General features: G+C 38.7%; 48 protein-coding genes, 3 CRISPR repeat arrays and 1 riboswitch (2 of these 52 running past the window's edge). Of the genes, 12 read left to right on the plus strand and 36 right to left on the minus strand.

Features of this window, described 5'->3' with window-relative positions; all coding sequences use genetic code 11:
• A protein-coding gene (locus E0E32_RS05360) for a sodium:calcium antiporter (protein ID WP_066187845.1) crosses the window boundary here: on the plus strand, positions 1-51 show its 3' portion. It extends 900 nt beyond the left edge of the window; 51 of the gene's 951 nt are visible here — the last part of the coding sequence; its start codon lies off the left edge, out of view; its stop codon occupies positions 49-51.
• A gap of 119 nt (positions 52-170) precedes the next feature.
• Here the strand turns inward: E0E32_RS05360 and E0E32_RS05365 are convergent, their stop codons facing one another.
• From E0E32_RS05365 to E0E32_RS05390, 6 genes are all read right to left on the minus strand, one after another.
• Positions 171-2,417: a glycoside hydrolase family 3 C-terminal domain-containing protein gene (locus E0E32_RS05365; RefSeq protein WP_130859215.1), complete on the minus strand. Its 2,247-nt coding sequence runs from the start codon at positions 2,415-2,417 to the stop codon at positions 171-173.
• A 324-nt stretch (positions 2,418-2,741) separates the two neighbouring features.
• Positions 2,742-3,563: a carbohydrate ABC transporter permease gene (locus tag E0E32_RS05370; RefSeq protein WP_066187847.1), complete on the minus strand. Its 822-nt coding sequence runs from the start codon at positions 3,561-3,563 to the stop codon at positions 2,742-2,744.
• Positions 3,564-3,577: 14 nt separating this feature from the next.
• Positions 3,578-4,891: a carbohydrate ABC transporter permease gene (locus E0E32_RS05375; protein ID WP_207302269.1), complete on the minus strand. Its 1,314-nt coding sequence runs from the start codon at positions 4,889-4,891 to the stop codon at positions 3,578-3,580.
• A gap of 106 nt (positions 4,892-4,997) precedes the next feature.
• Complete coding sequence (locus E0E32_RS05380; RefSeq protein ID WP_066187852.1) at positions 4,998-6,329, minus strand: ABC transporter substrate-binding protein; 1,332 nt, start codon at positions 6,327-6,329, stop codon at positions 4,998-5,000.
• A gap of 174 nt (positions 6,330-6,503) precedes the next feature.
• On the minus strand, positions 6,504-7,838 hold the full coding sequence (locus E0E32_RS05385; protein WP_066187855.1) for an ABC transporter substrate-binding protein: 1,335 nt from the start codon (positions 7,836-7,838) through the stop codon (positions 6,504-6,506).
• 163 nt (positions 7,839-8,001) lie between these two features.
• Positions 8,002-8,985 (minus strand): LacI family DNA-binding transcriptional regulator, encoded by a 984-nt coding sequence (locus tag E0E32_RS05390; protein WP_130859216.1) that lies wholly within the window; start codon positions 8,983-8,985, stop codon positions 8,002-8,004.
• Positions 8,986-9,352: 367 nt separating this feature from the next.
• A riboswitch (SAM riboswitch) is annotated at positions 9,353-9,454 on the plus strand.
• 74 nt (positions 9,455-9,528) lie between these two features.
• On the opposite strand from E0E32_RS05390, the gene E0E32_RS05395 reads away from it, so the two are divergent.
• Complete coding sequence (locus E0E32_RS05395; RefSeq protein WP_066187858.1) at positions 9,529-10,293, plus strand: SDR family NAD(P)-dependent oxidoreductase; 765 nt, start codon at positions 9,529-9,531, stop codon at positions 10,291-10,293.
• A gap of 20 nt (positions 10,294-10,313) precedes the next feature.
• Positions 10,314-11,615: a Na+/H+ antiporter NhaC family protein gene (locus E0E32_RS05400; RefSeq protein WP_066187859.1), complete on the plus strand. Its 1,302-nt coding sequence runs from the start codon at positions 10,314-10,316 to the stop codon at positions 11,613-11,615.
• A 466-nt stretch (positions 11,616-12,081) separates the two neighbouring features.
• On the opposite strand, the gene E0E32_RS22085 is transcribed toward E0E32_RS05400, so the two are convergent.
• A complete protein-coding gene (locus E0E32_RS22085) occupies positions 12,082-12,405 on the minus strand; it encodes a hypothetical protein (RefSeq protein WP_165444965.1) in 324 nt (107 codons plus the stop codon).
• Positions 12,406-12,527: 122 nt separating this feature from the next.
• On the opposite strand from E0E32_RS22085, the gene E0E32_RS05405 reads away from it, so the two are divergent.
• The gene (locus E0E32_RS05405) at positions 12,528-13,490 is read left to right on the plus strand and encodes a D-2-hydroxyacid dehydrogenase (protein WP_130859217.1); all 963 of its coding nucleotides are present in this window, start codon (positions 12,528-12,530) and stop codon (positions 13,488-13,490) included.
• A 180-nt stretch (positions 13,491-13,670) separates the two neighbouring features.
• Here E0E32_RS05405 and E0E32_RS05410 read toward each other — a convergent pair whose 3' ends face one another.
• The 10 genes from E0E32_RS05410 to E0E32_RS05455 form a co-directional block, all read right to left on the minus strand.
• Positions 13,671-13,982, minus strand: coding sequence for a hypothetical protein (locus tag E0E32_RS05410; RefSeq protein WP_066187864.1), 312 nt, complete (start codon positions 13,980-13,982; stop codon positions 13,671-13,673).
• On the minus strand, positions 13,979-14,185 hold the full coding sequence (locus tag E0E32_RS05415; protein ID WP_066187865.1) for a helix-turn-helix transcriptional regulator: 207 nt from the start codon (positions 14,183-14,185) through the stop codon (positions 13,979-13,981). Before E0E32_RS05415 ends, E0E32_RS05410 begins: the two co-directional genes overlap by 4 nt.
• A 148-nt stretch (positions 14,186-14,333) precedes the next feature.
• Complete coding sequence (locus tag E0E32_RS05420; RefSeq protein WP_130859218.1) at positions 14,334-15,686, minus strand: M17 family metallopeptidase; 1,353 nt, start codon at positions 15,684-15,686, stop codon at positions 14,334-14,336.
• Positions 15,687-15,699: 13 nt separating this feature from the next.
• A complete protein-coding gene (locus E0E32_RS05425) occupies positions 15,700-16,665 on the minus strand; it encodes an ABC transporter ATP-binding protein (RefSeq protein ID WP_066187869.1) in 966 nt (321 codons plus the stop codon).
• The gene (locus E0E32_RS05430; RefSeq protein WP_066187872.1) at positions 16,637-17,644 is read right to left on the minus strand and encodes an ABC transporter ATP-binding protein; all 1,008 of its coding nucleotides are present in this window, start codon (positions 17,642-17,644) and stop codon (positions 16,637-16,639) included. The genes E0E32_RS05425 and E0E32_RS05430 overlap by 29 nt, the downstream gene beginning before the upstream one ends.
• A 15-nt stretch (positions 17,645-17,659) precedes the next feature.
• Complete coding sequence (locus E0E32_RS05435; protein ID WP_078059925.1) at positions 17,660-18,583, minus strand: ABC transporter permease; 924 nt, start codon at positions 18,581-18,583, stop codon at positions 17,660-17,662.
• Positions 18,583-19,506 carry a nickel ABC transporter permease gene (gene nikB, locus E0E32_RS05440; RefSeq protein ID WP_130859219.1) on the minus strand — a complete coding sequence of 308 codons (924 nt, stop codon included), beginning with the start codon at positions 19,504-19,506 and terminating at the stop codon, positions 18,583-18,585. Before nikB ends, E0E32_RS05435 begins: the two co-directional genes overlap by 1 nt.
• 51 nt (positions 19,507-19,557) lie before the next feature.
• Complete coding sequence (locus tag E0E32_RS05445; RefSeq protein WP_130859220.1) at positions 19,558-21,132, minus strand: glutathione ABC transporter substrate-binding protein; 1,575 nt, start codon at positions 21,130-21,132, stop codon at positions 19,558-19,560.
• Between the two features lie 12 nt (positions 21,133-21,144).
• Complete coding sequence (locus E0E32_RS05450; protein WP_130859221.1) at positions 21,145-22,137, minus strand: asparaginase; 993 nt, start codon at positions 22,135-22,137, stop codon at positions 21,145-21,147.
• 13 nt (positions 22,138-22,150) lie between these two features.
• Positions 22,151-23,305, minus strand: a complete 1,155-nt coding sequence (locus E0E32_RS05455; RefSeq protein WP_066187881.1) for an ROK family transcriptional regulator — start codon at positions 23,303-23,305, stop codon at positions 22,151-22,153.
• Between the two features lie 579 nt (positions 23,306-23,884).
• On the opposite strand from E0E32_RS05455, the gene E0E32_RS05460 reads away from it, so the two are divergent.
• Positions 23,885-24,547 carry a TRAP transporter large permease subunit gene (locus E0E32_RS05460; protein WP_286171744.1) on the plus strand — a complete coding sequence of 221 codons (663 nt, stop codon included), beginning with the start codon at positions 23,885-23,887 and terminating at the stop codon, positions 24,545-24,547.
• A 220-nt stretch (positions 24,548-24,767) separates the two neighbouring features.
• On the opposite strand, the gene E0E32_RS22590 is transcribed toward E0E32_RS05460, so the two are convergent.
• A complete protein-coding gene (locus tag E0E32_RS22590; RefSeq protein WP_262361278.1) occupies positions 24,768-24,893 on the minus strand; it encodes a hypothetical protein in 126 nt (41 codons plus the stop codon).
• A gap of 99 nt (positions 24,894-24,992) precedes the next feature.
• On the opposite strand from E0E32_RS22590, the gene E0E32_RS05465 reads away from it, so the two are divergent.
• On the plus strand, positions 24,993-26,015 hold the full coding sequence (locus E0E32_RS05465) for a glycoside hydrolase family 18 protein (RefSeq protein ID WP_130859222.1): 1,023 nt from the start codon (positions 24,993-24,995) through the stop codon (positions 26,013-26,015).
• Positions 26,016-26,114: 99 nt separating this feature from the next.
• Here E0E32_RS05465 and E0E32_RS05470 read toward each other — a convergent pair whose 3' ends face one another.
• The 4 genes from E0E32_RS05470 to E0E32_RS05485 form a co-directional block, all read right to left on the minus strand.
• Positions 26,115-26,603 (minus strand): PTS sugar transporter subunit IIA, encoded by a 489-nt coding sequence (locus E0E32_RS05470; RefSeq protein ID WP_066187886.1) that lies wholly within the window; start codon positions 26,601-26,603, stop codon positions 26,115-26,117.
• A 147-nt stretch (positions 26,604-26,750) separates the two neighbouring features.
• Complete coding sequence (locus tag E0E32_RS05475) at positions 26,751-28,013, minus strand: Zn-dependent hydrolase (protein WP_130859223.1); 1,263 nt, start codon at positions 28,011-28,013, stop codon at positions 26,751-26,753.
• Positions 28,014-28,060: 47 nt separating this feature from the next.
• Entirely contained in the window at positions 28,061-28,789 is a 729-nt protein-coding gene (locus tag E0E32_RS05480) for a 6-phosphogluconolactonase (protein WP_130859224.1), read from the minus strand.
• Positions 28,790-28,892: 103 nt separating this feature from the next.
• Positions 28,893-30,503, minus strand: a complete 1,611-nt coding sequence (locus tag E0E32_RS05485) for a PTS transporter subunit EIIC (protein WP_130859225.1) — start codon at positions 30,501-30,503, stop codon at positions 28,893-28,895.
• A gap of 294 nt (positions 30,504-30,797) precedes the next feature.
• Here E0E32_RS05485 and E0E32_RS05490 point away from each other — a divergent pair, with 294 nt between their 5' ends.
• Positions 30,798-31,511: a GntR family transcriptional regulator gene (locus E0E32_RS05490; protein WP_066187893.1), complete on the plus strand. Its 714-nt coding sequence runs from the start codon at positions 30,798-30,800 to the stop codon at positions 31,509-31,511.
• A 258-nt stretch (positions 31,512-31,769) separates the two neighbouring features.
• Here E0E32_RS05490 and E0E32_RS05495 read toward each other — a convergent pair whose 3' ends face one another.
• A complete protein-coding gene (locus E0E32_RS05495; protein ID WP_066187895.1) occupies positions 31,770-33,260 on the minus strand; it encodes an arylsulfatase in 1,491 nt (496 codons plus the stop codon).
• A gap of 342 nt (positions 33,261-33,602) precedes the next feature.
• Here E0E32_RS05495 and E0E32_RS05500 point away from each other — a divergent pair, with 342 nt between their 5' ends.
• Together E0E32_RS05500 and E0E32_RS05505 are read left to right on the plus strand one after the other, a co-directional pair.
• Positions 33,603-34,049, plus strand: coding sequence for a hypothetical protein (locus tag E0E32_RS05500; protein ID WP_066187897.1), 447 nt, complete (start codon positions 33,603-33,605; stop codon positions 34,047-34,049).
• Positions 34,050-34,064: 15 nt separating this feature from the next.
• On the plus strand, positions 34,065-34,355 hold the full coding sequence (locus tag E0E32_RS05505; RefSeq protein WP_066187898.1) for a helix-turn-helix domain-containing protein: 291 nt from the start codon (positions 34,065-34,067) through the stop codon (positions 34,353-34,355).
• An 88-nt stretch (positions 34,356-34,443) separates the two neighbouring features.
• Here the strand turns inward: E0E32_RS05505 and E0E32_RS05510 are convergent, their stop codons facing one another.
• The 5 genes from E0E32_RS05510 to hsdR all read right to left on the minus strand — a co-directional run bounded on the left by E0E32_RS05510 (position 34,444) and on the right by hsdR (position 42,173).
• Positions 34,444-34,869 carry a UPF0158 family protein gene (locus E0E32_RS05510; protein ID WP_066187900.1) on the minus strand — a complete coding sequence of 142 codons (426 nt, stop codon included), beginning with the start codon at positions 34,867-34,869 and terminating at the stop codon, positions 34,444-34,446.
• Between the two features lie 33 nt (positions 34,870-34,902).
• Positions 34,903-35,805 (minus strand): metallophosphoesterase, encoded by a 903-nt coding sequence (locus E0E32_RS05515; protein ID WP_066187902.1) that lies wholly within the window; start codon positions 35,803-35,805, stop codon positions 34,903-34,905.
• Positions 35,806-36,058: 253 nt separating this feature from the next.
• Positions 36,059-37,453 (minus strand): restriction endonuclease subunit S, encoded by a 1,395-nt coding sequence (locus tag E0E32_RS05520; protein ID WP_130859226.1) that lies wholly within the window; start codon positions 37,451-37,453, stop codon positions 36,059-36,061.
• Positions 37,450-38,919: a class I SAM-dependent DNA methyltransferase gene (locus E0E32_RS05525; RefSeq protein WP_130859227.1), complete on the minus strand. Its 1,470-nt coding sequence runs from the start codon at positions 38,917-38,919 to the stop codon at positions 37,450-37,452. Before E0E32_RS05525 ends, E0E32_RS05520 begins: the two co-directional genes overlap by 4 nt.
• A 26-nt stretch (positions 38,920-38,945) precedes the next feature.
• Positions 38,946-42,173 carry a type I restriction-modification system endonuclease gene (gene hsdR, locus E0E32_RS05530; RefSeq protein WP_130859228.1) on the minus strand — a complete coding sequence of 1,076 codons (3,228 nt, stop codon included), beginning with the start codon at positions 42,171-42,173 and terminating at the stop codon, positions 38,946-38,948.
• A 523-nt stretch (positions 42,174-42,696) separates the two neighbouring features.
• Positions 42,697-44,449: direct repeats of the CRISPR family, unit length 36 nt; unit sequence GCCATAGTTCCCCTATAAATCTTGGTATGTTATGCT.
• A gap of 905 nt (positions 44,450-45,354) precedes the next feature.
• On the opposite strand from hsdR, the gene E0E32_RS22090 reads away from it, so the two are divergent.
• Together E0E32_RS22090 and E0E32_RS22805 are read left to right on the plus strand one after the other, a co-directional pair.
• On the plus strand, positions 45,355-45,531 hold the full coding sequence (locus E0E32_RS22090) for a hypothetical protein (RefSeq protein ID WP_165444966.1): 177 nt from the start codon (positions 45,355-45,357) through the stop codon (positions 45,529-45,531).
• A gap of 264 nt (positions 45,532-45,795) precedes the next feature.
• Entirely contained in the window at positions 45,796-46,065 is a 270-nt protein-coding gene (locus E0E32_RS22805) for a GNAT family N-acetyltransferase (protein WP_434059204.1), read from the plus strand.
• Positions 46,066-46,119: 54 nt separating this feature from the next.
• Positions 46,120-47,210: a CRISPR direct-repeat array (repeat unit 36 nt; unit sequence GCCATAGTTCCCCTATAAATCTTGTTATGTTATGCT).
• A gap of 155 nt (positions 47,211-47,365) precedes the next feature.
• Here the strand turns inward: E0E32_RS22805 and E0E32_RS05540 are convergent.
• The 7 genes from E0E32_RS05540 to cas9 form a co-directional block, all read right to left on the minus strand.
• Positions 47,366-47,620, minus strand: a complete 255-nt coding sequence (locus E0E32_RS05540) for a DUF5348 domain-containing protein (RefSeq protein ID WP_066189527.1) — start codon at positions 47,618-47,620, stop codon at positions 47,366-47,368.
• Positions 47,617-48,417, minus strand: coding sequence for an ExeA family protein (locus tag E0E32_RS05545; RefSeq protein ID WP_066189525.1), 801 nt, complete (start codon positions 48,415-48,417; stop codon positions 47,617-47,619). Before E0E32_RS05545 ends, E0E32_RS05540 begins: the two co-directional genes overlap by 4 nt.
• The gene (locus E0E32_RS05550) at positions 48,410-49,678 is read right to left on the minus strand and encodes a TnsB C-terminal domain-containing protein (protein ID WP_066189521.1); all 1,269 of its coding nucleotides are present in this window, start codon (positions 49,676-49,678) and stop codon (positions 48,410-48,412) included. The genes E0E32_RS05545 and E0E32_RS05550 overlap by 8 nt, the downstream gene beginning before the upstream one ends.
• A gap of 86 nt (positions 49,679-49,764) precedes the next feature.
• Positions 49,765-50,346: a DUF6431 domain-containing protein gene (locus E0E32_RS05555; RefSeq protein ID WP_066189519.1), complete on the minus strand. Its 582-nt coding sequence runs from the start codon at positions 50,344-50,346 to the stop codon at positions 49,765-49,767.
• 153 nt (positions 50,347-50,499) lie between these two features.
• Positions 50,500-51,917: a CRISPR direct-repeat array (repeat unit 36 nt; unit sequence GCCATAGTTCCCCTATAAATCTTGTTATGTTATGCT).
• A 151-nt stretch (positions 51,918-52,068) separates the two neighbouring features.
• Complete coding sequence (gene cas2, locus E0E32_RS05560; RefSeq protein WP_130859229.1) at positions 52,069-52,377, minus strand: CRISPR-associated endonuclease Cas2; 309 nt, start codon at positions 52,375-52,377, stop codon at positions 52,069-52,071.
• Positions 52,378-52,381: 4 nt separating this feature from the next.
• On the minus strand, positions 52,382-53,284 hold the full coding sequence (gene cas1, locus E0E32_RS05565; RefSeq protein WP_130859230.1) for a type II CRISPR-associated endonuclease Cas1: 903 nt from the start codon (positions 53,282-53,284) through the stop codon (positions 52,382-52,384).
• Positions 53,274-56,483 (minus strand): type II CRISPR RNA-guided endonuclease Cas9, encoded by a 3,210-nt coding sequence (gene cas9, locus E0E32_RS05570; protein WP_130859231.1) that lies wholly within the window; start codon positions 56,481-56,483, stop codon positions 53,274-53,276. Before cas9 ends, cas1 begins: the two co-directional genes overlap by 11 nt.
• 586 nt (positions 56,484-57,069) lie before the next feature.
• Here cas9 and E0E32_RS05575 point away from each other — a divergent pair.
• A complete protein-coding gene (locus E0E32_RS05575; protein WP_066187904.1) occupies positions 57,070-57,420 on the plus strand; it encodes a hypothetical protein in 351 nt (116 codons plus the stop codon).
• Between the two features lie 187 nt (positions 57,421-57,607).
• Here E0E32_RS05575 and E0E32_RS05580 read toward each other — a convergent pair whose 3' ends face one another.
• Positions 57,608-57,671, minus strand: the 3' portion of a protein-coding gene (locus E0E32_RS05580; protein ID WP_066187906.1) for a hypothetical protein. 899 nt of this gene lie beyond the right edge of the window; only the last 64 of its 963 coding nucleotides appear in the window; its start codon lies beyond the right edge, outside the window — the gene reads right to left on this strand; it ends in the stop codon at positions 57,608-57,610.

Raw genomic sequence — 57,671 nt, forward strand, 5'->3', positions numbered from 1 at the left:
TCTCTAATGACGATCATTATTTATTTTATCGTTTCTTATATGATGTTTTAAGAAATTAGAATTACAAATCCTTATATCCAAAGCCCCCGAACAGATGAGGCGTTCGGGGGCTTTGTTTTGGGTCACTGCAAGTCAGTTACAAGGACTGCGCTTAGCAATGAATGACCTATCTATAGCTTATTCAATTCATTGATCATTTCCGCTAGTTTCTCATGAGTAAAGGCCCCGCCACCAAAATTAACCAAAGCGCGTAATGGCATATTCTGAACCATTGCCTCCATCATCTCATTGTCATCATCACTGCCGGCAAAAGGACTGTTTTCTACTAATAATTGCTTGGCGACAGGGGCTAACCTTGGCTGGGCAAATAGATCACCCATTAGTGTATTCGGATGCACAACAAATGGCCGCTCAACCGTGCTCGTAACATGAATACGATCGGAAAGCACCATTTCTTGCGATGACCTGCCGATGAACAATTGAAAATCACCTGTTTCCACATGCCAATCGGCTAACTCCACATCGTAATAAGCAAAAGCTCGTTTATCCAACATAAACGTCACGGTTGTTTCTTCATTAGGCTCGAGACATACCTTTTCAAACCCTTTTAATTCCTTTTCCGGTCGTTGCACGAAACTTTCTTCATCTTTTACATATAACTGAACCACTTCCTTCCCCGCTAACGCACCTGTATTTTTCACCTTGACCGATACTTGTAATGATTCTTGATCGGTGATCTCCTTCACATCTACCTGAAGATCTCGATAGGAAAAATTCGTGTAGCTTAAACCATAACCAAAAGGAAATAACGGCTCTACTTCTTTGGTATCATAATAACGATAACCAACGAAAATGCCTTCTCGATACTCCACTCTATCTCCTTCACCTGGAAAATTAAGAAATGACGGATTATCACTCAATTTTGCTGGAAAAGTTTCTGCCAATCGACCACTTGGATTGGTTTTACCAAATAAGACATCAGCAATCGCACCACCTGATGCTTGTCCACCTAAATATCCTTCCACCACAGCCTTCACACGATCCAGCCAAGGCATCTCGATCGGTGCACCATTACTCAACACAATCACGGTATTGGGTTGTACTTCTGCAACGGCTTCAATCAGCAAACGGTGATTCTCTGGAATCTGCAGGTGCTTTCGGTCATAGCCTTCTGATTCATAACGATCTGGAAGTCCCACAAACAAGATAGCTACTTCTGCTTCTTGTGCTTGCTGCTGTGCCTTGATTACTTCTTCTTCATCTACTCGATCCGTTGCTAATGGATAACCTGCTGTATAGGTGATATCGGAGGTGTATGCTTGCAGTTCGTCGATCGCCCTATCTACCTGAGTTGGATTGATATGGGAACTTCCGCCCCCTTGGATACGTGGTTCTTCAGCGAAATTACCGATAACAGCTACCTTCGTATTTCCCACTAAAGGTAAGATACTTCCTTCATTTTTCAATAAAATTGCCGCCTCGGCAGCTACCTGTCGTGCTAATTGATGATGCCGTTCCTTATCATAACTGGCACTTTCTTTTCGATTGCTGACCGCTTGATCTAGTATATGCAACATACGCTCAAGTGCCATATCCAATGTTTGTTCTGCCAATCTGCCCTCTTGAACGGCTGTTACTATTTGGCGATCATTCACTCCATTATTGGCAGGCATTTCTAAATCCAGACCTGCTTCCAATGCCTGTACCCGTTCATTGACTGCTCCCCAATCGGAAACAACATATCCTTGATAACCCCACTCTTCACGCAATATATCGGTTAACAACCGCTTGTTTTCTCCTGCGTATTCGCCATTCACTTTGTTATAAGCACACATTACCGTCCACGGCTCAGCTTCTTTTACCGCTCGTTCAAAACTGGCTAGATAGATTTCTCGTAGTGTTCGTTCATCAACGATAGCATCCACAGACATCCGACGATGCTCTTGGTTATTGACGGCAAAATGCTTGAGCGAAGTGCCCACACCTTGACTTTGCACACCTTTAATGTGGAACGTTGCCATCGCAGAAGAAAGATACGGATCTTCTGAAAAATATTCAAAATTCCGTCCGCATAATGGGGATCTTTTAATATTCGCACCAGGTCCTAATAACACTGCCACATCTTCTGCTTGTGCCTCTTTTCCAAGCGCCTCTCCTACTTGATAGATTAGCTCTTTATCCCACGTACTAGCGAGCCCTGCAGCAGAGGGGAAACAAGTAGCAGGCACACTATTATGTAATCCCAAATGATCGGATCCTTGCGCTTGTTTCCGCAAACCATGAGGTCCATCCGTGACCATCACAGATGGAATTCCCAAACGTTCAATTTCCTGCAAATGCCAAAAGTCAAACCCTGAACAAAGGCTTGCCTTCTCCTCTAACGTCATTTCGTTGATCTTATCTATATAATTTTGCATTTGATCCACCTCTCTTATTATTATTTATTATCTAAAAATGGTAACCTTAAACCTATTTTACTAGATTGTCTCGGAATAATCATAGCGAAGATTCGCTGCTGTGAGATGGAATGAAGCAAGGACTGCACTTGCTATTACCAGAGAAAAAATCAGTAGTGACTCTCCAGTGGCATTCTTACGGATTGGAGAACGCACTTCCCGTTCCTCAGTCCGCACAATTCATAGAAAACAACGACCATCCACCTCTAAAAACACTGTCCATCATCACACAAAAAGTACGACAGAAAGCTTATAAAAACCTACTGCCGCACTTTTTTTATCAAATTATTCTTTTACTGAACCTGATGTTAAACCAGATACAATTCGTTTCTGGAACATTAATACTAAGATGACAATTGGAATGGTTACAATAACCGTTGCTGCGGAAATGTCTCCCCACGGTACCGAGTATTCACTTTGATACATGGAAATCCCAACTGGAATCGTTCTCCAATTATCATCACTATTGATAGTTAAGGCAAATAGATACTCATTCCAAGCCGCGATAAATACCAGAATCGCCGTTGTGAAAATACCTGGTGTTGCCAATGGAAAAATGATTTTGCGAAACGTTTGAAACGGGCTTGCCCCATCCAGTTTTGCCGATTCTTCCAATTCGAACGGAATCTTCTGAAAGAAAGTGGATAAAATCCAAATCGATAACGGTAAACTGATCGTTAAATATGGGATAATCAAACCGATATAACTGTTACGAAGTCCCAAATCCGTCACCAAATTAAAGATTGGTGAAATAATCGCAACTTGCGGAAACATAGAGGCAGCTAATACAACCCCTAAAAAGATTCCCTTTCCTTTAATCGGCAATCTAGTCACCGCATACGCAGCAAATGCAGCAAAACACACTGCCAAAAGCGTGGTTAAACTGGATACAACAAAACTGTTTAACATGTAGCGTAATAACGGCCGATTGGTTAACGCCGCCTGATAAGAATCTAACGTCGGATTGCTTGTAAACCATTTAAATGATGTGAATATTTCGCCAACTGGTTTTATCGACGTTAAGAATACCCAGATAAAAGGGAACATTACCAGAAATACAAATATGACAAGGAATATATAAAATCCTATACCTGCACGTTTATTCATATGCTTTCTCCTCCTTATTTCGTACGTCCTGCGAATAGATCTGAACCGATTAAGCGGACATAAATAAAGCTAATTAATGCTACAGACAAGAACACAATAACCGATAATACGGAACCTTCACCAAAGTTTTGTTGGGAGAACAAGGTAACATATGCGTATATCGAAATGGATTCGGTAGCATTTGCTGGTCCACCACCAGTCAGTACGTAGATAAGGTCGAACACACGGAAGGCATCTAATGTTCTAAACAACAACGCAACCAAAATAGATGATTTTAATAAAGGTAACGTAATCTTAAAAAATTGTTGCAGTTTATTCGCACCATCTACATCACTTGCTTCATATAGTGACTTCGGAATCGTCTGTAAACCTGCTAACAAGAGCAGCGCCATATATGGAGTGGTTTTCCACACATCGGCAAAGATGATCGAGAACATTCCACCACTTGAAGTCGATAACAGCCAGGACGTATTTGGTATCAAATTGAGCTGTTCAAAGTAATGGGCAACGATACCTGTTTGTCCATCATAGAGAAAGCCCCACATCATGGCTGCAACCGCCGTTGGAATCGCCCAAGGTATAAGTACAGACGCCCTGACAATTCCTCGACCTGTAAAGGCACGATTGATTAACAAAGCAATTCCCAAGCCTAAGACAAGCTCAAACCCAACGGAAACAACCGTAAATAGTACTGTGTTCCAGAGAGATTGCCACATTCGTGCATCCTTGAAATACTTAATGTAATTCGACACACCAATAAAGTTGGACTCTAAAATATCGCCACTAGTAGCCGATATCAAAGAACTCGCCTGTTCTAAACTTTGCGCCGATTCTTCATCACTTGCATTTTCTGACATCGCTTGCAAGTCTTCCGAAATACCTTCTAAAGCGGTTCGGTAATCGGTGGCAAAATCACTATCGATCTCAGCATATTTCAAATCCTGGTCTGAAATCGGTTCGTAATTCATTAATTTCTCATCAATTTCTTCCATTTTAGTATTGATTTCGTCATCTGAAGCTAATTCTCCGTGATAACTTTCAATGGTTTCTCTCGCCTCTTGGATCGTCGCCAAAGCCTCACCATCTACACTACCTTCCAGATCACTCAGTTGACCATCAATATAAAAATAATTATCCACATAACTCTCTAAATCCATGTTGGCATCCAGCATACGTTGTGATCTGCTGGGATCATTCAATCGATAATCGAATAAACTATTATAAAAGGACTGAGCAACAGGCCATAAGGTAACGAGCACCACCAAAATAATTGATGGTAATATCATCATATAACCTAGCTGCTTTTCGTTCAGCTGAAAATTTTTCACGTTTCTTTCCCTCCCTTTCTGCTAAGTACACCATCCAATGTATACTTAAAAGAAAAAGCAAGATGAGACCGAACGTACTCATCTTGCTCGTCTCCGGTATCAAGCGTTATTCTGCCATAGCGTCTTCTATTTTTGTCTGCATATTCTGTGCTGCTTGCTCGGCTGTTTGTTCGCCTGTTAACACGAGAGAAACTTCAATCTGAATAATATCAGAAATCTCTGGATAAATTGGTGATACCGGACGTGGTACAGCTTGACTTAGCCCTTCCACGAACTCAGGGTTTTGGAATAATGGAGCCGCCTCTTGTACTTCTGGATCATCATACAGTGATTCAATCGTTGGTGCATGGTTACCGACGATAGCACCTGTTTTCTGACCTGGTTCACCAGCTAAATATTTTACTAATTCCCAAGACTCTTCTGGATGTTCTGTATAACGATTAATCATGGCCATCCAACCACCTAAAGCGGAAGCGCTTCCTTCATCTCCCGCAGGAAGAGGTGCAATATCTACATTATCAACTACTTCCGAACGCTCTTCATCACTAGAAGAAGATTGCATATATGGCCAGTTACGAGCAAATACGGAATCACCAGCAATCCAAGCATTCTCTGTTTCGATTTCTTGGAAGTTAAGAATATTTCCTGGAACAAAATCGGATTGAACAATCTCTGCTAATTTCTCTAAGCCCTTCACAGTCTCTGGACTATCTACTACTACCTCATCATTTTCATCAAGTACAGCTCCACCATACGAAGCAATGATTTCGACGAAATTCGTTACTAAACCTTCATATTGATTGGCTTGTGTGATATAACCAAATTCTGTTCCACCTTCTCCTTGTAACTCACCAGCTTGTTCAATTAATTCATCCCAAGTCGTTGGTGGTGTATCGGTTACATCTGTACGATAGTAAAGGAAGGAAGCGTCAATGAATAACGGTAACGCCCATTGTTTCCCATCAAAATTACCTGCTTGTATCGGACCATCAAAGTGAGCGTCTAAGTCATAGCCGTCTGCTTCAATAAAACGATCTAATTCTAACGCATAGTTTGCTTGAGCAAATTCTGCTGGCCAAATTGAATCGCCATTAAACACGTCTATCTCCGAACTTTGTGAGCTAAACATCGTTACATATTGATCATGTTGTTGCCCTGTGTCTGATGGCATTTCGCGATAATCAACCGTGATGTTTGGGTTTAATTCCTCAAATTCTTCAATTTGAGCTTCTACTTTACCTGTTGTATCCACCCCTGTTGCATAAACGATGGTTACTTCTTCCCCTTCTTCAGCATCTCCACCTTCTTCTGAACCGCTTTCATTTTCATCAGAACCGGCATTGTCTGATTCCGAACCGCTGTCTCCGCCACACGCAACAACGAATACAGCAAACAATACTAATAAACCTAATAAAAGCAACCTTTTCATCTGTATCATAACAGACCCTCCTATAACTTGTTATAATGCAATCGATTGTCTTGTTTTTGTAATCGATTACATTTATTATATCAAACTTCCTTTATAAGTCAAACATTTTTTGAAATTTGTCTGTAATGAACCGTTTTTGCAGAAAAATGGAGGCACATAGGTAGCCCTCTGCCTCCATCTATCTTACTCCATCATAGCTTCTTCAATTTTCGACTGCATATTCTCTGCTGCTTCCTCGGCTGTCTGTTCATCTGTAAAAACCCGTGAAACTTCAATTTGAATAATTTCAGAGATTTCTGGATAGATCGGTGATACCGGGCGAGGTACAGCTGTTCTTAGTCCCTCAATAAAACTTGGATTTGAAAACAATGGGCCAGCCTCTTGAACCTCTGGATCATCATATATTGATTCCACAGTCGGTGCCCTCGCCCCTTCGACAGCGCCAATTTTTTGACCTTCTGCACTACTTAAAAATTTAACTAACTCCCATGATTCCTCTGGATGCTCAGAATAACGATTAATCATCGCCATCCATCCACCTAACGCAGAGGCAGTACCTTCATCACCAGCAGGAATTGGTGCAATTTCTACATTACCTGCCACATCAGAACGTTCCTCATCATTAGAAGAGGATTGCATATATGTCCAGTTACGGGCAAACACCGAATCGCCAGCAATCCAAGCATTTTCCGTTTCGATTTCTTTAAAATTCAATATATTCCCAGGAACAAAATCCGATTGGACAATCTCCGCTAATTTTTCAATACCTTTGATTGTCTCCGGACTATTGACCACGACATTGTTATTTTCATCGATCACATTACCACCATAAGAAGCAATTATTTCAACAAAATTGGTGACAAGACCTTCATATTGTGAACCCTGCATTAAATAACCAAATTCTGTACCTCCTTCTCCTTGCAGCTGCTCCGATTGTTCTATTAATTCATCCCAGGTCTCTGGCGGTGTATCGGTGATATCCGTTCGGTAATAAAGGAAAGAGGCATTGACATACACCGGCAATGACCATTGTTTACCATCATAATTCCCCGCTTGAATCGGACCATTAAAATGAGCCTCCAAATCTATGCCATCAGCTTCAATAAAACGATCTAGCTCCATCGCATAATTGGCTTGGGCAAATTCTGCCGACCAAATGACATCACCATTGAACACATCCACTTCATCACTTTGTGAACTAAACATGGTGACATATTGATCATGCTGTTGTCCCGTATCGGCAGGCATTTCGCGATACTCCACGTTAATGTGAGGGTGCTCCTCCTCAAATACCTCAATCTGTCTTTGGGTAGCACCTGTCGTATCCACACCGGTTGCATAAACGATGGTAACTTCCTCTTCATTTTCTTCTGAAGCGCCTTCATTTTCTGCAGCATTATTTCCTTCATCATCGCCACTTGCGCCATTTTCCGAACCACTGTCTCCGCTACAAGCAGCAATAAATAGTGCTAACAAAATAAGTAAAACGGATAACAAGCCTTTTTTAGTTGATAACATCGTTACACACCCCTTTTGTTTAGATAATCGCCACCATTTGTAAACGATTTCATTAAAATTATAACAAAAACACGCAGTACCTTCACCCATTTCCTAAAAAATAAATTTAATTAATGAAGTCGGTTTGGAAGGAACGGATGATGTGAGCTACTGTCACTCTCTGTCATGTGGACTCACGTATAATCAACTCATGTTCTAAAATAATATCTTCCACTTGTTTTCCTTGAATCTTCTTGATTAACATATCTACGGAGGCACACCCCATTTTGTACATTGGCTGTGAAACAGTTGTCAATGTTGGATATGTCATGTTGGTAAAATCAATCTTATCAAATCCTGCAATCGCTACCTCATCCGGCACACTAATCTCTTGCATATTTAATTCTTTTAAAGCACCAATCGCCAAAATATCGGATACGGCAAACACAGAAGAAAACGCTTTCTCTCTATTCAATAGAGAACGCATCGCTTGTTGCCCAGCTTCAAAGGTCACACTATCTGCGTAGTAGAACCAATCTTCCTCAACTGTTATGTGAAATTCTTCTAATGCACGAATAAATCCTTTTTTTCGATCCCTTGCATATAAGTAATGCTCTCCAACATTTACAAATGCAATACGCTGATGCCCTTGCTTCAATAAAAATTTTGTCATTTGATAAGCCGCTAATTCACTATCGATGGTGACATAAGACAGGCTTTGTTCCTTATCATATTCACTGCATTGCACAATCGGAAATTGCTCTGCCAAACTAGAAATGGTCTGACGATTAATCAGCGGATCCATAGTAATGGCCCCAGCCGCCTGCTGGTTTTTCAACAAATTGAAATAAACATCTTCTCGCTCTGAAGTGGTGTGCGTTTGACATACTAATATATGATAACCATAATTTAAAGCGGTTTCTTCAATTCCCTCAACTATTCTCAAATAGAAAGGATTCGATATCTTTGGCAATAAAACTAACAACATGCGACTTTCCGAATTTCGCAAATTTCTCCCTAAGATACTGGGTGAATAATCTAACACCTTCATCGCCTTATTCACTTTCTCTCGGGTTTTTTCTGCTACGGATGATGGTTTATTTAGTACTCGGGACACCGTAGCCACGGATACTCCTGCCTTCTTGGCTACATCTTGAATCGTTGGCATTTTGTTACCTCCTTTCATTTTTTTCTGAATTTTGTTTGCTTTATTGCCTTTCTATTAACAATGTAATCCATTACATTGTGTTTACTATTATAATATAAAATATAATAAAAGCAATGGGGTGTGTCGTATAACAGGAGAATTGCACTATATAAGTGGAATGAAGTAATTTCTCCTGGATCAACCTAGATATTATTAGGCAATAAAGCGAGCAAAGACTTGCTTATCACACGTTTTGTCACATTTATACCTTCAACTTATATAGAAAGGTTTCAGTGCAAACTTTTGTTCAAGAGGCTCTATTAGCAAAACAAAACACTTGATTTTACCTAGCAAAAACGTTATATTTAGAAACATCATTAATAGACAATTCTTATCTAGAGAGGTGGAGGGACTGGCCCTTGGAAGCCTCGGCAACAGCTCCATGGAGTAATGTGCCAATTCCAGTAGCGATTATGCTAACAGATAAGAGGAGCAGTGAATAAACACTTAAGGGCCTCTTCTTATGCAGAAAAGGCCCTTTTCTAATGCAAGGGAGGATTTTTTATGTTCACGATAGACCTTACAGATAAAGTGGCCGTTGTCACAGGCGGAGCAAATGGAATTGGAAAAGCCATCGTCGACGCCCTGCGTCATTCTCATGCAAAGGTGGCCGTTGTCGATCTACACCCCAGCGGCAGAAATACAGAAAGAGACTTATTTTATATCCAAGCAGATGTCTCCAATAAAGAGAATGTAGAAAAAATGATGGAACAGGTCATCAACCGTTTTGGTAAAGTAGATATTCTTGTTAATAATGCTGGCATCTCAACGATGGATTATCTGGTCGATATCAAAGAAGAAGATTGGGACAAAACGATGGACGTCAATGCAAAAGGAGTCCAGTTATGCAGTCAGGTCATTGCCCAGCAAATGAAAAAACAAGGAACCAGCGGCAAAATGATACATATCGCCTCACAAGCAGGTAAGAACGGCTATCGCTTAATGGGCTCTTACGTTGCTTCCAAACATGCCGTAATTGGCTTGACAAAGGTGATGGCCTTAGAACTTGCTCAGGATCAAATCAACGTAAATGCTGTCTGTCCCGGGATCATTGAAACCAGCATGAAACACCGGGAACGTGTCCTTGGTGGAAAGCTTCGAGGATTAGATGAGGAAGCAATTCGTCAAGAAGACGCTTCACAAGTACCACTCGGACGAACCGGAACTCCCGAAGATGTCGCTTATGTCGTGATGTTTCTTGCCTCCCCATTTTCCGATTATATGACAGGGCAGGCACTCAACATTACAGGCGGCATGACGATGAATTAACAGCACAGGAGGTCATTCAAATGACACAGCAAGCAAAAGGGAACGCATATGCACTATTACCGTTACTTATCTTTATCATGTTATTTATTGGGACAGGTATCGTTACTAGAGACTTTTCCAGTATGCCGATTAATGTCGCGATCATCATTGCTTCAGCGGTAGCACTGGCCATGAACCGCAAGGAAAAATTAAGCAAGAAAATAGAAGTATTTACAAAAGGAGCCGGACACGAGAACATTGTCTTAATGGTCATTATCTTCGTGCTTGCCGGAGCATTCTCAGAAGTGGCAAGCGGCATGGGAGCCGTTGATGCCACAGTAAATCTTGGATTATCTTTACTGCCAGCTAACCTATTAATGATTGGTTTGTTCATCATCGGTTGTTTTATCTCCGTTACGATGGGAACTTCGATGGGAACCGTTGTGGCGCTTGTACCAATTGGTATCGGAATTGCCGAACAGACCGATATTCCGATGGCACTAGCAATGGCTACCGTTCTGGGCGGGGCGATGTTTGGTGATAACCTGTCGATGATCTCAGACACAACCATTGCTGCTTCGCGAACACAAAATTCGGCTATGAGCGACAAATTTAAAACCAATTTTTTTATTGTATTGCCTGGTGCAATCGTCACCGCCGTTATTTTATGGGTAATTACTTCTGGAAGTCATGTCAATAACCTGGAGGATTACTCGTATAATTTTGTTAAAGTGCTTCCTTATCTCACCGTATTGATTGTTGCTATACTCGGTGTCAATGTATTGATTGTCCTGATAGGCGGAATTATTTTTGCCGGGGTGATTGGCTTAATTGACGGCTCCTATACGGGAACAACCCTGATCCAAGCCGCTTCGCAGGGAATCATCAATATGGAAGACATTGCGATCGTTGCCTTATTAATCGGCGGAATGATTGGAATTATTCAACACAATGGCGGGATTACCTTCCTGCTGAATTTCGTTTCCAACAGAATACATTCCAAAAAAGGAGCCGAGTTCGGCATTGCCAGCCTGGTAAGTGTTGCCGATATTAGCACAGCCAATAACACGATTTCGATTATTATGACCGGACCACTTGCCAAAAATATTGCACAAGAATATCGCATTCAGCCAAGAAGGGCAGCCAGTTTACTGGATATATTCGCCGCCTGCTGGCAGGGAATTGTACCATATGGAGGCCAAATGCTTGCCATCGCCAGCCTGGCCTCTATCTCACCCTTACAGGTGATTCCTTATTCTTTTTATCCTATATTGCTTGGGGTATGCGGTATCGTAGCGATATTAACAGGATTTCCGCGAAGTTCGACTAGAAACAAAGCTTAATCACAAAAGAGGTAACAACATGCCACACACCACTGTAGCTGTTGTTACCTCTTTTTTCACTTTACTTTACCTGTTTATCACGAATATATGATACATGTTAAACGACTTGCTGATGCCACCACGAATCAGCAGGCTCATTTAACTATTCGCTTCTGTGTTTCATCTGCTTAAAATTCCTGCCTCCCATGTTAACAGAGGAGATTCTATCCCCACGAACTACATCATCGGCGCTTTTTAAGCTTTTGTAGCAAACAGCTGGAAGTCCATCTTATGGAGAGCCAGAGATATTAGAGGCCGAATTTAAAGCAAATCATCGTTCATAAAATTCATCCTTTTTCCTTCAAGAAACTATTTTTCTATAACGACAATCATATAATGAAAATGGCCAATTGTCAACAGCTAAATAGGAGAAATCTTCATTCTGTTTAGCTGTTTTATTCGCACCCTTTCATTATGCCTCTGGCTTTCATCGACTAGAAGTGTTCTTACGGACAAAGTTTAGTAATTTGTCTATTAGATTCATTCTTACGGACATAATTTTGCGATCCGGCGATTTTTTGTCTGTTAGATTCATTCTCACGGACATAGTTTTGCGATTCGGCGATTTTTTGTCTGTTAGATTCATTCTTACGGACATAGTTTTGCGATCCCGCGATTTTTTGTCTGTTAGATTCATTCTTACGGACAAAGTTTTGCAATCCGGCGGTTTTTTGTCTGTTAGATTCATTCTTACGGACATAGTTTTGCGATTCGGCGATTTTTTGTCTGTTAGATTCATTCTTACGGACATAATTCCAAGTTTTTTTCTGTTAGAAGGGGTTCTTCATAATCAAAAGTCATCTTGCTACAGCATTCCATCCAAAAGATGATAAAATGAAGACAAACCAGTAATGAAATGAGAGGGGATATCCTATGACCAGCAAAACATTAGTTGTCAATACTGATTTATCGCACCACCTTTTATCCGCAATCCGGTCAGCGGCACCTGATTGGAAGGTTGTCGCAAGTAAAGACAGCAAGAGTATCCAGGAAGATCTGGAACAGGCAGAAATCGTATTGCATTGGAAAAGCGCGGCAGCAAATACGCTCCTTCAAAATAATAACCAACTTAAATGGGTGCAAGCATGGAGTGCCGGTGTCGATAGTTTGCCACTTTCCGGATTGCAGCAAAAAGATGTCATGCTTACAAGCGCTAATGGCGTTCATGCCTTTCCTATCTCGGAGACCATCTTTGCAATGATACTGGGATTGACGAGAAAAATTCATACATATGTGCGTCAACAACAAGAGAAAAACTGGCATAACGGCGGACTTGAATTAGAAATTCATCAAAAAACAATCGGTATTATCGGAACAGGTGCAATCGGACAGGAAACCGCCAAAATCGCCAAGGCGTTTGGCATGAAAACATTAGGAGTCAGACACTCCGGCAAGCTGGTCAACGATTTTGACGGCATGTATCAAACGGAGCAATTGGAACAGGTTCTCAGCCAATCAGACTTTGTCGTGATTACACTTCCACTTACCAAGGAAACTACCCATCTGTTTGGCAAGGAGCAATTTCGACAAATGAAGGATACGGCTTTTTTGATTAATATCGGCAGAGGGGAAATCGTAGATGAAGAGGCATTAATTCAGGCACTCCGAAATAAGGAACTAGCTGGTGCAGGAATGGACGTCTTTGAAACGGAACCCTTACCGGCTGACAATCCACTTTGGGAGATGGATAATGTGATCGTCACTCCACACACAGCAGGAGCCACTGAACATTACACCGAACGTGTAGTAAAAGAAATATTCATTCCTAACTTGCGGTATTACCTTCTTAATGGCATACCTCAAAAAAATGTGGTGGATTACAAAAAGGGATACTAAATGATCATCTGTTTTCCCTAACGAATTTATGATGATAGGCGGGGTCAGCTTATCTGTTGTAACCTGCTACATGGTTTCCAATAAAAAGTTGCTGGACACATAAGTACCCAGCAACTTTTATATTCGATTTAAAATATAAAACCTAAGTTTTGCAACAAACGTAGTAAAACCTCCGTTAGCCTAGAAATAATAATCAATAATGAAAATGATAGCAAGAAATAGGAGAGCAATAATAATTGTCCATAAGATTGTTTTCGTTGGTATTTTTATTTTATCTTCCTTTGTTTTCGTTTGTGCATTTAGAAAGACCTTTGACCACAAAAAGACAAGATTCCCAAGGATGAGAATGATAAATGCCAGACCAAATTCATTAGCGGCAATGATATCATAGATCACCCATATAGCTAGTGCTACAGTATAAACCATAAATCCATTCCTTGAAGATTTCAAATGATGACTGTATTCCATTTCGTCCGGTTTACTTAATTTCATTTGACGTCCTCCTCCACAAAAACAAATAAATGATCTACTGTCGTATGAAGATTCTTTGATAATTTAAACGCCAGACTAAGAGTGGGATCATACTTATTATTCTCAATAGCGTTAATCGTTTGCCTTGTAACGCCACATCGATCGGCAAGTTCTTCTTGAGATATTTTCATTTCTTTTCTTATCGTTCGTATCGAATTTTTCATAAAATAGGTTCACCCTTAAAGTAAAAAACTTTTTACATATCCATGATAAAATGCCATCAATTTATTGTCAAATACATTTTACTAATGATTGCTTCCATTTATAAAAAAGACCACAGAATTCTATCATTCTGCAGTCCCATGTCATTCCCTATTCTCCCCAAAGCTCCTCACTGTTCCTCACTAGTTCATAAAGCAGTTTCGTTCCAAACCCAGAGGCACCTTTATTCCCGTCAGGAAAGAACTTGGAGGTGTTGGCCATATCAATATGAATCCAATTGGTCGCGGCTTCGACAAAGTGTTCAATGAATAAGGCAGCTGTAATAGAACCACCAAAAGGAGTGCTGCTCATATTGGAAATGTCCGCAACTTGACTGGCCAAATAACGCTTATAATCCTTTTCAAGTGGAAGCGGCCATACAAAATCTCCACTAATCTGGCCATATTGATACAACTTGGTTACAATCTTTAGATCATTACTATAAATACCAGCCATCTTTAACCCTAGTGCCTGACCCACATTCCCAGTCAAGGTAGCAATATCAACAATTTGCCGAATTCCTTGACGCTGCGCATATAAAATGGCATCCGCAAGAATCAGCCTCCCTTCTGCATCAGTATTACCTACTTCCACACTTGGTCCGTCTTTATATTGAATTACATCTGATGGCAGATAAGCATTCGCACCGCTAACATTGGTAACCAGTGGTAAAATAGCTTGAACATGACACGGCACCTGACTATCGGCCAATAATTTCATCGCTCCAGTCACTGCCGCCGCGCCGCCTAAGTCCATTTTCATTTCTGCTATAGCACTACCTGTTTTTACATTTACTCCACCAGAGTCAAAGGTGACGCCCTTACCTACTAATGCCATGGCATCCTGTTCCGCATTTTTCAAGGTGAGAATGGCAACACAAGGTTGATACACACTTCCCTTACCTACCGTCTCCACGGCATAAAATCCTGCTTGTCCCAATTCTTGTTGTGAAACAATGTTCACTTCGACATTTGTATCAGCAAACAATTTTTTTAGGTAATCAGCATAGCTTTCCGGATAAAGCATATTGGCTGGTTCATTACAAATATCACGTGCCACATGAACCGCGTTGGCAATCCGCTTCGCCTCGGAAGCATGCTCCTTGTACTGGTCCGGTAACTCCATTACGACCGTTTCTTGGCGTCTGTCAGAAAGATAGCGATCAAAGTGGTAATCCGCTTTATAAAAACCTTCTAGAAAAGGGGTAACATTCATTTTTTCACTGTTCTCCTGATCTAATTGAAGTAGCTCGACTTGCTGTTTTTCACAAAATGCATAACAAGACTCACCAAGCCCTACCCAATCTTGATTAGATATCTCGTGTGAAGACGTAATACGGACAAATAGTTCATCGATGGCTTCATGGTAACAATGAAATAATGTACCAAACTCGTCAGTATCACGTTTCTGAAGTTTATTTGGTAATTCTTGTTTGTTTTGATAAAATATTAATTTGGCTTTCATGTCATCCTCCTATTTAATATAGATGACAAGCAACCTTATGCCCATCTTCTATACTTGTATTTTGTGGTACTTTTTCTTTGCATATGTCCATTGCAAACGGACAACGCGTATGGAATTTACAACCTTTAGGCGGATTCGAAGCACTTGGGATTTCTCCTTTAATCGTAATCCTCTCTTTTTTTGATTCTCCTAATTGTGGTACAGAAGAAAGCAACGACTGCGTATATGGGTGCTTCGGATTTTTGAATAATTGTTCTTTGGTTGCTACCTCCACTAGATTCCCTAAGTACATAACCCCTATTCGATCACTGATATGTTCTACTACACTTAAGTCATGTGAAATAAATAAATATGTTAACTGGAATTCCTCCTGGAGATCGACTAACAAATTAAGCACCTGTGATTGAATCGACACATCCAAGGCAGATACGGCTTCATCAGCGATAATTAACTCCGGATTTAATATCAATGCCCGTGCAATACTAATACGTTGACGTTGGCCACCGCTAAACTCGTGGGGATATTTGTTCAAATGGTAAGGACTCAGTCCACAGATTTCTAATAACCTTTTGGCTTTTTCCTGTTTCTCGGCCTTAGGCATCTGTGGATAGTGCACATCTAATGGTTCCATAACAATATCCTTCACTTTCATTCTTGGGCTTAGAGAAGCAAATGGATCTTGAAAAATCATCTGCATGCGTTTACGATAGGATTTCCATTGTTTCTCTGACAATTCCGTCAGATCTTGCCCGTCAAAAATAATCTCCCCTTGATTGGCCTTGATTAAACCATTGATCAATCTTCCTGTGGTAGACTTTCCACAACCAGATTCACCTACCAGACCAAAAGTTTCCCCCTTATTAATCGAGAAGTCTAAGCCATCTACTGCACGGACAAATCCTGTTGGCTTGAACCACTTTTTTCCGATTGGGAATTGCTTGGTTAATTGTTTAATCTCTATAAGAGAGTTCTCGCTCATAAGCCTCCTCCTCTCCTGTTGACTCGAGCCAGCATCTTGATTTTCCATACTTAGATGGAAGAAGGTCTGGTTCCTTCTGTCGACAAATATCCATGGCATATTCACAACGCGGGGCAAATTTACAGCCTGTTGGCATATTGCGAGGGCTCGGTACTGTTCCAGCAATGGAGAATAGTTTTCGCTTATTTGCTCCTATTTTTGGAATTGATTGAATCAATCCTTTGGTATAAGGATGTCTTGCATCTTCAAACAGCCTGTCCACTGGCAGCTCTTCAACCACTCTACCAGCATACATAACGACCACTCGATCACAAATCTCGGAAACTACCCCTAAATCATGGGTGATAAACAGCACACCCATATCTGTTGATTGCTGAATATCTTTCAGTAATTGCAAAATTTGTGCTTGAATTGTTACATCAAGTGCGGTAGTCGGTTCATCCGCGATTAATAAAGAAGGATGGCAAGAGATTTGCATAGCAATCATCACCCGTTGTAACATTCCACCAGATAGTTCATGTGGGTATCCTTTCATAATATCTGCAGCACGCGGAATACCAACAGACTCTAACATCGATATCGCATGTTTATGCGCTTGATCCTTCGAATAATTCAAATGTAGCATAATAATCTCCCTCATTTGCTTACCCACCTTAACCACTGGGTTCAATGAGGTCATCGGCTCTTGAAATATCATGGATAATTCCTTTCCACGATACTTACGCATTGCAGACTCTTTCAAGGAAAGTAAGTCTACACCTTTATAATTCACATCACCGTCGATTATTTTCCCAGAAGTCCCTTGTAAGAGTTGCATAATAGACAAAGATGTCACACTCTTACCACTACCCGATTCTCCCACAAGCCCCACTATCTCACCTTTATTCACTTGCAAATCTATGCCATGCAGGATCTTTTGCACTTGTCCATCTTTACTAAACCCTGTCTGTAGATTAGATACCTTTAATAATTGTTCCATTTCGATACCTTCCTTCTAGTCTCTCGTTTTTGGATCCATTATATCTCTAAGTCCGTCTCCCAAAATATTAAAGGCAAGAACCGTTAAGAAAATCATCAATCCAGGAAAGAAAACAATATGAAATGAAGTTCCAATATAATCTCTCCCCATACTAAGCATCGCTCCCCAGTCAGGCGAAGATAATTCTGCACCCAATCCAAGGAAGCTTAAACTGGCGGCAGAAAGAATAGCAGTCCCTACTGTCATCGTAAAATATACGATAATAACAGGGATTGTTTCAGGGAAAATGTGCTTGAAAATCATTCTAATTTTACTAGACCCCATCGATTTCGCCGATTCTACAAATAACATTTCCTTTACCTCAAGCGTTGAACTTCTTACAATTCGTGCAAAAGAAGGCACACTAAAAAAGGCAATCGCAATAATCACATTTTGTAAACCAGGACCCAAGATAGCTACAATGCCAATCGCAAGAATTAAATCAGGAAAGGCAAATAAAATATCACAAAATCTCATAATCAGTTTATCTACCCATTTACCAAAGAAACCACTGGCTAGACCAAGCACAGTACCTACAACCGCACCTATTAAAACAGCTGAAACACTAACTGTCAACGCAATCCTCGTACCAGCAATAATCCTTGATAATACATCCCTGCCATACTCATCTGTACCAAATAAATGGGACCAAGATGGTGCACTTAATAGATTATTATAATCGGGCTCTGTATGATCAAAAGGTGTAATATACGGACCTATCACCACCAATATTAGGAGTATTAAAATGAAACATAACGAAAAAAGTGCAGGTTTCTTTTTCCTCAATAGCTTCCAAAACTCTTTATATCGATTTTCGCCCTGTTCTATCTTTCCTAAATCTTTTTCTTCTATTTCCACTTCATTATGTTGCAATGCCCTTACCTCCTTATTAGCAAGCATTATTCATATCGAATTTTCGGGTTAAACAAGCCATACAAAAGGTCTACAAGCAGATTCACCATAATGAATTGAACCGAAAAAAACAAAATAAGTGATTGTATCACTGGATAATCCCGGTAGTTAATAGAATCGATTAACAGCTGCCCCAGACCAGGAAAGCTAAAAACGGTTTCTACCACAACGGATCCTCCCAACAAAAAGCCAAACTGTAAACCTGCCACCGTAATAACAGGGATTAGTGAATTCTTCAAGGCATGGCCATAGATGATACTATCATTTTTTAAACCTTTTGATCTAGCTGTTCTGATATAATCCTGCTTCAATGTATTAACTAGCGAGGAGCGGGTAAACCTAGCTATCATCGCCATAATTCCAGCACCTAGCGCAAAAGAAGGAAGGATATAACTTTTCAAGCCATCATTAACGCCTCCTGTGGGTAACCACCCCAATTGAACCGAAAACAATTGAATACATACGAGACCCAACCAAAAATTTGGTAATGAGATTCCTGAAACGGCCGTCAGCATACCTAGACGATCAGGGAAACGATCTCTGAACACGGCAGAAATAATCCCTAAGGCTATCCCGATTACTAGCGCCCATAAAATACTTAACAAGGTTAATATTAATGTCGGTCCAAGCCTGTCCGAAATCAGATCGATTACTGGTATACCTGAGCGATAAGACTCTCCTAAATCCAATTGCAATAAAGAAGATAAATATGTAGTGTATTGGACAAGGATGGGATCATTTAAGCCTAATGCGTCTCGTGCATTTTCAATCTCTTCTATATTGGCATCCTGACCAGCCATCAGTCTAGCCGGATCACCGGGAATAAAGTGAATAAACATAAAAACAACAAAAGAAACCACTAACAATAAAGGGATCATCGTCAATAGTCGTTTTATGGTATATTGCAGCATGTTGAACACCTACCTATAAAGGAGTGAGGCCGTCTCCAGCCCCACAACAGATTAATTTACATTTGCATTTCTAATACTAACTGAACCATCTGGCAAAACATAAACACCTTCAAGTGAAGAAGTATGGCCTGAGAGAATCGTATCTGTCCCTAAATAAATCCAAGGTACTTCACTATAGATGGTTTCTTGAATGTCTGCATAGATATCTGCTTGAGCGTCAAGATCACTTTCCTGCACGGCCTCATCTATCCACTCAGATACTTGTTGATTATCATAGTATGCAGTATTAGCCCCGTTTGGTGGGAAAAATTCATTATGGAATAAGGAACGAGTTGCTCCATCTGCATCACCAGAAGAAGGAGACCAACTGACATACCACATTTGCAAGTCAGTATCCTCAGCTGTTTCTGGTGTATAGATCGCATCCGATAAGGTTGCTTCTTCCATGGAACGTATTTCTAAATCAATTCCTACTTGTTCTAACTGTTGTTGAACAAATTGCATTCCTGTACTGGTCTCAGAAGCAGTATTTCCCCAGATTTCAGCAGAAAAACCATCTGGATAGCCCGCATCAGCTAATAAATCTTTCGCTTTTTCGATATCTGTTTCAAACAGTTCTTGTTCTTGGTAAAATTGTGTTTGTGAAGACATCGTCGAGCTTAATGGTTCTCCATATCCGTCTTTGACTACCGCAAGAAATGCCTCTTGATCCACCGCAAGATTCATCGCTTCACGCACTTGTGGATCATTAAACGGTTCTTTTTGCGTATTAATAGATACATATCTAGCAATGGTAGAAGGTGTTTCTTCAATTACTAGGTCGCTATTATTTTTTAGTTCCTCCACATTATTATGTGGAACAGGATAAATAAAATCGGCTTCACCTGTCTGCAGCATTGCCACACGGGAACCATTTTCAGGTACAGGTTGGAAGGTTACTTGCTCAACATTAGAATCTGTTTCTCCCCAGTAATCTTCATATTTACTAACTACCATAGAACTGCCCTGATTCCATTCTTCAAATTGAAATGCTCCAGTTCCAACAGGATTCATAGGAAAATTATCTGGATCATCCTGAAAAGCTTTTGGACTTGCCATTAAGATCATTGCAAACTTATTTAACATTGGACTATATGGCTCTGATAAGGTAAATTGGATTTCATATTCACCTAAAACTTCTACATTCTCTACATAACGAACATTATTAGCTGCTCTTAAATCCTCATTCATAATCCGGTCAAAATTCGCCTTTACTGCTTCCGCATTAAATGGCTCTCCATCATGAAAGGTAACATCTTCACGCAGTTGAAAGGTAAATTCAGAAGATTCATCATTTACTTGATAATCTTCGGCTAGAACAGGTTCAAGTTCCATGTTCTCATCAAAACCTAACAAACCTTCATACATTGACCTTGTACCAAATATAGATACAGTATCTCCTACATCGTGCGGATCGAGTGAAATGAAATCCTGTTCGATCGCAATATTAATATTACTTGGATCAGAGCTGATATCGCCACTTTCTCCGTTACTTGACTCTGCATCATCTTCACTAGAACTACATGCTGCTAATCCTAATACAACAGTTAAAAGCAGCATTCCAAACATCCATTTTATCTTTTTCATAGTGTCCCCCTCTTATAAAGTTATTTTCGTCTCTCCTACCACTTCCCCAGCATCACTAAGTACTTGTGGGGAACGTAATTGATAAAGCCGATCGATCGTTTGCTTGTTTTGGTAATCAAGCTTTTCCAAAATTTTTGCGACAAGCAAAGGCCAAAGCAACTCGGTCCCACTCAATACCTTTAAGGCAATGCTGATTTTCTCCTCTTTCAAAGCCAAGCAGTAGACCCCTTGTGCTCCCCCTTTCGCGATAATGTTTTTATCTTGTAACAATGCAGTACAGATGAAATCATGTGACGCTATGATCTCTGGGTTCGCCTGCATGGTGAGAAGAATCTTTTCTAGGGTTTGCTCTTTCTGTTTATCTGCAACCAAGGCAGGATGCACAAATTTTAAATAGGATAAGGCCATGTTTTTTAACGGAACGCCATATACTGGAACACCACAGCCATCTTTACCGACGCTCATTTTTTCCTGTGGATATTCACTGAGTGTCTCAACTTCTGCCCTAATCGCAACTTGCAGTGGGTGGTCAAATTCCCCGTATCCTTCTAAAGGAAGCCCTTTTTCCTTTGCATAAGCCAAGAATCCCAGATGCTTCCCTGCACAGTTGTGCAGTAACCGACGCTTTTCATTCCCTTTACAAATGTAATCGATTTTTGGTTCTTCATTTAAAGGATAACTCGCTCCACAAATAAGTGCCTCTTCGCTAAGTCCTACTTTTTGGATCAGTGATTGCAAGCTTTTTTGATGGTAAGTCTCTCCTCGTTGTGAAGCACAAAAGAGAGCCATTTCGTCACTTGTTAATTGATACTTGTCGCCAATATCTAGCTCGAACGCTGGGATTGCCTGAATCGGCTTCATTGCCGAGCGATAGAAAATAGGGGTATGCTCGACCTCTCCTTTGGCATACATAACCTCTTTATTCTGATTTAAAATACAAATAGCACCTTCATGCTTATTCTCTAGCGTTCCTCCACGATATTCTTCTGCAATTATTGTACTCATTTCGTTTCACCTTCTATAAAATAATATGATCGATAAAATAGTTCTTCATATGTATAGCCGCCCCTAGTATAATTCCCTCATCTTTACTGTTGGTTATCTGTACATCAAAAGTGCCGTGCGCAAGATTCCAAATCGTGGAAGGGTATTCTTTCAGTAATTCCTTTTGAATATAGGGGTGATTCTCAATAAGAGATCCCGATAAAATAACTACATCTGGATTATAAGAACAAACCGTATTATTAATGGCAATCGCAGCATACTTAATTGCCTTATCCACTAAATTCTTCGCCCAAACCTCTCCCTTTTCTATTTCATTTATCAGTTCGGTAATTGTTGCTACATTTTTTACCTTTGCCGCTTCATTTAACAGGAATGGTTCTGCGATATAGGTTTGCAAACAACCGAAGTTACCGCATGGGCAGTATGTACCATTAGGATCTACAATCGTATGACCAATTTCTCCGGCAAAATTAGATTTACCACGATTAATCTCATTATGACTGATCAAGGCAGAACCAACACCACTGCCAAAACCGATAACTGCCAAATGCTCCACACCATCATCTGCTAGTTTATATTCGGATATCGCCTTCATTTTTAATTCATTATCGACTTGTACCGGAATACCTAACTGCTCTTGGATTTTTTCTTTCAGAGGATAGTTCTTCCATTGTAATTGAACCGAAAACTCCACTATCCCTTCCTCAGGTTCTATAATGCCCGGCAACCCAACACATAATCCTAAAATATGATTATCTGCTAGCTGGAATTGCTTCTTGATCATCATAATTTCTTCTTTGATCTGCTGAATCACCAATTCTGGCAGTGGTTCTTTTAACGCTACAGTTTTTTTGAAGATCATCTCCTCATCAAAGTTCATTAAACCAATTCGCAAACCAAAAACATCTAATTCAACCCCAATGAAGTAGATACCATTCTTATTTAAGGTAAAGTAATTTGCTTTTCGACCAACTTGTTGTCGATCCAGTGCCACTTCTTCAATCAAATGTTTTTCACTCAGCAATGCTACGATACGTGAAGCAGATGTGGCACTCATTTTCATATACTTAGAGATTTCTGCCCGAGAAATTGGTCCATGATCGGAAATCAGCTTTAGAACCAACCTGACATTTTCATGTTTAAGAAAATTATGATTTTTAACTTCCATATCCATCCCCTTATTAACAAATTGGTATAAATTAAAGTAAAAACACTTCAAAAAAACCAAAATTTAACGATTAATTCGTTTATACACCATTAATTTCTCCACAATTGTTATAAACAGATTAATTTAATTCGGTTAATTTGTCAAATTTTTTTGAAAATTGTCTGTTTTTATTTAAGATAATATGATGATCATTTAGTGGGGTTAAATCTTTATGTTTTTTATTTCAAAAAATTAGGGGTGGACATACTTATACTGGAATTGTTACAAAGACCAACTCTAGTATAATGATTGTGTCTTTTTACATCTATATAGTTGAAAGATAATCTGACAATCTTTCAATTAATGGGTAGAAAACTGTTTTTCAGACTACCTCTGGTAATTGTAAATATTAGTTCTTTTGTTAATTAATAGATTTGTGAAATTTTCTGAGATTAGCTTTTCAAAGATAGCCTTTTGCCATTAGGAAGGATAGATGTAATAGTAATCAACCAAGTCGCTGTACTACGTAGTATTTTGGACAGCGTTTCGTGTGTTGATTGCTTTCTTTTTAGTATCGGCGAACAGTTTTTTTACACTTTTTTGAGAACAATCATATGGTTACTAATGAGCGCTTGTTTTCTTTTACTTGTAAGTGGATGCAGGTCAACAGACTTATTTGGTATTTTCACAGCCATCGAGGCATCGGCTATTTGTGTGGTATACGCCTTATTCTTGGCATTAGTATATCATCGCACCTTGACAATCAAACAATTACCCGCCGTATTGGTCAAAGCAGTCGAAATGTCTGGTGTTGTGATGCTGCTTATCGCGGTTTCATCGATGATGTCATTCGCGATGTCATTTACCGGTATTCCGGGTGCTCTCAGTCAATTTATCCTGAATTTATCTGCCAACCCTATTGTGATCTTATTGATGATTAATCTCATCTTGCTGCTAATCGGTATGTTTATGGATATTGCACCAGCTATTCTGATATTCACACCGATCTTCTTACCGATTGCGGAAGGGCTTGGCATTGATCCACTACACTTCGGGATGTTCTTTATCTTGAACTTGTGTATTGGTACGATCACGCCACCAGTTGGAACTGGGCTATTTGTCGGGGCAATGGTTGGAAAAGAAAAAGTAGAGCATTTGATTAAACCATTGATGCCATTCTATATAGCGATGTTTGTGCTATTAATGGTGATCACCTATATCCCGGAGATCAGTCTGTTCCTTCCTCGAATGCTTGATTTGTAAAACAAAATCTCACAACTCTATCTAAGGTGGATGGGTTGTGAGGTTCCTGTCTTTGTTAAATATCAATGAAAAGGTCACCGCCTTGCGCAATAATCTCATCGGCGCCACACAAAATCACCAAAATTTCTGTTTCAGGAAGTCTGTAATCTGTCATATCATGACAACACCTTTCCAAACTTTTTTCATATAAGTCTCGAATCCATATCTTTACTGGCTCCTTTCATTGTTGTGATGGAACAGGCATATTCTTGATTAAACTTTTTGGTGTCATTCTCTGTTCTTTGGCCATTTGAATATCCAGTTGATTCAAACGGTATTTTTTCGCTTCTGCCCAGACTCTAGACATGTATTGAATCCTGTCTCCTTTTGGTATAATATAGCTTTAATGGAAAACAGATAACCTCCATCAAACAAAAAAATAACATGGGGAAGGAAGAGAATAAATATGGAAAATAAATATAAAATCATCGGCTATGTTGGGGATAACGAATTACCAGAATTACGCGAAGAGGATGCTCTTAAATTAACCCATATCAATATTGCTTTTGGACATGTAAAGAACGAAGAAATCAGCATCGACCATTTACAACACCTGGATCAACTGAAAAAAATCAAAGCGATCAATCCAGCAATTACTATTTTGCTCTCAGTGGGCGGCTGGAGTGCGGGTGGATTCTCTGAAGCGGCTGCTACTGCTGTTGGAAGAGAAAAGATGGCAGCAAGTGCTGCACGCATTGTAAGCGAGTACGAAGCCCTAGATGGCATTGATTTGGATTGGGAATATCCATGTTATGGCGAAGCTGGTATCGGTTCGTCTCCAGCTGACAAAGAGAACTTCACCTATCTTTTACAACAAATCAGAGAAGCATTAGATGGACTGGATAAACATGCCTTACTAACCATCGCGACAGGCGCCGATCAATATTATATCGATGGGACAGAGATGGATAAGGTTGAGCAGTATCTAGATTATATTCAACTCATGACCTATGATATGCGTGGCGGATTTCAAGTACTTACCGGACATCATACTAACCTCTATACACCAACAGGAGATTTATTCCGGATCAGTGTCGATCAATCCGTCCGCTTATTTGTCGAAGCTGGTGTGCCACGCCACAAGATTGTCATTGGTGCCGCCTTCTATTCCCGTATGTGGAAGGATGTACCGAATAAAAACAATGGTTACTTGCAAATGTCACCCGGTTCTGGAGGTTATGGTCCTTCCTTTACTGAACTTGCTTCAGATTATATCGATACCAATGGATTTACTCGATTCTGGGATGACGAAGCTAAGGCACCATTCCTATTTGACGGTAGTACTTTTATTTCCTATGATGATGAAGTATCGATTACGCATAAATGCCACTATGTTCATCTGGAAGGATTAGCTGGCATTATGTTCTGGGAATATAAGTGTGATAAGACGTATCGGTTATTGGATGCGATGCATAGGGCAAATAGTTAGCAGAGGAAAGCCCCGTGGCGAATTTTCATTACAAACACAATCAGCCTGAATTCATATCAATAATGAATTCAGGCTTCATGATGTACTGTTCTTTTTTGTTTATTTCAATTTTAACTCAATAATTTCTTTTCCCCGTTCTATTTTTCCTTTTTGCGCAACGGCCTGCTCTTCGATCTTATCGACAAAATTGGTGAATGCTAGAACAGTCGTCGTCTTTTTACCCTTCTCCTCTATTAGAGCTAAATCAAAATCACCTATTTTATCGTTGACTTGCAATCTGTCACCTTCACTGACCTCGATATGGAATCCTTCTCCTTTGAGTTCAACAGTTTCTAGACCTAAATGCAAAAGCACTTCCACACCTTCATCCGTTATCAGTCCAACAGCATGTTTTGTAGGGAAAACCTGGGCCACTTCACCTGCTATAGGAGAAAATACTTCTCCTGAAGTCGGAATAAACCCTACTCCTTCTCCCATCATTTTTTGTGAAAATACTGGGTCAGGGACTTCTTCTAATGGAATAAGTTCACCGTTTAAAGGGCTATAGATGGTAAGTTCTTTCTTCTTTTTCTTTTTATTAAAAAACATATATTCAACGCCTCCGTTTGTATCATCTTATAAATCTATCAGAGGTTATTACGGACAAAGTGGCGTTTCCCTTCCTGTTTAGTCCGTAAGATCAAACTTTTTAAATATGCACTACAAACAACAGATTGACCTGTTTACCTGATTAACTTAATCTTGTTGACAAAGTTTCTTCACAGTATGCAGCATGACCTCTATACCTTTTTGCAGATCTTCATAGTCAGTCCACTCATCAGGGTGATGACTAATCCCATCTTTACTTGGTACATAGATCATATTTGTTGGCACGTATTCTGCGGTGATCATCGCATCATGACCCGTTCCTTTATTGATAATCATGCTGCTATAATTTAGCTGCTCACATACTTCTTCCATTAATTTCACAGTTTCTTTATCCATAACACTTGGAGGAGTAGGATTTGGATACCCAATTCGAGCTCTCTCTGTTATTTCCACTTTCACATTTGTGTCCATTTCAATAGTTTCCACAATCTTCTTGAGTTCCTCTAGTACGTCTACTTTATCTAGAATAGCTTTATCCATTGTTCGGATTTCCACTGATATCTCGGCAAATTCAGGTACATATTGATTGGAGTTTGGCGTCACATTAATCATGCCAACTGTCCCGGTAATCCCATCTCCTAGTCCCTTTACCAGTTCATCCAGTGCCAATATAAATTTAGAGGCAGCAATTAACGCATCTTGTCTAGTATCCATCGCAGCAGTCGAATCTTCAAATTTACCATGAAAATGAATCATATACCTGCCAATTCCAGCAAGGTATTCAACTAATCCAATATCTGTTTGCTGTGCTTCCAAGTTGGGACCTTGCTCGATATGAAGTTCCAAAAATGATTTAACCTGGCTCATCTCTCTCTTAGCAGCTTCTAAATCAGGTTCCAAACCATAATTTTTCATTGCTTCTCGTTTGGTTTCGCCGAATCTATTGGTCGCCATATCCAATTCTTTTTCGGTAAGTGTACCTACCATTGCCCTTGAATTTGAAACCCCACTTCCTGGGCCAAAGGTTTCTCCTTCTTCCGCGTTCATGGCAATGATCTCTATCGGATAGTCGTTCTCTATATGATTTTCTTCCAATACACGAAGCGTTTCTAAAGCGGCAATCACCCCTGCTGTTCCATCAAAACGACCACCATTTACGACAGAGTCATAATGTGACCCGATAATAATCGTTGGCGCATCAGGATTTTTACCTTCTCGCCGGCCAAATACCGTTGCAAAGGCATCTTCATATACGTCAAGTCCGATTTTTTCCATTTCTTTTTTTAAGTAATCTTTTGCCATTTGATCCTCTTTACTGTAGGAAGATCTTGTCACACCCTTTCCTGGAGTGGATGTGTACGTTGCTAATGTTTCAATATCATTGATGATTCTATCTAAATTTGTATGCATGATGTTTCCTCCATTTAAATCTGTTACAACTAACTGATTGCCTCCCCTTATTCCTTGGTTAATAAAGAAGCTGCGTCCTCATCTACAATTACCACAGCATTTTCACAATTTCTCAGAACACTTGCAGGGCAATCAGGAGTGACATCTCCTTCCACTAAATCCTTCACTGCTTGAGCTTTATGCTTACCGGATACTAATAACAGTACTGTTTCTGCTTCTGCGATCTCTTTTAATCCTAATGTCAGCATTTCAGTTGGTGCTTCTTCACGCGTAATACCATACTCTTTCATCGTTGATTGGATAGTAGACTCATGGTGCTCTGCTAAAAACATCGTGGTATCAAATGGTGTACCTGGCTCATTCGCTCCCAGATGGGCATTAGTCCCCAAGCCTAGCAACTGAATGTCTCTAGGATACGTTGCTAATAACTCTTTATATCGCTTGATTTCACTCTCTACATCGTCGGTCGAACCATCCATCAAAAAGAGATGTTTCGGTTGTTGCTCGATATTATTGAACAACCTTTGGTTCATGAAATTTCGAACCGTATAAACAGCATCTTTAGGTCCGATGTATTCATCCAAGCTCATGATTGTTGCATCGCTAATATCTAACCCTTGATTGATCGCCTCAACAAGATATTGAAATAGCCCCTTTGGTGTCCCCCCCGTATTTAAAGAAACAACTGGTGATTCTTTTGTTTCCATTACTTTCTTGATTTGTTCAAATCCTTTTTGTGACATTTCTTCATAGTCTTTTACATAAATTACTTCCATATTATTCACTAAAATATGCTGTATTTTAGTGAGTTTTCCCTCCTTCTATTTTCATTTATTTTCTATCGGAAATGGATTGCTCAGCACTCTCCATTCCAATATACTAGGCATTTTTTACGGCACTTTTCAATGCTCGAGCCGCTTGTTCCACTTTTGCTCCATACACTATTTGAATATTATTTTTATCAATGACTACTATCCCCATTGATCCAGTTCGTTTCACCTTAGCTTCGTCGACTAAACTCGTATCTTCTAAAACTAACCTTAATCTGGATATACAGTTATCAATGTCAGAAATGTTTTCTTTTCCACCGATCGCCTCCATAATTTGGACTCCTAAGTCATCCTTATCCATCGTGCTTTCAGAGGCACTCTCCATGGTATCTTCGTCTGTATCATCATCACCATTACTATCTTCTCTTCCTGGTGTCTTGATATTGAATTTCTCAATCACAAACTTGAATACGAAATAATAAATGACAGAATAACATAAACCAACAGCAACAATGATTGGCCATTTCGTATAGGTACCTTGTAATATACCAAATATCGTTAAATCGATTAATCCCCCAGCGGCATTCCCGACGGCCACTCCAAATAGGGTCATTAACATGAAGGATAGCCCGGCCATAAGAGCATGGAATATCCACAAGATTGGAGAAATAAAAATAAAGGCAAACTCAATCGGTTCGGTAATACCCGTTGCAAATGTCGTTAATCCAGCTGCAATCAACATCCCTTTCACTTTTCTGCGTTTTTCAGGCTTAGCCGCTTTGTACATCGCAAACGCTGCGGCAGGAAGTCCGAATACTTGGAATGCATGAACACCTTGTGATAGAAAACGTGTTGCGTCTCTCATGATACCCATATCAGGATTATCCAAAGACAGCTGTGCATTAAATATGTTGAGTGCACCGGATACTAATTGACCATCAATCTCCGCGGTACCTCCAAATGGAGTGAAGCGAAGCAGCTGATTCAATACATGGTGTAAACCGGTTGGAATTAATAAACGCTCTGAAAAACCATAAAGAAACGTTCCAAATGCCCCTGATGTACTGATTAAACTACCCAGACTATTAATTACCTCATTAAAATATGGCCAGATAAAATACATCACAATTGATACAAATGGCATAGTCGCGATAATCATAATGGGAACAAAACGGTTGCCACTAAAGAAACTGAAAGCCGCTGGCAGTTGCTGTGTATGAAATTTATTATGAATAAACGCTGTCCACAATCCTACCAAAATCCCACTAAAAATACTCATTCGGAAGGTAAACACACCTAGTACGGTTTCATAAGCAGATGAAATTTGGAATGCTTCCACTTCCGAGTGACCCTGATCCATCAAATATTCTACAGAAGTTGTTGCACCAGTTATGCCGTTTAATTCTAATAGAAAGCTAATTACGACATTAAATAACATAAAACCTATAACAACAGCAAGCCCCGCTATCTCTTTGTCGTCTCTTGCTAAACCAGTCGCTACCGAAATAGCAAATAGAATTGGTAATAAACTAAACATCGTTGAAACAATCGCTTGGACTCCATCTATAAAGGTTTGTACGTAATAGGCCTCAGATATGGTTTCTCCTACAAGACTTGGATTTTGCAAAATAGATACAATCCCTAAGAGTAAACCGGAAGCAATAATTATAGATAGAGGACCCAATAAAGTTCTCCCAAACTTTTGGATCATCGTTCTCATGTCTGAATGTCTCCTCTCTCCAGTAGATACAATGATAATAAAATAGTATTTTCCACACTAAATCAGTGGTGTTGCACAGTTAAAACAGGTATACAAAGATCTTGCTTAAGTACACGATTTATTCAACAGCTTTTTTAAATACATAAACAATACCTCCTGATCAATTATTAAATACAACTTTAACACTTATTAAAAACAAAATCAACATACATGTATTATATTTGTATTAAATATATCAATTTCATTGGATACATGTTATATTTATAGATAGTATTGGAGAAAGGTTGGGTTTTCATGTGGAATAAATCGTTACCCTTATATAAAGAGGTTGCCAACAAAATAAAAGAAGACATCATCTCTTCACAACTAGTTGCTGGAGATATGATACCTTCTGAGGCAAAGCTTTCGGAGATGTATCAAGCAAGTAGAGTCACTATCCGACATGCGATCAAATTACTAATAGACGAGAATTTACTTTATCGAATTCACGGAAGTGGAACCTACATAAAAAAAAATAAAATGGAGTACGATATTTTAAATATGGAGAGTTTTACTGCTGAAATGATTGAGAAAAATACAGATTTTTACAACGAAATCTTGGCATTCAATTACACACTCCCTACTCCATATATCCAAAGCCTATTAAAACTTGATGATGATGAAAAAATCTTTTTTGTTAAAAGACTACGCTATGTCAATGAGGAACCTTATATATTAGAAGAGTCTCATATACCAGCAAAACTTCTTCCTGAATTATCTGTTGATATTATGAGACAATCCTTGTATGAACACATTCACAAAAAAGGTTATCAAGTCAGCCAAAGACAGGGTGAGTTAGAACCAATCATGCCTGATAATGATTTGATTGAGTTATTCCAACTAGATAAGCAAGTCCCTATTCTATTAATGAAACATCATTCGATATTAAAGAATGATATTATGTTTGAATATACAAAAATATATTTCAACCCTGATAAATATACATTCAAACTAAATTATTCAATATAATAGCTCACACCATAAATAACCTTTGGCATGATTGTAACGGTTATTTATGGTGAATTTAAATAATTTGTACTAAACTCGTATTCATTTTTATAGTATAAATCTTTTCATTAATCGTGTCTCTGATATTGTCATATAAACTGACACTGTTTTTTTAAATGGCATATCTCTAGGTAAGACATTTCTGATAATCATAAAAAAGAATTGGTGTAGTCTGAACCTAAACCACAAATAATCACTTGACCATATTTTTTCTACCCATCAACTAGAAAAAGCCGAATCATTAAACATCCGTGTCTTCTCCATCCTCGTTCGATAATGAGGTGAAGTTAAGAAAGGGCGCCCTTTTTGACATACTAATTGTCCATTCTCCGTTAACCCCTTATCCCTTTTCTCTAAAATGGAGACAAGACGCTGCCGCCATTTATCTAACTTAGATGCGAAGACTGGCTCTTCCGACAAATCTTCACATTCATAGGGGTCATCCTGTAGGTGGAATAGCTGCTCCATCCCTGTACGCGGGAACCAAATGTATTTATAAACACCATCGGTTAGATACTGCATCTCCTGCTCCTCGGCATAACATGTGCTGTGTTCTCCATGCAGGTATTCTCTCCATGGTACTTGCTCCCTTTTTATTAAAGGCACCATACTTTTCCCATCCACGCTTTCCGGTATGGCTAATGAGACACTGTCCAATATCGTTGGCATAATATCTTGCAACGAAACCGGTTCACTTACCTTTTTTTCCATTGGGGTATAAGCATTCGGCAGCTTCACGATTAAGGGGATATGAGCAGATCCTTCGTAAGCATAGGTTTTCCGCCATAAATGATGATCCCCAAGCATATCGCCATGATCAGAAGTAAAAATAATCAGCGTATTATCAAAAAGTTTATTTTTGACAAGGTAGGATAACAGCCTGCCAATCTGGTGATCAATATGATGAATCGAACCATAATACCCTGCCCTGGCACGATGAATCTCTTGATCACTCCTTACACCACGCCACGTCTCAGGCTTAACAGCATCCTCCTTTACATCGTGCATCGACGCCCATTCACCTACCTTAGCCTTCGGTATAGCGGCGGCCTCTGCATATCGATGAAAATAATAATCTGGTGCATCGTAAGGAGAATGCGGCCTGGTGAAAGAAGTCTTTAAGAAAAATGGCTTACTGGGATCACGACGCTGCTTCAAAAAATCCAAGGATTCATTGATCGTCCAATTGGTAGGATGTAAAAATTCTGGCGCATGATACGGACGAGCCATCCACGAATTCCAACCAATCCCGTGATCAACAATACCATAATCTCCCGTTTTATTTTTATCAAACCATTGCTTGTAATCGGAATAAAATCCGCGATCGATTTCCTGATCGGATTCATCCAAGACTGTTTGATGAAAGCCATTCAACGCTCGCTGTGGCCGAAAGCCCATCTTCCCAACTCCTTGAGTGTGATAACCAGCCTTAGCCAACTCTCCCGGCAATGTATGAGAAAAGCCTACTCCCATTGGTCCTTGACTGCTCCCCACCCCTAATATCCCTGTATGCCATGGGTCCATGCCAGTAAGTAAAGCAGCTCTCGCCGGCACGCAGGAGGGGCTTGGCGAGTAAGCGTTTTCAAATATGGTTCCCTGAGACGCCAGCCAGTCTAAATTCGGTGTTTCTATCACGTCATTGCCATAACAGCCTAACGCGTCCCACCTTTGTTGATCGGTCATAATCAGTAAAACGTTTGGTTGATTCATGTTATTCTCCTTTCTATTCGTTTGTTGAAGTGTTTTTCAATTTGCCAAACTTGTCAAAGTAAATTTATGGTAGACCCACAATTAATCTCCTGCCAACAATGTTATTTCAAATTGTTATATGGAAAAACACTCCTATTTGGCTTTTTTATCATACCTTCTCATACCATAACTATATCAGTAAGCAATCTTTTTTTCACGTATTGTTTCAATAGGCCTTCTCCAAACGCACTGCTTAAAAAAACGAACAGTTATCATTCTCCTAATGCTTCACTTTTAATAATCTGGAAAAATGATAGCATTTATGCTATCATTAACATACTATAATTACAGAGGAAATTTTCTATGAACGAGGCAGCATATCAAATAATATACAAAGGTAACACATCTACTTTCGAGACATATCTTTTACATCAAGCAGAACAAGAATTACGAATTGGTAAGGAAGGAATTTGGTGTAGAATTGCTGATATTTACACTAGACAACTCACTATTATTTCTCTTAATCCGTACCCCGATATGGAAATAGCAGATATTACAGATTTTGACGAAAGTACACCTTCTCTCAAACATATTATAAAAAACACAGAGCATACTAATTTTTACAGATGGGATTTAAAAGGTGGAAGAACTGGTAATCATCGTATTATCTACGACATTCATAACTACCACAAAGTGATTTTGCTTCATTACTTTGACAAATCTTATAATGGTTTAATAAAACAAAGGGATATTCTCCCCGCTGAAAATAACTACGCAAATTACTGTGAGTATGACCCGAATTTATATTAGAAGAGAGGGATTAACATGACCGATTTCTTTAATCGCTACGCTCAAATACGTGGTAAACAACAAGTACAGAGCTTACAATTGGAAGGGAAGATTGCCGCACAGATAAAAACAAAACGACAGCATTTACAATTATCACAACAACAATTGGCTGATCTGGCAGGTGTCCCAAAATCAACGATTGGTCGAATTGAGGCAGGGCTAACCAGTCCTAAAGTAACTACATTGTTACGAATATCACAAGCATTAAATACTTCATTTATCATTGACGGCACTAATGATCCAAAAGATACGACTGTTGGATCTTGAAGACGTTCTATTCGATTAAAAATATGATTCCACACATAAAACAGATAATGACAAGGCGAATCCATCATGTTAATGGATTCGCCCAACATTACTCTTCCCAATATTCGATATCATTCTCTTCACACCAATTGATAGCGATTTGCCGATATTCCTTATCACGATAGTCAAACCATTGTTGCTCCCAACCGAGGTATTGGACTTCATCCTTAAACCGGCGAAAAGCACCTCGACCACGGATCGCACTGGCCAATTTATTTTGGGCGTCACCTTCAGGCATGGCCCAAATAAAGTTCTCCATAATATCATAATCATCAATTTCAAATTGGGTAGGAAACTTTACATATTTATCTTCCTCATCCGCCTCTAACTCTTCCAGAAAATCTTCTTGTTCGGCTCTTGAAAGTGCATAACCTCCATATAGAATGAATTCTCCTGTTTCTCTGTTATAATAACAATCCATTTCATCACTTGCTAGTTCAATCGTCTCTATCACAACATCTAATTTTATCTTCACCCTACTCACCTTCCTGTTGCTTCTGATTCTTTCTCACCTTTTATCATCAATCATATACAAATCAGCCCAAATCTTCTTTTCATGGTCGCGAAAATAAATCCCCATTGTAGCATCTTGATAGATTTCCAGAATAACCGAACGAACCTCGTCACCTCGACGATTTTCTAGTGAAGAAACATTAATTTGTGGGGTTTTCTCATGGTCAACATAAGCAATTTTTCGATAAACCTTTTCCTTGCCTTGCACCACATCGCCAATATGTGAATGTCCATAAAAATGGACTTTTACCGTTTCAGGCAATGGTAACAAAGGATCCCATAATGGAAAAGCACGGTTCCCTCCCGCAAAAGCTCCGTGAGAAACGGTAATCACCTTTTTAGAACTCTGGGCAATCTCCTGTCTCAATGCTAACAAATCATCTTTTGTATAAGGATATTTCTGCTCATTTCCGTGAACAAGTCCATGCGTAGATATCCACTCGCCCGCTGGATCCCCATGATCGGATAGAAAAATAACTTTGTAATCCCCTATGTCTTCGCTAAAGTAAAAGGAGGTTAGCTGATCAATCGTTTTCCATCCTTCTGTGTTTGCCACTGCCTCGTGAAAAAAGACGGGCAGTTGTTCAGAGCTGTCTCTATTGTCCCAGATATAATCGAAATCATGATTCCCTAGCACGAACCGCACTGGAATATTCAAAGGCTTAAGCAAATTCAATTGGATCTCCGTCATTTTTCGCAATTGTTCTTGGTTGTTACCTTCTACCGCATCACCAAGATACCATATGTAATCACAGGTCAGATCTAAAGATTTAAAGTCATCCACCGCTGTCGACAAGCAATACTCCGCCTGTTCCGGCACCGATTGTTGCAGATCGGAAAACAACCACATTCTATATTTCACTTTGTCTTGTAAATGTTCGCGCACGTTGTTGATCATTTTGTCACCTTCCTATTTAACGGCTATAGTTTACGTAATTCATCCTTCATAGCTCGATGGTTGTCATTCCTTGCTGTTGTTAAAGGGCAGTTACTAGTATTGGTCATTAATATTTCATCCGTTTTCGAGTTGCTTTTCGATGTAGTTGAATATATTATATCAGAAAATATGGGTTACTTCTTTTTTGATGGAATATAAAAAACCGTATGTAAGTTACAGATGAACTTATCACATACGGGTTTAATCAATGCTATCATGTTGATTTTCGTTGCAGTGTTTTTTTTAACAGTTCTAATGCGCTGTCTTCGGTTGGGTCATTAGTGCCGAGTTCACCGCGGAAAGCTTTGTTTAGGATGGATTTTTTTAAGGTTTCAACTATTAGTTCTAATTCTCTTATTTGCTCATATTCCTTCTCCATATTATTCAAAATATAATTTGTTTTGGCTACTATTCGTAGTTGTTCTTCATAAGGAGGTAAATAAATCAAAAAGTTCTTTAGCTTTTTCACTTGTATTCCCTTTACAGTAGAGCCTGTTGCTTCTTGTTCAATAAACCTTCTATGAGCTTCGAAATATAACCAAAGAAAACCATTATGTATTTGAGGATTTTTAATACGTGCAATTTTCAAATCCTGATTTATTGCGGTTTCAATATTTGAAATAATTGACTTCCCAGGAGCCATGCGAGTTATTAATAAGACTTCGCCTCGCATGGCAATCGAGGTTGAACTATTACTTTTTCCTACTTTTGTAATATAATCTTGAGTTTTATATAAGCTTCTGCCTTTAAGGTCTTTTACAGTTGCCCATGGTATATCACCATTCCAATATTCAGGTTTGCTCTTTGATGGTGTACCTCCTCCGATAAAATTAACAACATCACCCAGTTTGACACCTACCCAATTATTTGGATATTTATTACTTGTATATAAAATATTCTCACCAGTATCCATGTTTAATTTACTTTCATTAGGAATGTTAGTACTCAGTTGCCCTCTATAACTATGTTCGAGTACAGATATTCTTCTCAAATCATGACTATTTTTTACCTTTTGGAGTAAAAATGTAATTTCATCTAACTTAGCAAACAACCGATCGATTTTAGCGGCGATTCGTTTTTGTTCATTTAGTGGGGCTAGCGTAATAGATAATTTAGACATCTTTGTTTTATTAACTATAGAAACAGTAGTAGCCGCTGCGATAGTATTTAATCTATTGAAGTAATTTAAATCATTGATTTGATAAAATAAATACTTAAAATATACTAGAAATTTATCAACTATAAGAGAATTTATTTGTTGATTAGTCGAACACTCCATTGAATTAAACCCCGACTTCCCAATAGAACCAATACAACAAATCATTATTGAATATGGAGGTACAACTCTTACTACTTCCCTACCTAACAAAGATAACGTTTCACTTCCCTCTGTAATTTCACGGTATTTTAAATCAGCAGGTTTTACAAGGGGAATTTCTCCTCCATAATACTCTTCTCTTTGCTTGGATGGTGTAGATCCAGTTATCACTTCCGCAACACTCCATGTCCGCACCCACACCCAATTCCCAGGCACCTCATAAGGCTGCTCCTCCCTAGGCACCAACGCCTCTTGCAACAGTTCCTTTACACTTTTCTTTGCTTTACTCATTGTTGGATACCTTCTTGTTTTTCTAGAATACTATCTGCTTTTTCATTATCCTGCCCGGTTTCTCGCAATTCTGTCATAACCTCTTGTAATAAGCCTAGCGCTTCTTCTAATTTGCCTGCTGCCTCCTCGGCGGCTTTAATAGGATCTGGAAGGTTTTCATAGATGGCCAATGATTCATCAGCAATCAAACCAATATCTAAGCTGTCCTCTTTTTTGGCAATTTCTTCGCGAGTGAACCAATTCCAACGCTCGTCTTGTACTTTACTGCGATCCTTGGCCTGATAGGCATGCATAAACCCATCAAAATAGGGGTTGGTCAGTGGAGTTCGTTTTCCGAAAGAAGGCATGTTGGTACGCATATCATATACCCAAACTCCTTTGGTGTTTTTTACATCTTGCGAACCTCGAGTAAAAAAGAGTACGTTGGTCTTCACACCTTGTGCATAGAAAATACCTGTAGGCAATCGCAGGATGGTATGTAAATCACACTTATCCATTAAATCACGACGAATATCTGCACCCACACCCGATTCAAATAACACATTATCAGGCAACACCACTGCTGCACGCGCTTGGTCATTCGCCTTTAAGGAACGATAAATATGCTGGAGAAAATTTAATTGTTTATTTGACGTTGAATAGGTGAAATCCGTTCTGGTTACACGTTCTCCGCCTTTTTTCGTTCCAAAAGGTGGGTTGGTCAGTACCACGTCATAATTTTTTAATGTTTCCCCCAACGTTGATAGCGTGTCACCTAAGACAATCTCGCCTTGAATATCATGAAGCAAGGCATTCATAACTGCCAAACGGTGGGTGTCTTTCACCAATTCCACACCACCAAAAGCCCGTCGAAGCTGAAAATCAATCTGCTCTTTCCCCAGTTCAAAATAATCATCTGTTTGTTTACGGACATGACGATCAGCGGCAATCATAAAGCCAAATGTTCCGGCTGCTGGATCAAAACACCGTTCCCCAGGCTGTGGATCGACCAATTCGGTAATCCTGTCAATCAGCACTCGTGGTGTAAAATATTGTCCAGCACCCGATTTTAACTCACTAGCATTCTTCTCCAACAATCCTTCATATAAATCCCCAAGACCTTCTTGTTTAGCACTATACCAGTCTAATTGATCAATCGATATAAAGATTTTTTCAAGATTCCTAGGTTCATCAATAAACGTCTTGGCATCGGCATAAATTTCGCTTATTAATCTATTATCACTTTTCCCTAATTCTACCAACAACATACGATAATGATCTTTTAACGCTATACCATCTAACGTCATCAAGTAATTCCAGCGATGCTGAGGATTCGTAATTACCTTTTGATCTTGATTCGTTTCATGCATCATTTTCAAAAAAAGGATATAGGTAAGCTCGGTGACATATTGGTGATAGGTAATGCCATCATCCCGTAAGACATTACATAATTTCCATAGCTTTTGTACAATTTCTTGATTATTCATTTTCTAACCCCTTTTGCCTAGCGATTTTAATCAATTTTTTGATAAAGATTGGCATTAATCTCCGCAACGATCTCTGGTAATTGCCCTTTGAAAATTTTGTTTAAACGCTGATAACCTCCATACTGAATAAAAGGCTCTGTATCAAATGCCTTTTCTGGTTCTGGATGTAACAGCGTCTCTTGGATCAATTGCTTTTCAATCCGCTCTAGCCATTTTTTCTGCTGAGGCGGCCAAACCCTTTGTTCATATATCTTTCTCATCGTTTGCTTAATCCGATCTTCATGGGAAACTAAGGGATCACCTAAGGTCAGTTGACGAATAAAAGCAATAATATCTGCCGTAATATCTTGATTTTTCGCTTCTCGCCATGCCGTTTGTAACCCTTTTTCCGTGAAACCTTCTTTTTCTAACGATAACCGCAGTTGTTTCAAACCCTCCCTAGTTAAATCAGTCGGACGCTGGCAAACAATAGACAGGGCGGGGATTTCATTTATATGCTCTTTGATATACTTTTCGAACGACTGCAAATAGTCTTCTGGTTGCTCTGCCTTACCGTAACCCCTTGTCACATTTAGTAATTCATCTTCGTGGTTAGAGATAAACTGTTTATGGCTGTGATGTAAGTTTTGATCCAAATACTGCATCGCAGGCAGTGTTTCATTTATTTTATCTTTGGCGGCAGAAGGAGAGCTGTCCTGAAGATCCTTGATAAAGGTATCCATCTCTTTACCGTCAGCTAGCTTTTGAAAATCGGCAGCGCCTTGTTCGGACATCCGTTGTTTTTTGCGCTGCAATTTTCCAATAATCTGTTCCATCTGTTGTTCGATATCCTCTTCTTCCTTCATTCTGTTTAATTCTTCGGTTAACTGGAGGAGAGAAGTTTGCGGATGAACGACGACCGGCTTCATATCAGAGTAAGGGGCCAATGCTTCATATAATCCAACCGCATCAAACACGGTAAAATGGTCTTTGGCAATATGTTCACATCTTCTTGTCGCCCGGCCCAGCATTTGCTCATATAAAATACGCGATTTAACTCGTCGCAAGAAAACGAGATTCGTAATTTCTGGTACATCTATCCCTGTCGTCAATAAGTCCACCGTTACTACGATATTGGGATAACGCTCATTTTTAAATCGTCTAATCGCCATCGAAGGATTATCGATCGATCCGGTAATCTTTTTAATGGCTTGATCTTCTACTTCACCGTATAACTCATCAAATGCCTGTTTTAACAACCGAACGATTAAATCGGCATGATCATCGGTTGCGGCAAAAATTAAAGTTTTTCCCTCATCGTCTGGAGAAATATATTGAACAAGCTCGTTGATGACGACACGGTTAAAATTCTTAGTCACCACTTTTGTGTTAAATTGTGTTACTTCCAAATTTATTTCATCTTCTAAGAGCTCTTGCTGAATCGAGCGCGACTTGGTATCAAATACATCCACATTTTCTCCCTTGGACCACTTGATCCCATGTTTTTTTAACGATGTTTCAAATTGGATAGGTGGCTCATGATCAATGAGATAGCCCTCTACTACTGCCTCACGGTAAGAATAATGAAAAACAGGATCACCAAAAATTTCACGTGTATGTAAAGCAGGCGTTGCCGTTAAACCAATTTTGACGGCATCGAAATAATCCAATACTTGTCGGTATTTACTGACATAGTCATGATGATCGCGAAATGTGACTTCAAACTCGCTCATCTCCCGATCCAATGTATAGCCACGATGTGCTTCATCGACAACAATGCAGTCATATTGATCGATCGTGGCTTGTTTTTCATCCTGTGCAAAGACCTTTCGAAGCATCCCTTGCACCGTCGCGATTTGTACCTTTGTTTCCTTTTCTGGTGCTTGATCGGTTAATGATTGCAAGTTATAAATCTCATAAAAGGTATTGGCATTTTCGAGCTTGCTATCTTTAAATGCTGCCTCTGCTTGTTCCCCTAATGCTGTACGATCTACTAGGAAAAGGATACGTTGAAACCTGCCTGATTTAATTAAACGATAAATCAATCCGATCGCCATTCTGGTCTTTCCTGTACCAGTGGCCATTCCTATTAGAATTTCGTGTTTTTGCTGCTGAATGGCTTGTTCAATTGCCTTAATGGCGTTTACTTGATAATCTCGCAGCCGAAGGTAATCGAATGTTTCCTGCGACAATTGTTGTTCCGCTTGATCGATATCTTGCTGCAACAATTTTTCTAGCCCATCTGGTGTGTACCAGCCTTGGAGCGGCTTGGAATGATTCGTTGGTTTTCTTGCATCGTGGAACCATATTCCAGATTTTTGTTCGATTTGTTGATGATAAGGGCGTCCATTCGTTGCAAATAAGAAAGGCACATACAGGTCTCCCCAAGGCCCGAGAATTTCTTCATTATCTATCTGCTGAATCCGTTGGGCATTGTCCTTTACTTGCTCAATATCTGACATCACATCTTTGCTTTCCTTTTTGGCTTCTATTAAACCAACTAGTTTGGTTCCTATAAAAAGGGCATAATCGGCAAAACGATTTTTTAACGGCCATTCCGCAATCGCCTTATTTTTATTCGGCTCAGGGCGCGCTCCTTGACTGTAACGTACACTTTCTGTATCTACTTCCCAACCACTTTTCTCTAGTTGTTGATCAATGATTTTCCGCGTCTGTTTTTCTGTTAGTTGAATATGGTCCGCAAGATATTGGCTATTTCTTCTTCGCTGTTTTTTCACTTGATCTTGTGTATCAACTTGTTGGGAGCGGATGTGCTGCAGTTCATTTTCGATGGAGGCAATCTTCTTTTCATACTGTTCTGTTAGATTATCTAATTCTTCTTGATCCATGATTTGATTTTCTTCCGGTGTTTGATAATCAGGTGCTTGAAAATCCCAGTCACCATAGACTTCCATATACCAAACGGCGAGCTGGAAAGAGGTGTGATGAATGGTCTTGGCTTCTTCCACCGTGCCATACAAAGGGTTATGAGTAGCCTTATTCCCGGTTTTTCTAAGAAGATGAAATAAATCACAAATGGCTTTCGGAAGAAGTTGCTCTTGGTTTAACAGCCTTAACCGATCAACTTGAGTCATCCCATTTGGTTCGTCTACCTCTTCAAATGCGGAAATATACTTTGCCATCGTCTCAGCAAACAAGCGAAACTTGCTTATACAAGTGTTAGGATCTTGGTATGTATTACGCTCCGCCGTAGTTGCCACCTGCGCCAGCGGAGGCCATCTTGTATTAAGGAAGGAAAAGTTGTCTGATGTCATGGGAACACCTCTTTTTAAACTTTATGTTGTATATTATATTTTAATACAATTTAAAGTTGTTTTAAAGGGGTGATTTGAAGAAATAGAAAAAAGAAGAAAAGTGATAGACTTTATCCGGTGACTAATGTATAATTTGATAAAGAAAAAATAACTTACATACGAGGGGGAATGAATATGCTTAGGTTAAGTAGAATGTTTTATGAATTATATTTAGGTATTAAAAACCTAAATACATGTTTGAAAATGGTATAATTATTTTTAATGACATCGCTTATTATATCTTTTGTTATGTAATACAACTATTCCAATCACCCACTTAAAGCTGTCATACGATTTTAATCATTTGACATTTTATGCTTATTTTCAAATCTTAGTTTATATAATTAGGAAATTTTTCCAATAAATAAAATAGGTTTTGAACTATAGTTCCTTGTAAACCTTGGTATGTTATACTTTATGGCAAGATTTCAACTAATCAGGCTGAGCCATAGCTCCACCTTTGTTGATTTCATAAGACAATCTGGCCATAGTTCCCCTATAAATCTTGGTATGTTATGCTTTGGACCAACCACCACCGATGAAGATGGCTAGCCATAGTTCCCCTATAAATCTTGGTATGTTATGCTTCCTTAACGTCTCGCTCCGTTATAGTTTCCGCCATAGTTCCCCTATAAATCTTGGTATGTTATGCTTTTCTTTCGCCTAGCTCCTCGACCTCTACCGCCATAGTTCCCCTATAAATCTTGGTATGTTATGCTCTACTTGTAAGCTGTTCCTTTAATTTGGTAGCCATAGTTCCCCTATAAATCTTGGTATGTTATGCTGCAGCGCTATTAATGCGTGGTCGTGCTTGGGCCATAGTTCCCCTATAAATCTTGGTATGTTATGCTATGGGGAAAGGTAATAAACAAGGAGGAGGAGCCATAGTTCCCCTATAAATCTTGGTATGTTATGCTTATTCATAAATACCATGTTCATCTCCGTGAGCCATAGTTCCCCTATAAATCTTGGTATGTTATGCTACAATAGAATATGTTAAAATGTTAGTCGTTGCCATAGTTCCCCTATAAATCTTGGTATGTTATGCTTAAAACCAGTGTGGATAATGCTTTTATAGGGCCATAGTTCCCCTATAAATCTTGGTATGTTATGCTACATCATCATTATATAAGGCTTGTATATCTGCCATAGTTCCCCTATAAATCTTGGTATGTTATGCTTTAAATTACGATCGATCCATTTTTCCAAACGCCATAGTTCCCCTATAAATCTTGGTATGTTATGCTATAATAATCTAGGGATTAATAGTTTAGCAGGCCATAGTTCCCCTATAAATCTTGGTATGTTATGCTCTATTAAAAAAGTGCTTGGCATTGCTTCTCGCCATAGTTCCCCTATAAATCTTGGTATGTTATGCTTTTTCTAATTTTCTTACATAAACAGTAGAGGCCATAGTTCCCCTATAAATCTTGGTATGTTATGCTTCAAACAAAAATCCAACCTCGCCTGGTTGGGCCATAGTTCCCCTATAAATCTTGGTATGTTATGCTCGTGATATAATTCTAGTTTTATCTCCCTATGCCATAGTTCCCCTATAAATCTTGGTATGTTATGCTTTCCAGCTCCTCTGGTTGTGACATGCTCAAGCCATAGTTCCCCTATAAATCTTGGTATGTTATGCTATAAACGTTGGTATTACGGCATTCTTGATGGCCATAGTTCCCCTATAAATCTTGGTATGTTATGCTCCGGAGAGTATAAGTTATGCGATAGTCGTGGCCATAGTTCCCCTATAAATCTTGGTATGTTATGCTCAATGCCGATAAAATAATGCATAACGTTTGGCCATAGTTCCCCTATAAATCTTGGTATGTTATGCTTGCACCGTGGAACAGCATGTAATTGCATGCGCCATAGTTCCCCTATAAATCTTGGTATGTTATGCTGGTTTTGTACTGCTTTCATATACTTGTGCTGCCATAGTTCCCCTATAAATCTTGGTATGTTATGCTAATATCATGTGGTACACCCCCAACAAACAAGCCATAGTTCCCCTATAAATCTTGGTATGTTATGCTCAGCAATATAGTTTGTAGTTTGTTTTACTAGCCATAGTTCCCCTATAAATCTTGGTATGTTATGCTCCAGCCCCCTGAAAACCTTCTATCATACTAGCCATAGTTCCCCTATAAATCTTGGTATGTTATGCTTTCGTTCATTGACTAGGGAATCTGACAAGCGCCATAGTTCCCCTATAAATCTTGGTATGTTATGCTATTCCCCTCACAACCCTTAATTTCAAAGGGTTGTGGCGCATTATTTGTTGTAAAAAGACCTGAAAAATTCTAATTTATAAAAATGAATGATTGCTTTTTCAGCAAAAAACTTTCTAATTTAAAAAAAGCTGCCGATTGACAAGCTTTTTTAGAAACAATATGTTTTGTTTTAGTCAATTTCTCATGGTGATAGTATCGCCTAGCAATATCTTCATATTTTTAATATGCTTTTAAGTTATCTTCAATATCAAATAGTTCTGTTTAATAGTTTAAAATCCTAAAATATACAACTTACTAGCTAAACTTCATGGTTTTCTTATAAATCTTGATATGCTATTATATATTTGCACGATCGTAAAATAAAAAATAGGTTTTTAGCCATAGTTCCCCTATAAATCTTGGTATGTTATGCTTTTTTTGTGGTGAAGGAAGATTGGAGGGCCATAGTTCCCCTATAAATCATATTTATCTAGTAACCCCTTGTTGCACATAAATTTTATTTTCAACAACTCACTTTATTTACCATCCCATAATAGCCATATTCATATCTGGATTCTTTAAATGTATAACAAGATCGTATAACATTACAACATCATTCCTCTTACACACAAAATATATGTGATCTAGATCGGTTGGAAAGTTGCAAGGAAAAAATTCACATTAAAGATAACTTGATAGAGGAATTTAAATACAGTTTGCGCTTATTTTTGATATAAATTTACTCCTCAGAGCTGATTCAGAGCGAGAGTTATTGAAATATTTGTATATTTAATGTATAATATAATTAGCATATATCGTTAAGATTGATTTATTGTAGACTAAAAAATAAGATAGTATAACATCTGAAAATATTACATAAACTCATAGTGGAGGTGAGTTTATGTTCCAAAAGGAGCTGATTCAATATGTCAAAAGTAGCGGAAGTTACCCCTATGGATATTAAATTTCAAAACAAAGAACAAGAGCAAAAGTTTATAGATTGGGCTAATGATCGCTCGACTGCGGATCAACAGAGAATGGTGGAAATGAGAGAAAAAATTCGCCAAGCTAGAAAAATCAAAAGCAGGATCGATCAACAGTGAGACAAATCAATATAGATAAAATATGGTCAGCACCTCTCTCCATAAAGTATAGTGAGGCTGTTGACCATTTTAATTGTTCCGATGAAATTTGTGTAGAGGAGTTTTTGAAAGAAGAGGCACAACAGCTTCAAGATTGTCACGCATGTAAAACTCAATTATTTTTTTACGAATGACCTTATTGGATATTATACTTTATTCGCTGATTACATAAATATAGTTAAATCTAAAAGAAAACATGCTGGTTGGGAAGATATTATATCAACTATGAATAAACAACATTTCCCATCCGTTCGCATTCATTATATTGGCATTGATAAGAAATTTCGTCAAAAAGGATTAGGTGAACTACTTCTCTTATTTGCTTTAGATACTTGCATTCAAATCTCTAATTACTTAGGTTTTTCATTCGTTATTTTAGAAGCTATGGAAAATGCAGTACATTTTTTCAAGAAAATGAATTTCACTGAAATCAAAAGACATGATAATATGCAAATCATGGGAATCAAACTAGATGACATTAAAGATATCGTATAATCTATAGATCTTGGTATGTTTTGCTCACGCAAGTGTGAGCTGCTCTGGTGTGAAGACCGTAGTCCCCTATAAATCTTGTTATGTTATGCTACTTATGCTTCAACCTTTGCAAGCCGAAGGGCCATAGTTCCCCTATAAATCTTGTTATGTTATGCTAGTTGCTCGCCTCTTAATAAGTCATTGCCTGCCATAGTTCCCCTATAAATCTTGTTATGTTATGCTTCTATTGTTTTGCTTAGTGCGTCTATTTCAGCCATAGTTCCCCTATAAATCTTGTTATGTTATGCTTACGGCCAGTAACAAACGTGCCATCTGGATGCCATAGTTCCCCTATAAATCTTGTTATGTTATGCTTTAAAGAGGGTCAAGAGGTTAATCTTGATGCCATAGTTCCCCTATAAATCTTGTTATGTTATGCTGAAGCGACAAGAACATGAAGATAGGATAAAGCCATAGTTCCCCTATAAATCTTGTTATGTTATGCTCGCACAGAATCACATAACAGAGCAGTGGGGGCCATAGTTCCCCTATAAATCTTGTTATGTTATGCTAGGTAACTGATAAACCTATCGTATTCACTAGCCATAGTTCCCCTATAAATCTTGTTATGTTATGCTCCAATTTCCACTAGCAAAGCTAATATTTTAGCCATAGTTCCCCTATAAATCTTGTTATGTTATGCTGGCTGAGATGAATGGAATAGAAACGTACAGGCCATAGTTCCCCTATAAATCTTGTTATGTTATGCTATGGCTTTAAATAGTGATACCGTTACTGGAGCCATAGTTCCCCTATAAATCTTGTTATGTTATGCTTAAGTTCGTTCAATTCATTTAAAAAAAGAGGCCATAGTTCCCCTATAAATCTTGTTATGTTATGCTTGGTCTTCTGGAATTTTAGAAACGGCAGCAGCCATAGTTCCCCTATAAATCTTGTTATGTTATGCTATGCAAACCATTCGAATCCATGTCATCCGTGCCATAGTTCCCCTATAAATCTTGTTATGTTATGCTTGATAATAGATTGTTAAGTACAGCCCATCAGCCATAGTTCCCCTATAAATCTTGTTATGTTATGCTTCACTGTTGTTAACATCAATCTGTTCTCCTGCCATAGTTCCCCTATAAATCTTGTTATGTTATGCTCATATTCATGTAAACTACCACATTAATTCAGACATCCTTTTCCATTTTATATCAGGGAGAAATCTGGAGTAATGTGCTCGTTTATTCATTTAATTTCCGATTTGAAAAAACTTTGTAAAATTATTTCAGATACTATTCCAGAAAAAATGCCCCTTTTAAGAGGCATTTCCTGATGTGATATCTATGTATTCTATACGAACTTTGTAAACCTCGAATACACGTAAATTAAATGCTACATCTTCATCTAATATCACATACCACTCTTGATCTTCTTTTCCTAAATATGCTTTGAAATAATGCTTTTGAATACGTAATTCAAAAGCCATTCCTTCAAATGTTTCATAGTCTTGCTGGCCAATCCAGATCTTCCATCCCTGTAAATCAAATATCATGATTCCTTGCCGCATCATAGGCCACTTTCCTCTGTTGCCATACGAACAATCTCTTCATCAATTTGTTGTTTTTTTAACTGCGCTCCATACAGAAGACAATTTGAAGCTAATGTGTTAATGATGCGTGGCCATCCTTGCGAACGTAAAGCGATAGCTTCTAAACCTGTCTCTGTAAAAATCGGCATCTTTGCCCCTGCCAGTTTTAACTGATGCTCCATATAAGCAGTAACGTCTTCTTTATTCAATGGCTGGAATTGGTATCTCATAATAATTCGTTGAGCCAACGGGCGATGGTGATTCAAATGGAGCCGCGTTTTCAAATGCGGCAGACCAGCTAGTATCAGAATAAATGGATTCGACGAATCCATTTGGAAATTGAAAAGAATAGCTAAGTCCTGTAAAAAAGCATCTTTTGCCATATGCATTTCATCTAAAATAAATATGGGCGTTATTTTACGCTCCTGCTCCATCCGTTCAATTCCTTGTTGAATCTGACGAAATAAATCTACTTTACGAAACTTAGGTTCTTCTCCTAGTCCGTATGCTAGCCCCCGGTAGAAATCCATCACCCCTCCGGTGGACAACGGAAAATAGACGACATGGTATAAGGCTGGGTTAAGTGAATTCTTAAAGGCTCGTAAGGTGTACGTCTTCCCAGCACCAGGGTCACCTATCAACAACCCAATTCCTTTAGACTTTTGTAAATACCCAAGACCATTCATTGCCTCTTGATAACTCGTCGATTGGAAGGCATTTGTTGCTGTTGCTTCCTTGGTAAAGGCTTCCTTTGCTAAGGAATAGTATGTTTTATACATGATCCTTTCCCTCCTCCTGCCTTGCTTCAGAGAGAGAAAACGGCGATGGTCCACGTTTGATATGGGCGTTATCGTGGATGGTGACCGCTCTGGCTTCAGCTGCCTTTTTTCCGTCCTCAAATACATAAACATGTTGTTCATCCATACGAACTTCAATTCGCTGACCAATATATTCCGAAGGAACTTCATATAACTGCTTGTCCAATGTAATCGTTCCATCTTGCTTTACTTTTCTCTCTACCCGTCTTAAAAAGATGGTTTCTAAAATAGAGAGGTCCTCTAAAAAGCTGATTCGATCTAGCTGCGATTGGAATACTTCATGTGGCGTTTTTCCTTCTAAGGAAGCGTGTACTCTCCGATGATAATCCTCTTCGAGCCAACACCAGAATCTCTCATTTAATTCCTCCAAAGAGGTAGCTGGATTGGTTTGAAGTAGTGGATAAAAACGCGTTTGTATCGTCTTAAATAACCTTTCTATTTTCCCTTTGCTTTTAGGATCGTAGGGTTGCGTATGAGCTAAGGTAATTCCTAATTGGGCACATGCATACTGTAGCGTTTCTGACCGATAGATCTTTCCATTATCTGCATAAATGATGTTTGGCTTTCCTCTGCGTATGAATGCCTCTTTGGTCACTTCTCTTAAACCATCAAATTTCTCAGAAGAGAAAAATTGTCCATACGGTACCAATCTCGAACAATCATCAATATAAGCAATAAGAAACGTTTTCTTCATTTTTCCATTAACCGGGACATAAGGGCCGTGTGATAAATCTGCCTGCCATAGTACATTGACTTTATCATGCGCAAAGCGTTTTCGTTCTTTCTCTGGATGATAATGAATATAATTCCTTCCTGCCATCTTGTGTTTTTTTAGTAATCGGTTTATAGTAGAGTAAGAGATTTGATTTTTGTTGATTTCTCCATTTCCTATTAGTTGTTCGTAGAAAACACTAACAGGCATATGGAGAAATTTTTTTCGTGTTTCTAGTATATGATCTTTGTCATCCGGAGATAATCTTCTGGCGCCCCCTCGATCAGAACGCCTTTTAGGCTTTAATGCATCAAATCCATTCCTTCGGTAATGCAGATGCCATTCTTGCATTGTCTTGGCTGCAACCTTTCGTTCCCCATAATAAGGAATCGTATGCATTTTCCCTTCCATTTCTTTCAAATAATCCTTTGGCTTTACTTGTCCATTCAAAAGTGGGGCAATCAATCCATAACGAAATAAAGCAATTTCTTCCCGTGTTTTTTCATTCATGAACTTTTCCTCCTTTTTATAGAAGGATAACCGGTTATCCATTGCTTTTATTCTACTTTGTCCTTCCCATCAGTGCTAGGAAAAGTCTATGTGGGATGAATAGTATTCTTTTTTGGTGGTAAATATGGTAGAATTAATTTGCCCATAAAATAGGATGATAAATGACCCCAGCTCCTTCGGAAGAAGGAGGTTGATTCGCCAAAATCTTGGATCATTGTCACGTATTTTTGGGCTTCTTTTTTTATATCCTTCGTGAAACCCAATTGATATCCTGCGTCTGTAAAAAAGCTATGGGTCCAATGGATGCTTTCATAAAAACGTTTCAGATGTTGTTCTAATTGCTGGCGACTTCCTTTTACTTTCTCTCCCTTAAGCACACTGCTTAATCTTTCCATCATGGTATCCAATGTATGTTGAAAATAGGGAATTAAGAAACTCGGTAAAATAGAGATCGTTACTTGACAAACCAAACACCTGAAACGACATATAGGAATGTGTAGTTCCTCTTCCTGGTTTATTCCGTATCTCCAATAATAACCATGTCTGTGCAAGTTTCCATAAGCAATTGCTTGGCAATTTGGGCACCATTTAAATAACGGAAAGTTATTCTTTTTTCCTTTCTTCTCATATTCTTCTATCCCAATTCCAAAGTCGTGTAAAAAAATCATTAAAAAACTCCCCCTTATAATATGCAAAAAATTTAGCATATTACTTCAGGAAAGTACAGTAATTATCCTGGAGGAGTTTGAACAAGATAACCCTATTTGAGAGGAAATAAAGTGATGCTTTACAATATTCAGGCTTGGTGTATGTCGTAAAGTGCCATAGTTCCCCTATAAATCTTGTTATGTTATGCTCCTGTTGAAGAAGGATCAGAAGTATCTGAAGCCATAGTTCCCCTATAAATCTTGTTATGTTATGCTTTGGTAGACTTGTCTTGTTATCATCTGTAGCCATAGTTCCCCTATAAATCTTGTTATGTTATGCTGCAAGTTGATGGTATGGTTAACAATCTTAAGCCATAGTTCCCCTATAAATCTTGTTATGTTATGCTAGGATAGAAGGTGAATGTTTATGGGCGTTCGCCATAGTTCCCCTATAAATCTTGTTATGTTATGCTAGGATAGAAGGTGAATGTTTATGGGCGTTCGCCATAGTTCCCCTATAAATCTTGTTATGTTATGCTTATATTGACCACTTGCATAAATGGCGTTTTGCCATAGTTCCCCTATAAATCTTGTTATGTTATGCTGGTTTTTTAGAAGTAATAATATCTGAGGCGCCATAGTTCCCCTATAAATCTTGTTATGTTATGCTAATTTATCGGTGGGATGGTTAACGCCATCGCCATAGTTCCCCTATAAATCTTGTTATGTTATGCTTACCTTTAATATAAGGAGAACTACTTTATTGCCATAGTTCCCCTATAAATCTTGTTATGTTATGCTTCGAGATATGCTGAATGTTCGTGCGATTCGGCCATAGTTCCCCTATAAATCTTGTTATGTTATGCTTTTCTTTCGCCTATCTCCTCGACCTCTACCGCCATAGTTCCCCTATAAATCTTGTTATGTTATGCTGCCTCTCTCTTAGGACTCTTATGCTGAAAGGCCATAGTTCCCCTATAAATCTTGTTATGTTATGCTCCCTTGCTATTGCATGGATCAATGTGGTTGCCATAGTTCCCCTATAAATCTTGTTATGTTATGCTTGTTGGCACTTATGCTAAAACACAACTTTAGCCATAGTTCCCCTATAAATCTTGTTATGTTATGCTAAAAAATCGCTAGGTTGAACACCTGAACCAGCCATAGTTCCCCTATAAATCTTGTTATGTTATGCTTGGTGATTAGTTTCCAAACCACCCAGGTTAGCCATAGTTCCCCTATAAATCTTGTTATGTTATGCTGAATATGGAGTATATCCCATCACCCAGTTAGCCATAGTTCCCCTATAAATCTTGTTATGTTATGCTGAAAAACCAGAGTAGTAAATATAATACCACGCCATAGTTCCCCTATAAATCTTGTTATGTTATGCTCATATTAAATTGTAAGGGAAGTGACTTTATGCCATAGTTCCCCTATAAATCTTGTTATGTTATGCTTATGAAATTCAAAGTTAGCTTTGAATTCACGCCATAGTTCCCCTATAAATCTTGTTATGTTATGCTTGATTTTGTTAGCTACGTTGACAAAGGAGCGCCATAGTTCCCCTATAAATCTTGTTATGTTATGCTATTTCCCTCACAACCCCTTATTCCCCAAGGGGTTGTGCCATATTATTTCTTTTAAAAAACCTAAAAAACTATCAAATTAAAAAGCAAATGATCAATTTTTAAATCAAAAACTTACTGAAATTAAAAAAAGCCGCCAGTTGGCAAGCTTTTTTCAGAAAAAATCTGTTATGTTCGAATCAATTTCTTCATTGGCACTAGTATCACCTAGCAATATCTCCATCTTTTCAAACTGCTTTTCGGTTACCTTTAATGTTCGAATAGCTCCATTTACTGGTGGGATGTTCTGTCTTAATCGTTTCATATGTTTCTGTACCGCCTCTTCACCATTGCAAATCCGATAATATACAGAGTATTGCAACATCACATAGCCGTCATTTAATAAAAATTTACGGAATCTCGCATATGCCTTGCGATCACGTTTTGCGACTACTGGGAGATCAAAGAATACTAATATCCTCATAAATCTACTCATACACATGCATTTCCATAGATTTTAATTCAGGCAAAACAATAAATTTCGGATCGCCATTTCGGCATGCAGCGACATAACTTTTAACCATCCAATCCACTCCATTTGTAATACTTTGTTTCTCACCTTTCCAATAAGCGGAATAACTTAAAATTTGAAATAATTTCTCCTTGATTTCGTTATTCCAGACTGAATCCTCTTTGACATAAGCGGCAACTGTATAGTCTACAAAAGGCCGAAGTGGTTCCATAAAATCATCTGCTAAATTAAAGGCATTGGTCTGACTATCGTGGAATATTCCAAGAGCTGGCGTAAAACCATAACGAACTAGAGCCCTTGCCACTAATGAACGAATCAAGCTATAACCATAATTTAAAGCAATATTTTGTGGATCTTCTCGTCGTCTAGTAAATTGATCGCCAAATAACTTATTAAAATAGAATTTTGCTGCATATGCTTCTTTGTTGGTTCGATCGCCTGATTCCACTTGTTTGGCCATTGCATGCAGGACATCTGCTTCTTCCGATTGATAGGATAAATCTAAACAATTTGCTTGATTCTCAATTTTTGCTTGTACTACTTTTTGCCAAATTCTCTTTTTAAAGGGTTTTGATAAGCCAATTTGCATATCCAGTACTGCTTTTTGTCTAGAATGTTGATGGAATGATTGCAAAGTGGCACTTGGAACGCGTTTTTGGTCGCATACAATCAATTCTACATTGTAAGCAGCACATTGACTTAATAGAACACCCGTTAAAGTAATAGCCGGATCCTCTATCGTAAGCGTACAAATATCCTCTAAAGGAATTTGTACGCTTGTTTCTTGTTTAATCATTAGCTGATTATTTTTCACCGACAACTTTGCTGGATTACGAACGATAATATGCCTATAAGCCATAAGCAAGCTCTTTCTGGACCTTTTGCAGATCCCCAATTGGAGTAACGTTATATTTTTCAAACTGTTTCAAAGATTTTATACCCGTTCTTTCATCGAAGCTACTATCGGACTTAACAATAGAAATAGCCCCTGTAGCAGTATCAAGACCTTTATAATAAAAATAACCTTGTTGCCAATCAATGTTGGTTCCTTTAACTGTTTTGATTTTAGCTAATTGAATATACATTAAATCATTCGGAAACAGACTAAACTTATACTCGTGATTATCTACTTTCTTCACCCATTTATTATATGGTTTGTGTGCTGTTACAAATCGATCTGGCCTATTCCCTTGCTTAATATCCGCCACATACACCGGCAACAAATAATATTTCTTCGTATTCACATCCTGGTACACATCTGTTCTTGCAATACTGGCGTTATAAGCAACCGTATCTTCTCCCTTAACCGATACCAGCCTGTTTTTCTTATCCTCTATCTTCACCGATCGGATCAGTGGAGCATTTTTCATATTTTTGGATGGTTTGTATAATGGTTCAGCAAATGCCTTTTGTTTATTTCCATTAAAGGACAAATACCTGTCTCTGATCGCATCATATGTTTTTCGGTCGTTTTCTTTTCCAAACATCGGAAAGTGTCCGTCTTTATCAAATGGAATATCTGCCAGCTTCGTCTTCGTTACAATCAATTGATAACCATCATCCGTTTCACCACGATTACGTCTAAACTTCTCCTGATGTAATTGTCCCTTAACAGAACGTTTTGGCATCCAGGATGGAAAAATAGGTCGCACCTGATCGCGAAATGCAGCATCGTCTTCATAAAAGTTGTTGTTCATGATCGCCGTCATCATTGCATCTGGATCTTGGATGAGCCGCGTTCTTAATTCTTTCGCAAACTTTTTCCATGGTTGCGGGAATTTAATATCGTTTTTCCTTAACAATTGTTTAGGATGTTCCTCCGCTTTTTTAAAATAATTACTTACCTCGTCACGAAAAGGACCACTCGTTCCTACAATCGCGGCATCAAGAGCATGATGCAGGCTATTTTCTTCACGAACTTTATTAAACCCCCAGCGCTTACGCAATAAAGCAGTATAAGCACCGTTTACTGGATACACATTTTGTTTCGAATTACTGTCAAAGTGTAAATGATCCGCAATAAAGGTTTTAAAAAAGCGAGTAATATAACGAGTATCATTCAAATGCCTGTCACGAAATTCTTGTTCACTGCGTTGAAATGATTTATTCTTCAAATTTTGTTTTTTCTTGCGTGACATGTGCAAACCATCGACGTAGGTAGAAAACTGTTCCCATCTGGCATGATCAGAACCAAACCACTCAAATGGTGTCCTATCCTTTTTATCTTGATTTTGACCAGCTAGTACTAATACCTTATTATGATTGCTATCATTAAAACTGCGACTATATGGGATAATATGATCCACCTGTGCATAGCCGGGTTCAAAAAGTTTCTCTAACGGGATATGCTGTTTTGAATAAATACAACAATGCTGCTGTTCTTTCCAAAGCTTCATTTTTAAGATATCATGCCCCTTGATATCTGATCTTTCAGGAAAAAGATCACGAATCTCTTCCTTGGCATTCTCATTAATCGATCGGTTCTTATCAAATTGTTTCTCTATTTCTCTCCGGTCTTGATAATTCCGCCCCATCTCGCGTGCCAATTCGATATATATATGGCGAGGAGAACCATACTTTTTAATAATACTGTTGACTACTTTTCTCGCTTGGCTTAATGCCCGTAGAACAATTGGATTGAGAATCTCTTGTTCTGGTATAACCGGCAATAATTTTTGTTTAGGTAGATTCTTTTCTTGATCCAACATATAACCAGCTTTCTTTGCTGCATCCGTATAATAGTCACCTTGTTCCATAAAAGGGAGAAGATTGTTTAACGCCTTTAAGGATAAATGGCCAAATTTTGAGAAAGATAATTTCAGCAATACTTCAATCAGATCATCTTCATAACAGTGGTTAGCAATATTTCTCATAGGCTTTCCCTTGCTGTTTATCCATTGATTACGCAAATAGTCTTGAATATCCTCATCGCTCTTAAAGACCGTTAAGGCATAGCCAAATGTGTCAAAGTCAATCGCAGTGAATGCTTCTAGCCGCTTCTTACCTAATTCTTTCTTGATGGCTTTGCGGATTTTATACTGGTCCTCCATCGAAATAAAGATTCGTTTCTCGCTTTCGCTTAGCTTGACATCGTCGGCATAATAAAGCTCACTAAACTTTTGATCTTCCGACAATTTTAAGGCCTGGCGTATATCAGAATATTTGGCATCTTTTTTATCAAAAAACTTATGAACCACTAGTTCTCGTTCTTCAACAGTTAATTGTCGCTTCTCTCCCTTTACATCCATAATATGTAGTCGATTCAGTTTATCCAGAGCGCGAAACTTGCTAAATGTATACGTCGCCTTAGGGACACGCTTGGCATTTTGTTCTAGAGAACACGAACCTATCTTTTCTAAAATATCGTCCTTGGACGCAACGGGTCGCTGTGAGCCCCACAATTCTATGTAACGTTCCTTATTTGCTGTCGTTGCAAATGAATGACCGAACTCCTGTTGCTTGTCAAAAATAGAAACAATCTCTTTTTTTATATCGGCGCGTAATAATACACCAGAATAATCACCATCTTTATTACGCAATGGCTTATCTTCCTCTACTAACATATGTGAAATCGTCCGGTACCTTTTTTCTACCATTAAATTGTGATTTTCTTTAATAGCAGACAGGACCTTACCCGATTCGTCATCCTGTTCTTCGCTTTTGCGATTGGACTGATAACCACGATGTTTGGCGCAATGGATCAGGATACGGGCAAATTCACGATTGGTTAACTTCCGCTCAGTCCCTAGCTTACGCAACACCCAAACATCCTCATCTTCCTTTGTAAGCGGATATAATTCATCCAACTCTTGTTTGGTTAATAGGGCGTTTTGAGTGATAAAGTGTTTGATTCGCTCCACGCGGTGCTTTCTGCGTCTCAGGCGTCTTCTTGTTGATCGTGCTTCACGCCTAGGCGCAGCGAGTGCTGATCCATCTTTCGGATTTTCTGCCACTTCAAACAAGCGAACCCCCCAGTCTTCCAACCTCTTTTTATCACGATTGATCACTGCCCAACCAACCGAAGTAATCCCAATATCCAAGCCAATATCGTATTTCACCTTTATCACTCCTTGCTAAGGATAATTTTTACATACATATATGAAAAAAATGACTAAATCGCTTTAGTCATTTTTAACGGGGAGAAGCCGAGTAACTCGGCAGGCGATCCCCTACGCCGCGGCTTAAAAAGCCTTACCATAGTAACTTACTATAAACCTTGGTATGTTATGCTGTGAGTTCCCCAACTCACAATTATATTATACAATACTCTATTTCCATTCGCAACCATTTTCCTAATCAAAAGTGAACAAACTTAGATACATAGAATCATATTTTCATCCTGAAATCAGCAAATAGCTAGCCTCCTCAAAATAAAAGGAATTAAACACGCAAGATTTGTTTATTCACACCAATAAGAGCTCCTATTTTTTATAATCATCATTTTCCGTAACATCTAATTTTATGTTTACCTCTAAGTCTCATCTTATGATAAAATAAAGGAATATGAGCCTATGTTATATGATCTATTAAATTCACAGCATATTCTAAATCTCGTTCCACTATTCCAGATTATTCTTTGTTCAACAATTGAGCCGTATTGCTTACGACTATCTATAAAAAAATATATATTAGAGGAGATTTCAAATGAATATGAAGACAAAGTGGCTTGTTGGTGTTTTACTTATTTTTGCAATAATAAATCTATCTGCTTGTGGCGGATCTAGTAAGTGGGTAGGAACATATGGAGGAACTAGTACTAGTGGGAGCAAGATAGAAATCACTATCGATAAAAATGGGGCTGCTATTTACAATGAAGGTGGTACTGAGTACGAAGGGGAATGGACGGAAAACGAGAATAGTATAGATCTTAATTTTGACGGTCAGGTATCTAATAAATCGGAACCCTTGATCGTTACACTTTCTTCTGATGAACAGTCTATAACGGTTGAATCTATGAACAGTAGTTGGAATCCAGATCTATACCAAAGAAGATGAATCATAAGAAATAAAATACATATATCCATATTGAAGATGTTACAATCACAGTCTGTTTATAATTAGCAATCAGGCGCTTTTGTTGAACAAAGAGCAATCTGGAATATGGCTAAACTGCTGCGATAGTCCAGCCATATTCCACTATAAACACTGAATTCCCCAGCTTACTATTTTATACATCAGGCGCTTAACCTCTTTTCTTCATCAACTCCCAATGAATAAAATCAAAAAAATGAAGTTGGCCAGCCGAC

This window comes from Gracilibacillus phocaeensis (genome assembly GCF_900626275.1).
In the GTDB taxonomy this organism is placed as follows: domain Bacteria; phylum Bacillota; class Bacilli; order Bacillales; family Amphibacillaceae; genus Gracilibacillus; species Gracilibacillus timonensis.

What these genes read in the sequence shown, in the direction of transcription:
- E0E32_RS05550 (WP_066189521.1), bottom strand. Translation starts at nt 49,678, where the DNA reads ATGAATGAAAAAACACGGGAAGAAATTGCTTTATTTCGTTATGGATTG.
- E0E32_RS05515 (WP_066187902.1), bottom strand. Translation starts at nt 35,805, where the DNA reads ATGATCAACAACGTGCGCGAACATTTACAAGACAAAGTGAAATATAGA.
- E0E32_RS05390 (WP_130859216.1), bottom strand. Translation starts at nt 8,985, where the DNA reads ATGCCAACGATTCAAGATGTAGCCAAGAAGGCAGGAGTATCCGTGGCT.
- E0E32_RS05400 (WP_066187859.1), top strand. Translation starts at nt 10,314, where the DNA reads ATGACACAGCAAGCAAAAGGGAACGCATATGCACTATTACCGTTACTT.
- E0E32_RS05575 (WP_066187904.1), top strand. Translation starts at nt 57,070, where the DNA reads ATGAATATGAAGACAAAGTGGCTTGTTGGTGTTTTACTTATTTTTGCA.
- E0E32_RS05450 (WP_130859221.1), bottom strand. Translation starts at nt 22,137, where the DNA reads ATGAGTACAATAATTGCAGAAGAATATCGTGGAGGAACGCTAGAGAAT.
- E0E32_RS05545 (WP_066189525.1), bottom strand. Translation starts at nt 48,417, where the DNA reads ATGTATAAAACATACTATTCCTTAGCAAAGGAAGCCTTTACCAAGGAA.
- E0E32_RS05395 (WP_066187858.1), top strand. Translation starts at nt 9,529, where the DNA reads ATGTTCACGATAGACCTTACAGATAAAGTGGCCGTTGTCACAGGCGGA.
- E0E32_RS05380 (WP_066187852.1), bottom strand. Translation starts at nt 6,329, where the DNA reads ATGATACAGATGAAAAGGTTGCTTTTATTAGGTTTATTAGTATTGTTT.
- E0E32_RS05485 (WP_130859225.1), bottom strand. Translation starts at nt 30,503, where the DNA reads ATGAGAACGATGATCCAAAAGTTTGGGAGAACTTTATTGGGTCCTCTA.
- E0E32_RS05465 (WP_130859222.1), top strand. Translation starts at nt 24,993, where the DNA reads ATGGAAAATAAATATAAAATCATCGGCTATGTTGGGGATAACGAATTA.
- E0E32_RS05525 (WP_130859227.1), bottom strand. Translation starts at nt 38,919, where the DNA reads ATGAATAATCAAGAAATTGTACAAAAGCTATGGAAATTATGTAATGTC.
- E0E32_RS05410 (WP_066187864.1), bottom strand. Translation starts at nt 13,982, where the DNA reads ATGAAATTAAGTAAACCGGACGAAATGGAATACAGTCATCATTTGAAA.
- E0E32_RS05370 (WP_066187847.1), bottom strand. Translation starts at nt 3,563, where the DNA reads ATGAATAAACGTGCAGGTATAGGATTTTATATATTCCTTGTCATATTT.
- E0E32_RS05520 (WP_130859226.1), bottom strand. Translation starts at nt 37,453, where the DNA reads ATGAGTAAAGCAAAGAAAAGTGTAAAGGAACTGTTGCAAGAGGCGTTG.
- E0E32_RS05435 (WP_078059925.1), bottom strand. Translation starts at nt 18,583, where the DNA reads ATGCTTGCTAATAAGGAGGTAAGGGCATTGCAACATAATGAAGTGGAA.
- E0E32_RS05505 (WP_066187898.1), top strand. Translation starts at nt 34,065, where the DNA reads ATGACCGATTTCTTTAATCGCTACGCTCAAATACGTGGTAAACAACAA.
- E0E32_RS05425 (WP_066187869.1), bottom strand. Translation starts at nt 16,665, where the DNA reads ATGAGCGAGAACTCTCTTATAGAGATTAAACAATTAACCAAGCAATTC.
- E0E32_RS05420 (WP_130859218.1), bottom strand. Translation starts at nt 15,686, where the DNA reads ATGAAAGCCAAATTAATATTTTATCAAAACAAACAAGAATTACCAAAT.
- E0E32_RS05495 (WP_066187895.1), bottom strand. Translation starts at nt 33,260, where the DNA reads ATGAATCAACCAAACGTTTTACTGATTATGACCGATCAACAAAGGTGG.
- E0E32_RS05415 (WP_066187865.1), bottom strand. Translation starts at nt 14,185, where the DNA reads ATGAAAAATTCGATACGAACGATAAGAAAAGAAATGAAAATATCTCAA.
- nikB (WP_130859219.1), bottom strand. Translation starts at nt 19,506, where the DNA reads ATGCTGCAATATACCATAAAACGACTATTGACGATGATCCCTTTATTG.
- E0E32_RS05540 (WP_066189527.1), bottom strand. Translation starts at nt 47,620, where the DNA reads ATGATGCGGCAAGGAATCATGATATTTGATTTACAGGGATGGAAGATC.
- E0E32_RS05455 (WP_066187881.1), bottom strand. Translation starts at nt 23,305, where the DNA reads ATGGAAGTTAAAAATCATAATTTTCTTAAACATGAAAATGTCAGGTTG.
- E0E32_RS05430 (WP_066187872.1), bottom strand. Translation starts at nt 17,644, where the DNA reads ATGGAACAATTATTAAAGGTATCTAATCTACAGACAGGGTTTAGTAAA.
- hsdR (WP_130859228.1), bottom strand. Translation starts at nt 42,173, where the DNA reads ATGACATCAGACAACTTTTCCTTCCTTAATACAAGATGGCCTCCGCTG.
- E0E32_RS22090 (WP_165444966.1), top strand. Translation starts at nt 45,355, where the DNA reads ATGTCAAAAGTAGCGGAAGTTACCCCTATGGATATTAAATTTCAAAAC.
- cas2 (WP_130859229.1), bottom strand. Translation starts at nt 52,377, where the DNA reads ATGAGGATATTAGTATTCTTTGATCTCCCAGTAGTCGCAAAACGTGAT.
- E0E32_RS05480 (WP_130859224.1), bottom strand. Translation starts at nt 28,789, where the DNA reads ATGGAAGTAATTTATGTAAAAGACTATGAAGAAATGTCACAAAAAGGA.
- E0E32_RS05365 (WP_130859215.1), bottom strand. Translation starts at nt 2,417, where the DNA reads ATGCAAAATTATATAGATAAGATCAACGAAATGACGTTAGAGGAGAAG.
- E0E32_RS05490 (WP_066187893.1), top strand. Translation starts at nt 30,798, where the DNA reads ATGTGGAATAAATCGTTACCCTTATATAAAGAGGTTGCCAACAAAATA.
- E0E32_RS05475 (WP_130859223.1), bottom strand. Translation starts at nt 28,013, where the DNA reads ATGCATACAAATTTAGATAGAATCATCAATGATATTGAAACATTAGCA.
- E0E32_RS05500 (WP_066187897.1), top strand. Translation starts at nt 33,603, where the DNA reads ATGAACGAGGCAGCATATCAAATAATATACAAAGGTAACACATCTACT.
- cas1 (WP_130859230.1), bottom strand. Translation starts at nt 53,284, where the DNA reads ATGGCTTATAGGCATATTATCGTTCGTAATCCAGCAAAGTTGTCGGTG.
- E0E32_RS05445 (WP_130859220.1), bottom strand. Translation starts at nt 21,132, where the DNA reads ATGAAAAAGATAAAATGGATGTTTGGAATGCTGCTTTTAACTGTTGTA.
- E0E32_RS22805 (WP_434059204.1), top strand. Translation starts at nt 45,796, where the DNA reads ATGAATAAACAACATTTCCCATCCGTTCGCATTCATTATATTGGCATT.
- E0E32_RS05405 (WP_130859217.1), top strand. Translation starts at nt 12,528, where the DNA reads ATGACCAGCAAAACATTAGTTGTCAATACTGATTTATCGCACCACCTT.
- E0E32_RS05470 (WP_066187886.1), bottom strand. Translation starts at nt 26,603, where the DNA reads ATGTTTTTTAATAAAAAGAAAAAGAAGAAAGAACTTACCATCTATAGC.
- E0E32_RS22085 (WP_165444965.1), bottom strand. Translation starts at nt 12,405, where the DNA reads ATGTCCGTAAGAATGAATCTAACAGACAAAAAATCGCCGAATCGCAAA.
- E0E32_RS22590 (WP_262361278.1), bottom strand. Translation starts at nt 24,893, where the DNA reads ATGTCTAGAGTCTGGGCAGAAGCGAAAAAATACCGTTTGAATCAACTG.
- E0E32_RS05385 (WP_066187855.1), bottom strand. Translation starts at nt 7,838, where the DNA reads ATGTTATCAACTAAAAAAGGCTTGTTATCCGTTTTACTTATTTTGTTA.
- E0E32_RS05555 (WP_066189519.1), bottom strand. Translation starts at nt 50,346, where the DNA reads ATGATTTTTTTACACGACTTTGGAATTGGGATAGAAGAATATGAGAAG.